The organism is Nonomuraea harbinensis, assembly GCF_019396385.1.
Taxonomy (GTDB): domain Bacteria; phylum Actinomycetota; class Actinomycetes; order Streptosporangiales; family Streptosporangiaceae; genus Nonomuraea; species Nonomuraea ferruginea.
On sequence record NZ_JAHKRN010000012.1, the window covers coordinates 115343 to 171318 of the forward strand.

A 55976-nucleotide genomic window follows, 5' to 3' on the forward strand; every position below is an offset into this window, starting at 1 on the left:
GGTGATCGACTGCGGGTCGGCGGAGTTCGCGGCGGGATGCTTCGGCACGGGCCACCAAAGCGGAGTGACGGATCGCCTGGGACGCCTTCGGCGCTCGGTCATCGGCGTACCCGATACCGCAGGTGGAGCACCCGGTTGCCCTGGATCACCACGTCCGGGTCCTCCAGCAGGTGCTGTGCGTCGACCGACCCGAAGTAGCGCTTGCCGGACCCGAACACGACGGGTACGACGTCCATGCGCACCTCGTCGATCAGGCCCGCGGCGAGCACCTGACCACCGACATCGCCGGCGGCGACCTCGACCACGCGGTCACCCGCGAGCTCCCGCGCCTTGGCCACGGCTGCCTCGACGCCGTCGACGAAGTGGAACGGCGCCTCGGGGTCCCAGCCCTCGGGCTCCGGCCGGTGCGTCACGACGACCACGTGGTCGACCCCGCTCGGAGGCTTCCCGTCCCAGCCGTCCGTCAGGTCGAAGACGTGGCGGCCGGCGATCGTGACTCCGATCTGGTCCCAGTACGGCCGGGTGTAGTCGTAGGACGTCCGCGACACCTTCAGCTCGCCGCTCGCGTCCAGCGGGACGTCACCGCTGGTCAGCCAGTCGAACAGCGGTCCGGGCCGGTCATTCTCGTCCGCGACGAAGCCGTCCACCGACACCGAGCCGTACATGACCACCTTGCCCACGGGGCCCTCCTCTGCTTCGGGGTGCCCCAAATTAGCGTGTCGTGAGCTGCCGCTCTTGTAAGAAATCAATCGGCCGGCAGCGGCCAGCCGTCAAGCGCGTGGCCGGGATGTTCGCGCAGGAACCGCCGCCGGACCTCGACGTACCGGGTCGGCGTGAGCCCGGTGAACGCCCGGAACTCGTGGCCGAAGTGGGCCTGGTCGAAGTAGCCCGCGCCACCGGCGAGCTCGCCCCAGTCGATCGGTCCGGTGGGGTTGATCGCGAACACGGTGGCGGTGAAGCGGTAGGCGCGGGCCAGCCGCTTCGGCGTGACGCCGATGAGATCCTTGAACCGCTGTGCCAGATGAGTGCTGCTGACACCGGCCGCCACGCTCAGGCCGCCGATCGCCACCGCCCCGCTGGTCGCCGCGATGACGCTGCTTGTATGGCGGACCAGCCCCAGGCCGGTGGTCTCGCCCAGCCGTCGCATCAGCTCCTCCTCCAGCAGCGTCAGCATCTCGTGCGGTTCGCCCGCCGTGGCCAGCCGGTCTCGCAGCTCGGCAACGGCGGGCCGGCCCCACACCTGCTCCACCGTCACCGGCCGATCACACAACTCGGCCGCGGGCATCGGCAGGAACGGCGCCAGCCCCCACGGCTTGACGTGCACGCCGACGGACCGGGTCCGGAGTGGGTAGCCGAACTCCCACGCGCGGGTGGGCATGGTGACCACGCAGCCGTCGGCGTACTCGGCCGTCTCGGTGTCGGTGCCGGCGCGGATGCGGAACGGCGCCCCGAGGTTGACGATGAGCAACGCCGACGGCGCCGGCGGCAGCGTCAGCCGGGGGTACGGCGGCGCGCCCTCCAGGTAGTAGAGGTCGTCGATCAGCCCGTCCAGCGGCGGTCGCGGGACTCTGGACACGTACTCCACGCGTCACAGCATCGCCGATGCGCGGACGGGCCACCAGATCGGCTCACTGGCGCCGGCCTACTCCGATCGGGCCGTACGCGGAGATCGGATCGTTGTGATCGTCTGCTCGAAGGGGACCTCTTTCAACGCCGGGTCGCGGTGGGATGCCTGTTGTCGGAGCTCTCCCGTACGGCATCATGACGCGATGGGCGTGCGCTACGACGAGGTGATCGGTCTCCTCCGGGAGGCGTACGACGGCGGTGCCGAGCGGCGGGATGCCGCCACGAAGTCCGCGTGGAAGCTCGCGGAGCGTGAGGCGTTCCTGGACCGGCTGAAGGGGCACGGTTGCCGGCGACTGCTGGAGGTCGGTGCTGGGACGGGTCAGGACAGCGCGTACTTCCAGGAGAACGGGCTGGACGTCGTGGCCGTCGATCTGTCGCCTGCCATGGTGGCCCTCTGCCGGGAGAAGGGCGTCGAAGCCCATGCCATGGACTTTCTCAGTCTCGACTTCGAGCCCGGTTCGTTCGACGCGGTGTACGCGCTGAACTGCCTCCTGCATGTGCCCGACGGTGATCTGCCGGCGGTGCTGGGCGCGATCCACACGGTGATGCGCCCCGGTGGGCTGTTCTTTCTCGGTGTGTACGGTGGGGGCGGGCTGACGGGGGAGAGCACTTTCGAGCAGGATGATCATTATCCTCCTCGGTTCTTCTCCTTCCGGGATGACGAGCGGCTTCAGGAGTACGCGCGCGAGTTCTTCGAGATCGTCGACTTCCACGTCGTGGGGACTCATGGATGGCGATTCCAGTCGCTGACACTCCGTCGTGCGGCGTCAAGCCCTGACCTGGATCAGCGCGCCGGGGGCGGTGGCCCGTAGGATCCGGCCATGAGGATCATCGGCGTCCCCGTACAGGTGTGGGGCGCGATCGCGTTGGTCCTGGCCGTGGTGTGGGTGTTCGTGTGGCCGCAGCGCGAGGTCGACGGGGTGGCCTATCTGATCCTGCGGTGGGGTCATGCGCTGGTGTGGCTGCTGCTGGGGATCGCGGCGTTCCTGGCGCCTGTGGCGTCGACGGCCGCGAAGGGGACGGGCATGGCCGCCGGGCTGGTCTACCTGGCGTTCCTGGTCACCGTCAGCATCAACGGCTGAAACCGGCATGGTCGGATCCGGCGGCCGGGGTAGGCTCTGGGCAGCTAGGCAAATTTGGTTAGCTGGAGACGGAGAGACCCATGGCCAACGAGATCACCGTGCCGCTGCTGCCCTGCCCGTCCATCGACGAGATCGCCGACTTCTACACCATGCTGGGCTTCACCCGGACCTACTACCAGGTGCGGCCGAACCCGTTCGTGGCACTCCAGCGCGAAGACCTGCGGCTGGGCTTCTTCGGCATCCCGGGCTTCAACCCGGAGGACTCCTACGGAAGCTGCTCCGTCATCGTGTCCGACACCGGGGAGCTCTTCGAGGCGTTCGCCGCGGGCATGCGCCGGACTCACGGGAAGCTCCTGGTCTCCGGGATCCCTCGGATGACCCGTCCACGCAAGCGCAAGAACGACGGGAACCACTCCGGATTCGCGGTCATCGACCCCGGCGGGAACTGGATCAGGTTCTCGGCCGCCCAGCCGGAGCCTGAGGAGGAAACCGGCGGAAAGCTCACCGCGACGCTGCACAAGGCCGTGGTGATGGGCGACTCGCACGGCAAGCACGTACGGGCGGCGCAGATCCTGGACGCGGCCCTGGAGCGGGACAAGGACACCGCTACGGCGGCCGAGCTGCTCGAAGCGCTGGCCTATCGCGCCGAGCTCGCGCTCCGCGCCGAGGATCCCGCGGCTGCCGGCGACGCCCTCGGGCGGGCCCGTGCGCTGGCCCTTTCCGAAGCCGATCGCGACAGGCTCGCCGGGACCCTGGAAGCGCTCGCGGACGTGGAGGCCGTTCTCCGGCCCGGAACATAGGACGTGCGTGTGGTCAGGAGGGGCTCGTTCTTCCGGTCGGGGGTCCGGGGACGGTCATGGCGCGGGATATCTCGGCCAGTGCCCACTCTCTCGGTTGGGGGGTGGGCAAGGTGTGGGCCAGGTCGGTCGCGCGGGTGAACTCGCCTTTTCGGGCCATGGTGATGATGACGGTGGCTGCGGTCTGCGGGTCGGTGGTGAGGGTGAGGGCGCGGTCGTACTGGCCGAGTGTGGACAGGGCTTGGGCCAGGTCAGCCGTCGCCTGTGGGGGAAGGGCAGCGCTTTCGGTGAGCAGTTCGTCGATCGTGCGTTCGGCCCGGTGGGTGTCGCCGGTCGCGGCCCAGGCCCGCGCCAGGCGCGCCCGGAGCCGGACGCGGAGGGCGGGATCGGTGGCCTGGGCGGTTGTCGCGTCGGCGTGGAGGAGCACCTGCGAGACGCGCCCTGGCGGGGCGCCTGTGGCTGCCAGCGCTTCTGCCACCGAGGACAGCGCGCCGCACTGCTCCAGCGTGTCTCTGACGTCCAACGCCGCTAGGAAGGCGCGGTCGAGCTGCCCGGACGCGATCAGGACTGCGGCCAGTGCCGCGGGAGTGTGCGCGGCGGCTTCGGCCTGGGCGAGTAACTCGGCCGCCTGGTCGAGCCGGCCGGTCGCGAGCAGGGCGTCGACCAGTTCGCGGAGCAGGCGGTCGTGGTCGCGGGAGGAGGTCACGGATCGGGCGGCGGTCTCGGCGTCCCGCAGGAGCACGACGGCGTGGTTGAGCTGGCCTGCCCGCGTTCGGGCCTTGGCCACCGACAGGAGCGCCTCCGCCCGGGGCGCTGCCTCCTCTATGGCCAGCGCGATGGCTTCGGCCTGGTCGAGCCGTCCGGCCTGCGCGTGCCCGGCGGCCACGCGGCGCAGCGCCCAGGACCGTTGGCCCGGGTCGGGGATCGACGGGGTTCTCTCATACGCGTGGTCGTACGCGCCGATGTCGCACAGTGCCCGTACGAGGTCGGGCCACGGCGACGGCCACCGGGCGGCGGCGATCGCGTCGGCGCGGTCGAGCAGGCCCGCCCTTCCCAGGGTGGCCGCCAGCAGCCGCCAGGCCTCGAACCGCTCCTGCTCCTCGTAGAGGGTGTGGACCAGGAGCTCGGCGCGGCGCAGCAGCTCGTCCGCCTGTTCCCGGCGGCCCGCGCGGGCCAGGGCGTCGGCCAGCTCCGCCAGACCGCGGATGTGGCGGATGTCGTCGGCGCCGTCTACGGCCAGGGCAGCGGCGGCGGCCTCGTCCAGGATCTCGCCGGCGCGTTCGGGCCGGCCGACCTCGATCGCCGAGCGGGCTATCCGCGCGAGGGCCTGCTCACGCCGGAAACGGTCGGTGATCGCGCGGGCGAGCGCCACCGCACGGTCGATCCGACCGGCCTGAGCCATCGTGACCGCGACGTCGACCTGCAGGCCGCCATCCAGGGCACGGACGTCGCCGAGCACCGCCGGGAGGCTGGCGTCCGGGGTTTGGGCGTTGCGGAGCGTCGCCGCGTCGCCCGCGTGCATGTCGCTGTCCGGGTCCTGGGCGTTGTGGAGCGTCGCCGCGACGTCGGCGCCCAGGGGCTGGACATGGTCGAGTAGTGCGGTTGCCTGGGCTTTTCTTCCTGACCGGAGAAGGTGACGGGCCAGGGTGATGCGGCCGGCCCAGTCGGGGGTGGTGAGGGCGCGGGTGAGGTCTCCGCGTTCGGCGCAGGCGAGGGCGAGGGCGCGCAGTTCGGTCTGACGGGTGCCGAGGTTGGGGATGGCTCTGGCCGCCGTCTCGGCTCGGCGCAGCAGCTCCGCCGTACGGTCTGGATCGTCGACCGCCAGGGCGGCGGCGCGCAGTGCCTGGGTGCGGCACGATGGGTCGGCGATGTGCTCGGCGACCTCTACGGCCTGGTCGCCGCGCCGGGATGCGGCGAGTGCCTCGGCGACCACCAGCAGTGCGATATCGCGTCGCGGCCGGTCGGTGACGAGGAAGAGCGCGGTGGCGTAGGCCTGATCGAGCCGGTCGGCCCGGACGAGGGCCCGTGCGAAGGCGTCCCACCCCCAACTGGGGTCGGGATCCCGCCCGGCCACTGTCACCGCGCGGTCGATGTCGCCGGCCATGACCAGTGCCTCGGCCAGAGCTCTCAAACCTGTGGGGGAGAGCTCGGCTTCGGTGATGGGGGCGAGCGCTTCGGTGGTCCGGCCTGCCCGGGACAGGGCGCCGGCCACCGATCCGAGCGCGCCGATGCGGTCTTCCACGCGCTTGATGGCGTTCGCCGCGCGCAGTGCCTGTTGGAGCGGGCAGACCGTGGCCATGCCCGCGGCTACCGCGATCAGGATCCGCTCCTGCGGGCCGGTCGCGTCCTGGGCCATCCGAAGGGCGCGGTCCATCGCGTCGGCGGCTCCGTCGAGGTCGCCCTTCAGGGCCCTCACCTCGGCGGAGGCTCCCAGCGTGCGGATCGATGTCTCCAGCACAGGGTCCAGCCTAATGAGGAAAGCGGTGGCTTCCCCGGGATCGCGGGGTGCGGGACGATGGGAGTTCCAGCCTGAACATGGCGGTGGATGGCGATGACTGCGTCCGAGATGGTGCTCGCCGGGTTGTCGGCGGTGGTCGTGGTGGCGGTCGTGGGGTGGCGCGGGCTGGTGAGGGCCCGGCTGCGGGCCGAGGTGCGCAGTCGTCGGGCGGCGCTCCGGTCGCGGTCCGGGACGGCACGTTACTTCTTCGACCGTGAGCGCGGGCGCTGGAGGCCGGAGTTCGACGCGGCGATGGCGGGCAAGCTGGAGGAGCTCGACCGGCGTGAGACGGAGGTCGGTGCGCTTCCGGCCGGTGATCCGGGGCTGGGCGACGTCGCGAGCCGGTTGGGCGGTGACTACGAGAGCTTCGGCAACCTGGCCAGGGCGCTGTCGGAGTGCGAGGCCGCCGCGTCGGGGCCGCATCCGGATATCGACGAGCTGCTGCCGGAACGCGATTCTTCGGAGGCGGTCGCCGCCCTCCGCAGCCGATGGGACGGGTTGGAGGAGCGCCGCGTCCGGCTCGTCCAGCGGATACGGGACTCGTCTCCGGACGCCTGGGCGAAACTGGCGGGCAGCGCCACCTCGCTGGCCGCCGACTACAAGCGGCTGACCGCTGACGTCACCCGGGCCTGGGAGCGGATGTTCCCGGACCGCGCCGCCGCCAGGGCCGCCGAGGAGCAGGCGGTGTTCGAGCACATCCTGGACGACATCGCCCGCCGGGGCCGGGCCACTACCCGACAGCCGGATCGCTCCCGCGGCCATGTCTCCGACCCTGGCCCGTACGGCGATCAGGCGTGATATTGCGGAACCGGATGTTCCGCGATGGTTTCTAGCTTGGTCCGCATGACACATGACGTTCGCCCGTTCCGTATAGAGATCCCCCAGGCTGACCTGGACGACCTGCGCGACCGCCTGGCCCGCACCCGCTGGCCCGGCCGGCTGCCGGGAGCCGAGTGGAGCCGGGGGGTTCCCGTCTCGTACCTCAAGGAGCTGGTGGAGTACTGGGCGGGTGCGTACGACTGGCGGGCGCAGGAAGCGAAGCTGAACAGGTTCCCGCAGTTCACGACCGAGATCGACGGGCAGACCGTGCATTTCTTCCACGTACGGTGCGCCGATCCCGGCGCGCTCCCGCTGGTCATCACGCACAGCTGGCCGAACTCGATCGTGGAGTTCACCGAGCTCCTCGGCCCGCTGTCGGAGACCTTCCACGTGATCGCGCCCTCGCTGCCGGGGTTCGGGTTCTCCCCGTTCCCCGAGCCCGCCGACGAGCGGCCGTGGAGCGTCGAGCGGGTGGCCCGGACGTGGGCGGAGCTGATGGGCAGGCTGGGTTACGAGCGTTACGGGGTGCACGGCAACGACGCGGGGGCGCTGGTCTCGCCGCGGCTCGCGGCGCTGGTCCCGGAGCGGGTGGTCGGGGTGCACATCACCGGCGGCGTCGGCATGCCGACCGGGGATCCGGCCGAGCTGGAGGGGCTGTCGCAGGAGGATCGGGCGATGGTCGAGCACGTGGCCGGGATGCTGAGCGGTGAGGGCGGCAGCGGGTACGCGCCGTACCTGGCCGCGCGGCCGCAGACGCTCAGCTACGGGTGGGCGGATTCGCCGGTGGCCCAGCTGGCCTACCTCGTGGAGCGGTTCAAGGAGTTCGACGGCTGGCCCGACGGGGAGGCGCCGCGGGAGCCGATCGACCGCGACCTGGTTCTCGGCAACGCGAGCCTCTACTGGCTGACGGGCACCGGCGGGTCGTCGTCGTGGACCTACTACGAGGGGGCGGCCGGCATGCCGATCGACCAGAAGGCGGTGCCTACGGGCGTCTCGCACGGCGGCCCCGACGCCTTCCGCCGGCTCGCCGAGCGCGGGAACGCCATCGTGCACTGGGAGGACCACGAGCACCCCAGCCACATGCTCGCGATGGCGGCGCCCGGCCCGCTGGCGGCCGACATCCGCACGTTCTTCGCGGGTCTCCCGGGATGAAAAGCGTCCAGGCCGGCCGTGCGGGCCGGCCTGGACGGTCGGATCAGGACAGGTCGAACCGGTCGAGGTTCATGACCTTGTCCCACGCCGCGACGAAGTCGTTCACGAACTTCTCCTTCGCGTCGTCGCACGCGTACACCTCGGCGAGCGCGCGCAGCTCGGAGTTCGAGCCGAAGACCAGGTCGGCGCGGCTACCGGTCCACTTGACCTCGCCCGTCGCGGAGTCGCTGCCCTCGAACGCGTTGGCGTCGCCGGCGACCGGCTTCCACGTCGTGCCCAGGTCGAGCAGGTTGACGAAGAAGTCGTTGGTCAGCCGGCCCGGGGTGTCGGTGAGGACGCCGAGCTGCGACTGCCCCTGGTTGGCGCCCAGGACGCGCAGGCCGCCGACGAGGACCGTCATCTCGGGGGCGCTCAGGGTGAGCAGGTTGGCCCGGTCGAGCAGGAGGTACTCGGCCGGCAGGCGGTTGCCCTTGCCCAGGTAGTTGCGGAAACCGTCGGCGGACGGCTCCAGCACGGCGAACGACTCGACGTCGGTCTGCTCCTGCGACGCGTCGGTGCGGCCCGGCGTGAAGGGCACCTGGACGTCGTAGCCGGCGTCCTTGGCGGCCTGCTCGACGGCGGCGGCGCCGGCGAGCACGATCAGGTCGGCGAGTGAGATCTGCTTGCCGCCGGTCTGGGAGCCGTTGAACTCCTTCTGGATCCCCTCCAGGGTGCCCAGCACGTTCGCGAGCCGGTCGGGGTCGTTGACCTCCCACCCGATCTGCGGCTGCAGGCGGATGCGCGCGCCGTTGGCGCCGCCGCGCTTGTCGCTGCCGCGGAAGGTCGAGGCCGAGGCCCACGCGGTGGACACGAGCTCGGACACCGACAGGCCCGAGGCGAGGACCTTCGCCTTGAGCGCGGCGACGTCCTCGTCACCGACCAGCTCGTGCGTCACCGCCGGCACCGGGTCCTGCCACAGCAGCGTCTCGGCCGGGACCTCCGGGCCGAGGTAGCGGGAGACGGGGCCCATGTCGCGGTGGGTCAGCTTGAACCAGGCGCGGGCGAAGGCGTCGGCGAACTCCTCGGGGTTCTCGTAGAAGCGCCGCGAGATCGGGCCGTAGATCGGGTCCTCGCGGAGCGCGATGTCGGTGGTCAGCATCGACGGCGCGTGGCGCTTCGACGGGTCGTGGGCGTCGGGGATCGAGTCCTTGCCGGCGCCGTGCTTCGGCCGCCACTGGTGGGCGCCGGCCGGGCTCTTGGTCAGCTCCCACTCGTAGCCGAACAGGTTCCAGAAGAAGTTGGTCGACCACCGCGTGGGCGTCGAGGTCCAAGTGACCTCCAGGCCGCTGGTGATCGTGTCGCCGCCCTTGCCGCTGCCGTAGGTGCTCTTCCAGCCCAGGCCCATCTGCTCGATGGGGGCGGCCTCGGGGTCGGGGCCGACGTGGTCGGCGGGGCCGGCGCCGTGGGTCTTGCCGAAGGTGTGACCGCCCGCGATCAGGGCGACCGTCTCCTCGTCGTTCATCGCCATCCGGCGGAACGTCTCCCGGATGTCGCGGGCCGCGGCCAGCGGGTCGGGGTTGCCGTTCGGGCCCTCGGGGTTGACGTAGATGAGGCCCATCTGGACGGCGCCGAGCGGGTTCTCCAGCTCGCGGTCGCCGGTGTAGCGCTCGTCGCCCAGCCAGGTGGACTCGGGGCCCCAGTAGACGTCGTCCTCGGGCTCCCAGACGTCCGCACGGCCGCCGGCGTAGCCGAACGTCTTGAAGCCCATCGACTCCAGGGCGACGTTGCCGGCAAGGACCAGGAGGTCGGCCCACGAGAGGTTCTTGCCGTACTTCTTCTTGACCGGCCACAGCAGGCGGCGGGCCTTGTCGAGGTTGGCGTTGTCGGGCCAGCTGTTGAGCGGCGCGAAGCGCTGCTGGCCGGCTCCGGCGCCGCCGCGGCCGTCACTGATGCGGTAGGTGCCGGCGGCGTGCCAGGCCATCCGGACCATGAACGGGCCGTAGTGGCCGAAGTCGGCGGGCCACCAGTCCTGCGAGGTCGTCAGCAGCTCGGCGATGTCGCGCTTGACGGCCGGGAGGTCGAGGCTCTTGAACGCCTCGGCATAGTCGAAGTCCTCGCCGAGGGGGTTGGCCACTGCGGGGTTCTTGGCAAGGATCTTCAGGTTGAGGCGGTCCGGCCACCACTGGTGGTTTCCGCCACCCTGCGTCGGGTGCGGCGCGCGGTGTGCGACCGGGCAGGCGCCTTCGCCCTCCGTCTTGGGGTCGGTGACGATCGCATCATGGTTCTCGGTCATGGGAGTCCTTCGGATCAGGCGGTGGAACAGTCGGGGCACCGGCCCCAGAAGATGACCTCGGCTTCGTCGATCGAGAAGCCGTGGTCGTCGGACGCGCTCAGGCATGGCGCGTGGCCGACCGTGCAGTCGACGTCGGCGACGGCGCCGCACGAACGGCACACGATGTGGTGGTGGTTGTCCCCCACGCGCCCCTCGAACCGGGCCGCGCTGCCGGCCGGTTCGATGCGCCGTACGAGCCCGGCGGCGGTGAGTGCGTGGAGGGCCTCGTAGACAGCCTGGAGAGAGATGTGGCCTACACGATCGCGCACCCCCGAGGCGATGGTCTCGACATCGAGATGGTCACCGTCCCGGACGGTCTCGAGCAGTGCGACCCGGGCGGCCGTGACCCTCAGGCCGGCCCCGCGCAGCTCCTCGGCGGTGGTCTTGGGTGCGGTCATGGTGGTCAACCTACTGACTAAACCTGAACGATACAAGTTAATGAAGGACCCAAGTTTGGTGAACTTCCGGTCATGAGCGCTTCCGGAGGCGTCCGGTCCTCAGGTCCAGGGCGTGGACGCGATCACTGGTGTCGCGGACGAGGAATCGCCCCTTCTCGGTCCAGCCGAGACCGGCGGCGAGGTACTCGTCGCCGAATTCCGGCTCGACGCTGGACACGCGCGTGCCGGTGCTCGAGTCGTAGGTCTCGACGCGCATCAGGCCCCGGACGATCACGAGGCGGCGGCCGTCCGGAGAGAGGTGGTACGTGTCCCCGACGAAGTTCTTGCCGAGCTTCCGGGCAGGGAGGCGCATCCGCGTCCTGCCCCGGTGGTCGAGGACGAGCACTCCGGCCGGTGTCGTGGCGACGAGGCCGCCCAGGCTGAGGTCGTGCACCCGCCGAACTCCGGGGATCGACACCGTGGTCCAGGTCTGGGTGTCGATGATGCGTGCGCCTTCCTTGACCAGGGCGACATATCTGTTCTGGCGGGCGAATGTGGCCGTGGGCACCGCGGCGTCGGCGAGAGGGCCGGTGAGAGGGCGGATGTTCTCGGCGTCCTGGTAGACCATGCGGCGATCGCGCCTGCCCAGGTAGACGACGGCCTTTCTGTTCTGGCTGCGGGCGAAAGGCGGCTTCGTGGGCGCCTTGCCTTTCCTGCTGATGTACGGGGCGGCCTGGGGAAATGGCTCACCGTTGACTTGCCATGACTGGCAGGGGTCGTCCAGCAGGTCGTTCAGCGCGCAGGTGGGAGCGGTCAGTTTCCGTGCTGTCGTGAATGCGGCCGTCCCGTCGGGAACCGATTTCGGCAATGTGTATTCGGGCAGAATCCGTTCCGGTGCCTGGCCGGGGGTGAGCAGCGCGCCCGACAGGACGATCGCGGTTCCCGCGAGGTAGAGAGAGCGGGTCGACCAGTGGCCGATGGCCAGTTCGGCGGGGGACGCCCCGGCCGGTGGGCGAGGGGCGGGTTCATGGGTGAGGTACCGCACGGCCAGCGCGACGGCGAGGACGGCGGTCGTGCGGGCCAGGACTTCCGCCGTGAACTCCCGGTCCACCACGAAATAGGCGCATACCGCGAGGGAGCCCGCCAGGCTGAGCTGCCAGGTCGTCCGATAGATCTCCGTCTGGAGCGCGGGTTGTCGCGCGTGGCACAGAACGCTGACCGCACACCAGCCCAGCACCAGATAGAACGGGTCATCGGTGAGGAGGACCAGTGGGACGGCGGGAACGAGAGTGATCAGCCGCCACCGCCGCCGCTCGGCGAAATGGTCGATGATCCGGCGGGCGTCGGCTGATGTGACGGTCAGGCCGGTCAGTTCGGCGAACCTGCTGAGCCGCTCCCGGGTGACCGGCGCGAGCGCCACCAGGATGGCGATCGTCGTGACTATCCAGGTGATCATCGGCGGTGTCGTCACGACTTGCCACCATATAAGGTTCTTTCTCGTGGGTTCGGATGAAATATGGGAGCGATTCGGTATCGCCTCGTGGCGTGCCCATCTGGCGCGATTACGACTCGTGGTCGCCGCAGGACTTTCGCTCACCGTTTTCGCCGCGGCCTTCTGGTGGTCGGGGGCGATGACGCCGCGCATCACCTGGGAACCTGAGCCGTTTTTTGCCAGGGCTCACGTGGATGAGCGCGGCATCCTGAGCATCAGGCTCGAAATCGCAGTGGAAAACGAGGGAATAACCCCCTTCGTCCTCACAGGTTTGTCGATGAACATTCCCGGCCTGCGCCTTCTTCCCGCGGAAGAGACGGAAGAGATCGAAGTGGACGCCGGAGGCCGGGAGTGGCTGACCAGGCAGATCGCCATCACCGACTGCGCGGCGGTGCCGCACGAGCCTCGGCCGGTCAGCTTCACCTATAGCACCTGGATGGGCTCTGGTTCGGCGGAGGCGATGTGGGGCCCCTGGTGGATATCGAACACCGCCGGAGGAGTGCCTGTCGCCTGGCAGCGAGCACTCGCTATAGACGCCTGCAGCAAGGCGGTGAGCGGGGAATGGTTCTGACGCTCCCGTACGAGGAAGGTCCCGCGGGTCTCCGCCCGCTCAAGCGGATCGTCGCCGGTCTCGTCATCGTGTACTGCGCCCTTCGCGTCAACGACTTCGACCTGCTGCTGAACCCTCTCGGCTGGGCGATGTGCGCGACCCCGCTGCTCCTGCTGCGGCGATCGGCCGGGGACCCCTTCGACCTGGCCAGGACCTCGGTCCTGGCCATGGTCTGCCTGTCGGCGGTCGCCGTGTTCGCCGGCTGGGTGGGGCCGAGCCTCGGGACCACGCCCTCTCCCGTGGTCGAACTGATCGGCGTCGCCGAGGGAGTGGGCGGGCTGGTCGCCGTCTGGCTGATCACCGATGCCGTCATCAGGAGGATCCGGTCGTCCGGGATCGCCTCCGGGGTGGCGGTCCTCGACGTGCTGCGCTGGGTCGTGGTCGGGCTGGGCGCGCTCGGCACGCCGGCCGGTCTCGGTTACACCGCGCTGGGGCCCGTCGTGGCGGTCGGCTGGTTCGCGTGTCTCGCCGCGTTGCTCGTGATGCTCTACCGGTCGGCCAAGCTTCCGTACGCGGCATCCGTACGGAAGCTCGGGGAATGATCCGAAGGTCTCACGGCCAGTACGGGGCGAGGATGTCGAACTTGTTCGGCAGGCCCAGCTGGTAGCGGATGTCGTCCAGGTCGTAGAGGGACTTGAACTCCTTCGGCAGGTAGAGGTCGTACAGCCTGGCCTTGGTCGCCGAGGAGCCTGCGGCGTCGAGGATGGCGTTGGCGGTCTTGCGGCCGGCCTCGTTGCCGCCCTCCATGGTCGCCAGGTTGATGTTGTTGCGGACGTAGTCGGCGGCCAGGTAGAAGTTCGGGATCCGGGTGGTGGCCTCGGGACGGTTCGCCCAGGAGCTCGGGGAGTTGATGAGCAGCGGCTCGTCGTTGGCCACCGCGGGGGTGCCCTCGCCGCTGATCGCGGGGTCGACGAACCAGCTGTGTACGAGCGAGTCCGGCAGCAACTGGTTGCCGTTGGGGGTGACGGCGCGGATCTGGGCCAGCACCTCCTGGACGATCTCCGGGCGGGTGCACTGCTTGGCGGTCTTCCCGAACAGGATGCCCGGACTGTTCCAGTCGGACAGGTCGATCGACAGGCAGTCCTTGGCCACGCCGTCTCCGTAGGCGGCGGGGAAGTCGGTCGTCCAGAACTGCGCCTGGCTGATCGAGGTGAGCGCCCACGGGGTGCCGGCGTAGACCAGGTGGCCCTCGACGATCGGCGTGGGCTGCTTGAGGTAGATCATGACGCCGTTCATCCAGTCCGTCTCCAGGTGGCTCAGGCGGGCCAGCTGGGGGTCGGCGGACTTCATGGAGGACGACAGGAGCGGCATGACCCGCTCGATCGGCATCGCGGCCACGTAGTGGTCGGCGGTGACGGTGCCGGCGGCGCCGGTGGGGTCGGTCACCCGCGCGCCGGTGATCCGCCCGCCGGAGTGGTCGAAGCCGGTGGCGGACCAGCCGACCTTGAACTGGACGCCGAGCCCGGTCAGGTAGTCGATCCAGGGGTTGATCCACACGTCGTTGGACGGGCCGTTGAGCACCTGGTCGGGCGGGCCGTACGGGCCGAGCCCGAGGCCGCTGTAGAGGAGCGCCTCGAACATCATCGCGATCGTGCGGGTGTTGGCCCTGTCGGGCTGGGCGGCCACCAGGGAGGCGGTGAACATCCTGGTCAGCAGCTCGCGGTACTCGACCGACATGATTTCGGACTTGGTGAAGTCGGAGAAGCTCATGTTCTCCCACTGGCCGAGCTTCCGGCGGGGGCCGCTGGTGATAAACGTGATCATCTTCGACAGGAAGAAGTTGATCTGCGTGAGCGGGATGGTGGTGCCCGCGATGATCGCGCTCCGTAAGAAGTCCTGGATGACCTCCGGGGTGAGCCCGTTGCTCAGTTCGCTGGGGATGGGGACGCGCAGGAACTTCTTCCGGTAGGCGATGGCCGTGAGGCTGGCGGCCACCAGGTTGTCGCGCACGGTGCCCGAGCCGAACGGGATGCGGCTCATCGTGTCCGGCAGGTTCTGGTAGAAACCGGGGAAGAACCGGAAGCCGTGCTCGCCGGGCAGGTCCTTGCGCCCCCCGGTGGCGGTGCCCGGCACCGGGATGCTCCTGGACTTGCCGCCGAGGACCTTGCGCTCGTACACCGTGACCTGGAAGCCGCGCTCGGCCAGCTCATGGGCGGTGCTCAGGCCGCCCATGCCGGCGCCGAAGATCGCCACGTTGCGGCCGGTGACACTGCTCTTGAGCAGGGCGGGGGCGGCCGCTCTGGCGCCTTCGGCGCCCCATAACGGCCCGGCCGCCGCTCCTGCTGTCGCGGCCAGCGCGCCGGTGACGAACCTCCGCCGGTTGATCCCGCCCTGACCGTTGTCCCGGGTCTCCTGCTCTGCCATGGTGCGGCCTCCGCTCACCGTCTAGCTAACCGACACAGCTGTTGGTTCAGCTAGGCGAGACGATGAACGCGTGGATCACTCTTGTCAAGACGCGGATGTGCGCCCGGGTGTGTGGGAGAGACCGTTCCACAGCACGAGCATGGCGGCGTCGACGAGTTGCTCGCGCGGCATCTGCGGGTTTCTCGCCCACCACTGGGCGAGGCCGTCGGTGCCGGAGATGAGCAGCTCGACCACGGCGTGGGCCGCGTCGGTGTCGGGATCGAGGCCGAGGTTGCGCAGGTCGCGGCCGAGCATGACGGCGACCGAGCGGGTGCGGGCCTCGCGGATGCCCCAGCGCACGGCCTTGATCTCCGGGTCGTCCTCGTCGGTGTGGTCGAACAGCAGGCGGCGCGCGGCCGGCCAGTCCTCGGAGAAGCTGAAGTAGGCGTCGAGCGTGGCGCGCAGCCGGCGGCCGGGAGAGCCGGTGCCGGTGATGCGGGCGCCGATGTGTTCGACCAGGCGCGCGTTCTGTTCCTGCAGGACCGTGATGAGCAGCACCCGCTTGGACGGGAAGTGGTCGTAGAGGACCGAGCGGGTCACCCCGGCCGCGGCCGCGATCTCTTCCATGGCGGTGGCGTGGTAGCCGCGGGCGGCGAAGACCTCCAGAGCCGCCTCGGTGATGCGGGCCCGACGGGCCGAGCCCCGCATGCGTTTCTTCGGCTCCTGGATCGCCATGCCCGGCAGCCTACCCCCGACCCGTTGACGCCGCGCCGCTGCGGGCATAAAACCGACACTAGAGTCGGTTAGCGCGTCAGGAGGCCCGATGCCAGAGCATGCGGACGTCGTCATCGCCGGAGCACGCTGCGCGGGTTCGTCCACCGCGGCAGCCCTGGCGCGGCGCGGATGCAAGGTGATCGTCGTGGACCCGGCGCGGTTCCCCTCCACCACGGTCTCCACCCATCTGCTCTTCGCGTCGGGGGTCGCCGAGTTATCCAGGGTCGGCGCCCTGGAACGCGTGGAGAAGATCGGCGCGCCCAAGCTCTCCCGCGCCTTCGTCGGCGGCCCGGGCCATGCCGCCTCCGGCCGCTACACCGCGATCGACGGCATCGACTACGGGCTGTGCGTGCGGCGGACCGCGCTGGACGCGGCCCTGGTCGAGACGGCCCGCGAGGCCGGCGCCGAGGTCAGGGAAGGTCACCGCGTCGTCGACCTCCTGTGGGAGGGCGGCCGGGCCGTGGGCGTCAAGGTCAGCGAGCGCGGCGGCCGGGAGTACGAGGTGCGCGCCAACCTGGTCGTCGGCGCCGACGGGCGCCGCTCCACCGTCGCCCGGCTGGCGGGCGCCGAGCGGCCGCGCGCGTTCCACGCCAACGGCCGGGCCTGCTACTACGCGTACTACGAGGACCCGCGGGAGGAGTGGCGCACGACCGCGGCGATGTGGCTGACCGGGCGGGAGCTGGGCAACGCCTTCCCGTGCGACGGCGGGCTGACGATGGTGCTGCTGATGCCGCCGGCCGAGCGGGCCGCCGACTTCAGGGGCGACCTGGAGGCGGAGTTCGCCCGTACCGTGGGCTTGGTGCCGGGGCTGGCCAAGCGCCTTGAGGGGTGTACGAAGGCGACGAAGATCGTCAGCTCGGCGGCGCATCCGTCGTACTTCCGGACCTCGGCGGGGCCCGGCTGGGCGCTGGTCGGCGACGCGGGGCACTTCAAGGATCCGGTGACGGCGCAGGGCATCCGCGACGCCCTCAGGTTCGGGAGGCTGCTGGGCGAGCGGGTCGCGGGCGTGGTGGACGACGCGGCGGCCGTCGACGAGGCGACCCGGGCCTGGGAACGGTCGCGTGACGCGCAGTGCCTGATCATGTATCACTGGACGAACCTGCTCGGGCGCGGCGACGGGCTCGCGTACGTGCAGATAGAGCTGCTGCGAGGGCTGACCGAGGGGCCCGGCGGGGTCCGGCGGATCCTGGAGGTCTACTCCAGGATCCGCGACCCGCGCGAGACGCTGGCCATGGGCGGCATGATCAAGGCGGTCGCCCGCGCCCTGCGCGACAACCCGCGCTCCCGCCTGGCCGTGCTGAAGGCGACGGCCGAGACGCTGCGGGAGATCGCCGGGCATCACGACGAGGCCAGGCGGCTGCTCCGCCCCGCCTCATGACCGCCCGGCGGGGTCCGACGCGCTGACCGGTCGTCCGGTGGTGGTGGGTTGAGTCCCGGCTTGTGAAGGGTGTCCGGTGGTGGTCGGCTCGGCCCCGCTCTGTGAGGGGTGGGCGATCAGCACGTAGCGTTCGTCGCTGATCGGGCGGCCCCACAGGGCCGGGTCGGTGAGCTGCTCGTGGTGGACCACCCGGGCGATCGGGGCGAGCGCCTGGGCGAGCCGGTCGGCGGGGACGCCGCCGAGCCAGGGCAGCGGGGGCGACGGCGACGCGTACGGGGTCTGCCCGGGGGCGTCCCAGCGGCCTTCGACCAGCACCAGCCGGCCGCCCGGCCGGAGCAGCCCCAGCCAGCGGCGCAGCGCGTCCTCGGGCGCGGGCAGGGTCCACATCAGATGGCGTACGAGGATCGCGTCGTAACGCGCGCCGGCCTCCACGGAGGGTCGGCGGCGTCGCCGACGTGCAGGGGCACGCCGAAACCCGCCTGCTCCAGCTTCAGGCGGGCCTGGTCGATCATGCGCGGGGAGAGGTCGACGCCCGTGGGGCGGTGGCCCTGCCGGGCCAGGAGGAGGGTCAGCGAGCCCGTGCCGCAGCCCAGGTCGAGGATGTCGGAGGCCGCGCTGGGCAGCCACTGGGTGAGCCTCAGCCACCAGGCCGCGCGGACGTGCGGGCTGCGGAGACCGTGGTCGGGCTCCTGGTCGAAGGCGTCGGCTGATGAGTCCCAGTAAGTCGAGATGGGAGCGAGATCGGGTGTCGGCACCCGCGCAGTCTCGCAGCGGGCGCCGACAGTTTCCGCGCGGCGTTCAGGCGGCCGGGATGGACCGGCTCCACCAGGCGTTCCAGCGCGCCTCCAGGTCCGCGAACTCCTCGTCGGTCCGCCCGTACGTGGTCAGGATCATCATGGCGACGCCCTCGGGGTGGACCGGGACCGGCGGGGTGTGGGCGACCACGAGGAGACCGTCGCCCCAGCCGTCCACGGTGAGGCCGAGCTGGTGGTCGGAGCGGAACCAGACCGTGCCCGCGAGCGGCTCGCCGGTGGGGGCCGCGTGCTCGTACGGGGTGCCGGGGGCGAGGCCCGCGAGCGCGTCGAGGCCGGCGGCGGCCAGCGGCGGAGTGGTGCCGTGGCCCGAGAGGAAGACGGTGCGCCGGTCGGCGCCGGGGTGGCGCTCCAGGGCGAACTTGAGCTGGTGGATGAAGGTGACCCAGCCCTCGTTGACGTCGTCGTAGTAGGCGTCCCACTCGGTGTCGCCGCTGAGCGGGGCGCGGGTCATGCGCAGGTGGGTGCGGCCCTCGCCGGCGTCGGTCAGCTCGAACCTGTCGCCGCCCTGGACCTCCATCCAGTGTTCCTGCGGCGATTCGGTGACGTGCTCGGCGTAGATGAAGTCGATCTCCTTGTCGAGGCCGTCGAAGTGCCAGCCGTGCCAGCGCCGGATCTGCTCCGGGTCGCGCAACGCGCGCCACACCTCCGCGACCGGCGCGGAGATGGTGACCTCGACGGTGAACCGCTCTTCCGTCATCTGCCTGGCTCCTTGTGTGGGGTGGGATGGCCGCCGGCGGTGAGGCGGTAGGGCCTGCCGCCGGCGGTGTCGTAGCGGGCCGCGACGCGGGAGACGGCCTCCGCCAGCTCGTCGGTGAAGCGGTGCACGTCGCCGGGCTCGGCGAAGCGCACCTCGGCCTCCAGCGTGAAGGTCAGCAGGCGGACGCCCTGCCGGTCGGCCTCCGCGGCCATCCGGGTGACGTCGCGTACGGTGCCCGCGGCGACCTCGACCAGGTGCTCGGCGGCGTGCCGGTCGGCGATGCGGGCGAAACCGGCGTCGATCTCGGACGGCTCGGCGGGGGAGCCGAGCACGCCGGGGTCGACGAGGAAGGCCTTGGCGGTGGCGCGCATGACGCGCTCGACGCAGCCGCGGCGGCGGCGCTCCTCGACGAGCTCGACCAGCTCCTCCTGCTCCAGCACCTTCAGGTGGTAGCCGACCCGCTGGCGCGGCATGTCGAGCTCGGCCGCGAGCTGCACCGCCGACGCGGGCTCGCGCAGGCGGGCGAGGAGCTGCCTGCGGATGGGGGTCAGGGCGACGCGCAGGCGCTCGGGCTCGTCCATGAGCGACATCTCGGTGGCTGCCATACGGCGATGAAACCATTGGACAGTTTTTTCTGTCAATTGGTGAGTGTGCATTTTTTCGCGATTGCGCCTGATACGTGGAGTTATGCACGGTACTGAGCAGGCCGCTGCCGCACCGTAGGGGACGAACACGAGCGGCGCTCGACCGATCGCCGCCGGAGATCTCATACGGGGTGAAATCCATGAACAGCATCAAGCGTGGCGTGGCTCGCGTGTCCCTGCTCGGCGGCCTGGCGGCCGGCGTGCTGGCCGCGACGCCCGCCGCGGGCAACGCCGTCGCCGGTGAGCCGACAGTCACCAGGAGCGGCGTCACCGTGACCATCACGGCACCGAACATCGCCAGGGCCGACAACGTGACCCTCCAGGAGGTGAGCGGCCGGCTGCACGTGTTCGGCGCGGTCGTCGCCGGGACCGGCTGCACCACGGTCTCCGCCAACGAGGTGAACTGCGGCTCCGGCGTCACCACGGTCAACGCCGCCCTGGGTGCGGGCAACGACCGCTTCTCGTCGCTGGTCGGCGTGCGGGGGACCGTGGACGGCGGCACGGGCGGCGACGTCTTCCTCGCCGGGCGCGGCTTCCGCGGCACCGGTCTGACCTACGTGGGCGGCGGCGGCGCCGACACCGTCGACTACGGCTCCAGCGGCACTCCCGTGAAGGTGAGCAAGAACGGCGCCGCGGACGACGGCCGGCCCGGCGTCGACCTCGACAACGTCGCCTCCGACGTGGAGACCGTCCGCGGCACCGTCGGCGCCGACACGCTGATCGGGCACTCGGGCGCCGACACGCTGATCGGCGACCAGGGCGCGGACACCCTCGACGGCAAGGGCGGCGACGACGTGATCGACGCCCGCGACGTCCAGGGCACCAAGGACACCCTGGTCGACTGCGGCACCGGCACCGACCGGGCGTTCGCCGACCAGGCGGACGCCCCGGTGTCCTGCGAGACCGTCTCCAAGTAGAGAACCCGGAGCCCGGCACGAGAACTCCCGTGCCGGGCTTCGTCACATGATCCATTAAGTCGCTATATTTCGCCCATGCCTCCCCAGGACGAGACGCACGACGAGGTGCTCCCGAGCATGGACGACCCACCGGCAGGGGAACGGTGGCTCGCGCCCGCGCTCAGGGAGCAGCGGCTGTACGAGCTGTGCCGCGACGGCGGCGACGAGGCGCACCTGGCCTACCTGAGGATCGTCGCGGCGGAGGGGCTCTACCGGCCGGTGGCTCTCGGGCAGGCCGTGGGCAGCGACGGCGCCGCGCCGCTGCACGTGACCACGCTGCCGGACGGACGCCGGCTCGTGCAGGTGTACACGGTGGGCGTGCTGCCCCGGCCGCATCCCGACGTGGTGTACGAGTTCATCACGCTGCGGGGCCTGATCTCGCTCTGGCCGCGGGACGTACGCGTCCTCCTGGTCAACGGGGCGACGCCGTGCGCGCGGGCGTTCCTGGCCGGGGAGGACGAGCGGGAGACCTGGCTCGGGCTGCACGACGAGCTGTTCGAGCCCGACGGCACCTGCGACCGCATCGAGACCCGCCGCACCGGCATGCCGCACGACGAGGGCCTGCTGCGCGGCCTCGCCTGCGGGGCCCACCTGTGTTACGGCAACGGCGACGCCTGGAACACGCTGGACTGGCACGGCGCCGGCTACAGCAGCGAGGTCGAGCGGCTGGCCGGAAGCTGGGGGATCGACGGCCACGACAGCTGGCTGGACACCACGGAGCTGCTGCTCGCCGCCGAGCTCAGCCCGTGGGTGTGGGACTACGTGCTCGGCGCCCGGCTCTGGCTGGCCCAGGAGACGGGCGAGCGGCGCGTCGACCCGGTGGTGTGGCGCGACTGCGTCGAGCAGAGCATCCGCTCGCAGCTCCAGGACGAGGTCTCCGGCGAGGAGCTGGACGACCTGGCGGCGAGCCTGCGCGGGCTCGCGGGCAAGATCATGCGGTACGAGTCGCGCTTCCGGGCCGACGGCCTCCTCCCGCCCGACGGGTACGTGCGCACCGTCGCCGCCTGGGACCTGGGCCGCGCCACGATGGTGGCCCGGTGGGGCCGCGGCGCCCGGTACGCCGGCGAGCAGGAGCTGCACGCGGCGGTCGAGCGGGCGGGCAAGGCGGTGCAGGCCGCGTACGGTTCGTGGCCGGAGTTCTCGGCCGGCTACATACTCGGCCGCTGCCTGCACTTCGACGAGGAGACGTTCGGCGACTGGTACACCACGGTCCTGGACGCCCACCGCGCCCTCCTGGCCGCCCCCGACAGCCCGTGGAACACGGTTCCCCTGCACTGACGGTTAGCCGCGGCCCGCGCCCCCGGCGCCGCTCGCGCACAGGTTGGACCGGGTGTGGAAGAGGCCGGAGCCGCCGTACGGGCCGGAGTACGCGGCGCGGGCCGGGTGGCGTGCGGCCGGTGACGGCCCGTTCGGCGGGTACGTGCTGAGCTCGGGCCTGCGCTGGTGAGGGCGGCGGGGCGCGTCCCTTGACGCATCGGGTTGGTATGCCCAAACCTGGGGAGGTTTCTTCTCCTAGCCAGGGGAGCGCCGGTGGGCGAGAGCACGATCCGGGACCGCGGGGTGGCGCGCTGGCTCGCCGCCCTGGCGCTCCTGCTGGTGGCCGCCTGCGGGTCCGGCGACGCCGGTGAGCCGCCGGTGAACGCCGACGACGTGATGTTCGTCCAGATGATGGTGCAACACCACCGGCAGGGGATCGAGATGGCCGGGGTGGGCGCCGAGCGGGCGACCACGGAGGAGCTGAAGACGCTGGCGGCGGCCATCGTGAGCACGCAGCAGAGCGAGGTCGAGATGATGCTGCGCTGGCTGCACGCGTGGGGGCAGCCGATCACGCCGCCCGACGGGGCGCACGACCACCACGGCGGGCTGCCCGAGACCGACCGGAAGAAGATCGCCGCGCTCAGGTCGGCGAAGCCGTTCGAGCCGGAGCTGCTGAGGCTGCTCCTGGCCCATCAGGACGGGGCGGTCCAGATGGCCGCTCAGGAGGTCCGCGACGGGGTGAACCACGAGGCGACCCGCTGGGCGGCTCAGGTGCAGGAGTCGCGCAAGGCGCAGATCGAGCAGATGCGGCAGCTGCTCACCGAGGTCGCCGGCTAGGAAACAGCTTCCGCCATGGACACGTATGCGGATAAGTGATTAGATCACTTGATATGTCAGAGGTAGCACGGCCCACCCTCTCCGACGCGCTCACCGAGCGCATGCTGGAGCTCATCCGCGAGGGCGGGCACCGGCCCGGTGACCGGCTGCCTTCCACCCGAGAGCTGTCCCAGCGGTTCGCCGTCACCACGCCGACGCTGCGCGAGGCGCTGCGCAGGCTGGAGGCGACGGGCGCGATCGAGCTGCGGCACGGGTCCGGCATCTACGTCGGCGCCGCCATCGAGCGGCTCGTGCTGCCCAACCCCAACATGCGCGCGATGCACGCGCCCAAGCTGCTCGACCTGCTGGGCGCGCGCATCGTCATCGAGCCGCCGCTGGCCGCGATGGCCGCCGGGCACGGCACCGAGGCGGAGCTCACGGCGCTCAAGCGGGTCCTCGCGGACGCGGAGGCCCACCTGCGCGGCCAGGACGCCGAGTTGCACGACGCCAACATGACCTTCCACCGGGCCACCGCCCGGATGGCGGGCAACACCGTCCTGCACGAGGTCGTCGACTCGCTGCTCACCGTCCACGCGGCCGAGCAGCAGGCGATCCTGCAGATCTTCGACGACCGCCGGCGCGACTACGAGGAGCACCTGGCGATCCTCCAGGCGATCGAGGCGCGCGACGCCGCGGCGGCCGAGGAGCGCATGCGGGCCCACCTGGTGGACGTGAAGACGGTCATCGAGCAGAGGTTGCACCACCCCCCCGAATGATCAAGGAGGCCGGGAACATGGTCCGGTCACGAGTGGCCACGATCGGCGTGGCAGCCGTCCTTCTCGCCGCCTGCGGCGGGAACGGCGCCGAGGCGCCGAAGCAGAAGACCGAGCTGACCCTCTACAACGACAAGGGCGCCTGGAGCGAGTACTTCGAGCAGATGGGGGCCCTGTCCAAGCAGTCCGTCGGCCTGAGCATGAAACCCACGGGCTACACCGACTCCGCGCAGTATCAGGCGTTCATCAAGGCCTCCTTCCGCACCAACGTCAAGCCCGACCTCTTCACCTGGCAGACCGGGGGGATGCTGGCGGAGATCGTCAAGCAGAAGCAGGTCGCCGACACCACCGCGATCTGGCAGGAGGCCGTCGCGAACGGCGACCTGCCGCAGGACCTGGCTCCCTACTTCACCGTCGACGGCAAGCAGTACTGCGTGCCGCTGAACGTCGCGTACTGGGGCATGTTCTACAACAAGAAGATCTTCGACGAGCACGGGCTGCGGCCGCCCGAGACCTGGGACGACCTCGTCAAGATCGCTGACACCCTGAAGCAGAAGGACGTCAAGGCCTTCTACCACACCAGCGTGCTGTTCTCGTTCGTCTGGTTCGAGCAGCTCATGGCCGGGATGGACCCCGACCTGTACGACCGGCTGTCCACCGGCCAGGCCAAGTACACCGACCCGGGTGTGGTCGCCGTGATGCGGAAGTGGAAGGAGCTCATCGACGCCGGCTACTTCATCAACCCGGGCGACAAGACCGACCCCGGTGACGTGCTGAAGAACGGCAAGGCGGCGATGGTGTCGTTCGGCACCTGGTTCAACACGAGCATGACCCAGCGCGAGATGAAGGCGGGCGAGGACTACGGCTTCTTCGTCATCCCCAACGTCGACGCCTCGCTCCCCAAGACGTCGATGATCTTCGAGAGCGGCCCGCTCTGCTCCCTCGCCGAGGCGCCCGACCCGGCGGCCAGCGCCAAGTACCTCAAGTGGTGGACCACCGCCGAGGCGCAGGAGAAGTGGGCCACCGCCCGCGGCGACGTGAGCGCCAACCCCAAGGTGGAGATCGCCGACGAGGCGCTCGGCCAGGTCACCAAGGACGCCGGCAGCGGCGAGTACCGCCTGGTCAACCGCTACTTCGAGGCCACCCCGCCGCCCATCCTGACCGCCGCCCTGGACGGTTTCTCCAAGTTCGTCACCGACACGAGCACGCTCCAGGAAGTGCTGGAAACCATCCAGAAGGAGGCCGACGAGTACTGGAGCACGCACCAGTGATGCTCGGGCGGTTCAGGTACGGGTACGTCGCGCCGGCCGCGTTGCTCGTCGCCGGGTTGCTCTACGCGCCGTTCGTGTGGACGGCGTACCTGAGCCTGACCCGGTACGACGGGCTCGCGCCGGCCGAGTGGGTCGGCCCGGCCAACTTCGTCAAGCTGCTCGACGACCCCGTCCTGCTCACCTCGGTGCGCAACACGCTGATCTGGGTGATCGGCACGATGGTGCTGCCGGTCGGGCTGGGCCTGCTCGTCGCCGTGCTCTCGTACGACATCAAGGGCGGCGGGTGGTACCGGCTGCCGTTCATGCTGCCGTACGCACTCAGCGGCGCCGGGCTGGCCCTGGTGTGGAGCCCGATCCTGTCGCACGACGGGGTGGCCAACAACCTGCTCGGCGTCGACACCGCCTTCTTGCAGGAGGCGCCGCACAACACGATCGCGATGCTGCTGGTGTGGACGTGGCAGCAGCTCGGCGTGAACACGCTGCTGTTCGTCGTCGGGCTGCAGTCGATCCCGAAGGAGCCGATCGAGGCGGCCAGGCTGGACGGGGCGTCCGGGTGGCAGCTGTTCCGGCACATCATCTGGCCGCTGATGCGCCCGCTGACGGCGGTCGTGGTCGGGCTGGCGCTGGTGGCGAGCCTGAAGACGTTCGACATCGTCTGGGTGCTGACGCAGGGCGGGCCGGGCCGCAACTCCGAGACGCTCGCGGTGACCATGTACAAGGAGACGTTCGTGGCCAGCGACTACGGCTACGGCTCGGCGGTGGCGGTCGTGCTCACCGTGGTGACCGGGCTGGCGTCCTACCTCTACCTCAGGAGGCAGGTGCGATGATCCGGCGTGCCGTGCTGATCGTGCTCGGGCTGATCTGGCTCGGGCCGACCTACCTGCTGCTGGTGAACGCCTCCCGGCCGGCGGACTCCTACGACCCGTCGCGGGCGTGGGCGCCGCCGGGGGACTTCTCGCTGGTGACCAACTTCCTGCGCGCGCTGGACAGCGCCGATCTGGGCGCCAGCCTGGGCAGCACCGCGCTCTACAGCGTCGTCTCGCCCGCGCTGGGCGTGCTCGTCGGCGCGCTGGCCGGCTACACGATCGTGGTGCTGCGGCTGCGGCACGGGTTCTGGTGGTTCCTGCTGATCTTCGGCGGCACCGTCTTCCCCGCGCAGATGCTGCTCGTGCCGCTCTTCGTCGGCTACAGCGACGCCGGACTGTACGACAGCCGCCTCGGGATGATCCTGATCTACACGGCGATCAACGTGCCGCTGGCCGCGTTCGTGCTGCGCAACTTCTACACCGGGGTGGCGTTCTCGATCTTCGAGGCGGCCCGCATGGACGGCGCGTCCACGTTCCGCATCTTCTGGCGGATCTACCTGCCGCTGTCGACCAGCGCGCTGGCGGCCGTGTTCATCCTGGAGTTCACCTTCATCTGGAACGACCTGATCTTCGGCCTGACGCTCACCCAGACGGCCGAGGTGCGTCCGGTCATGACCGCCCTGGCCGGGCTGATGACCGACGTGTACGCCGGGACGCCGGTCCCGGTCGGCCTGGCGGCGGGCCTGGTGGTCTCGCTGCCCACGGTCGTGCTGTTCCTCGCCACCCAGCGGCTGTTCGCCCGTGGCCTTTCTCTAGGGAGTGTGTGATGACGAGCCGGTTGCTGCAGCGGAGCCTCGGTTCCCCGGACTACGACGGGATCCGCCAGGCGCTGCGCACCGACACCTCGACGCCGGTGATCAACCTGCGCGGGCTGGAGGTGCGGGTGGCGGTGCTGCCGCTGTTCACCCACGACGGCCGTCAGGCGGTCCGGGTGTCCAGCACGGTGCCGCTGACGCACGTGCTGGTCGGCGTCGACAGCGCCTCAGGCACGGACGTGACGCTGCTGGTGCCGGAGGTGGACGGGCCGCGCACGCTGACGCTGGAGTGCCGCGACGACGCCGGGGTGGTCGGCGCCGCCCAGGTGACGGTCACGCCGCAGCGCAAGTGGACCGTGTTCGTGGTGCACCACTCGCACCTCGACATCGGCTACACCGACCCGCAGGGCACCGTGCTCCGCCACCATCTCGACTACCTGGACGCGGCCGTGCGGCTGGCCGACGAGACCGCCTCCTGGCCGGACGACGCGAAGTTCCGGTGGACGGTCGAGTCGTCGATGCCCGCGCTGAAGTGGCTGGACGCGCGCCCGCCCGAGCAGGTCGACCGGTTCGCCGAACTGGCCCGCGAGGGCGTCATCGAGGTCACCGCGCTGCCGTTCCAGCTGCACACCGAGGCGTGCTCCACCGAGGAGCTGTACCGCCAGCTCCGCTTCACCACCAGGCTGGAGCGCGCGTACGGGTTCGCCACCCGGTCGGCCATGCACACCGACGTGCCGGGCGCGGTCGTCGGCCTGATCGACGCGCTGTCGTCGGCCGGGGTGCGCTACCTGGCCGCGGCGCACAACTGGGCCGGCCGGTCCGTGCCGTACCTGCACGGCGGGGAGAAGCTGACCCGGCCGTTCCGCTGGCGGGCGCCGAGCGGGAACGAACTGCTCGTGTGGTTCACCGACACCCCGCACGGCATGGCGTACATGGAGGGCAACACGGTCGGGCTGACCGACTCCTACGAGCTGGCCGACGACCTGCTGCCGCGCTACCTGGCCGCGCTGGCCTCGCGCGGCTACCCGTACGGGCCCGGCACGTTCGGGTGGCAGGGGCCGGACGCGCCGCGCGAACCGTACGAGCTGGACGTGCTGCACCTGCGGGTGCAGGGCGCGCACGCCGACAACGCGGGGCCGTCGATCGTGCCGGCGTCGATCGCCCGCCGGTGGCGCGAGCAGTGGGCGTGGCCGCGGCTGCGGTCGGCGGTCAACAGCGACTTCTTCGATCACGTGGCCGAGCACCACCACGACCGGCTGGCCGTGCACGAGGGCGACTGGACCGACTGGTGGGCCGACGGGCTCGGGTCGGGGGCGCGTCCGCTCGGGTACGTGCGGCGGGCTCAGGCCGCGCTGCGCACCGCCGAGACGCTGCACACGCTGGCCGGGGCGGACGCCACCGAGCAGGTGGACGCGGCCTACGACAAGGTGGCGCTGTTCAACGAGCACACCTGGGGCGCGGCCAACCCGTGGGAGGACGCCGAGGAGGCGGGCGACTCGGGCGAGCTGCAGTGGACGCGCAAGTCGTCCGGCGCCTACGACGCCCAGGACGACGCGGCGGACCTGCTCCAGGCCGCCACCCGCCACTTCGCCGCCGCGCTGACCGGCGCCGCTTCCGGAGAGGGCGCGCTCGCGGCCTTCGCGGTGTTCAACCCGGGCACCGCGCGGCGGACCGACGTGGTGCGGACGTTCCTGCCCAGGGACGTGGTGGCGGTGGACGTGCCGATCGCGCTGGTGGACGCGCGCACCGGGGAGCGGCTGCCGCACCACGAGGAGTATGTGGACCCCGACGACTGGCCGACCCGGCCGATCGGGCGGCACATCCACGCCGTGGTGCCCGACCTGCCCGGGTACGGGTACGTACGGCTGGATGTCGTCAGAGGCGAGACCCAGGCGCCGGAACCGGTCGAACCGGACCTCGGCGGAGTGATCGAGAACGAGTTCTACCGGGTGACCTACGACGTCCGCGAGGGCTACATCTCCTCGGTCTTCGACAAGAAGGCCGGCCGGGAGCTGGTCAACCAGGACGCCGCCGCCGGGTTCGGCCAGTACGTCTACGACCGCTACGCCACCGCGCCGCACTTCAACCACCTGTCCGGGCACGTCGGCGCGCACGACCGCACCCTCCTCGGCGACCGCGCCATCGCCGGCAACGCCACGATCGTCAGGGCCCAGCGGACCGCCGTCGGCGAGAAGCTGGTCGTCGAGCTGCGGGGCAAGGGCGTCGACTGGCTGCGCACCACGGTCGAACTGCACCACGGCGTGCCCCGGCTGGACCTCACCTACCAGCTGGCCAAGCAGGGCACCCCGGCCAAGGAGGCGGTCTTCCTGGCCTTCCCGTTCGCCACCGGCGAGGCGACCGCGTGGGAGCTCACGGGCGGCGTGGGCGGCCCCGACGTGCCGAGCGTGCCGGGCTCGGCCGCGTACATGCTGCCCATGCGGCACTGGATCGCGTTCGACGACCCCGAGCTGACCGTCGCCTGGGCCACGCTGGAAGCGCCGCTGGTGCAGCTCGGCACCATCCACATGCCGTACGCGCCGTTCCCGCCGACGCTGGACGAGGAGCCGGGCACGGTCTACTCGTGGGCGCTCAACAACATCTGGGACACCAACTTCCCCGCGCAGCAGCAGGGCGAGACCACCTTCCGGTACGCGGTCCGTTCGGCGGCGGGCGTGCCGGGCAGGCGGCTGGGAGCGCTGACCGCGGCGGGGCTGACCGAGCCGTTCACCGGCGCGCTGCTGCCCTCTCCGTCGGCCGAGCCGGCGCGCGTGTACGTGTCGGTGGACCATCCGGACGTGCTGGTCACCTCGCTCGGTCAGGCGGGCGGCGAGCGGGTCGTGCGGCTGCGGTCGCTGGCCGCCGAGCCGGTCGAGGTGACCGTCGAGCTGCCCGGACTGCGTGCCGCCCGGGTGAGCGCGGGGCTGGACCGCGCGGCGGAGCCGCTCCAGGTGACGGGCGAATCGGTCAAGGTGCGGATCCCCGCCTGCGGGGTCGCCGCGGTTTGGGGGACTTGTGAAGATCGTTGACATCCGGGCCACCACGGTCGCCGTGCCGCTGGAGGCCCCGCTGCGGCACAGCAACGGCGCACACTGGGGCCGCTTCGTGCGCACGATCGTCGAGGTCGAGGCCGACAACGGGCTGGTCGGGCTGGGCGAGATGGGCGGCGGCGGTGAGAGCGCGGAAGCGGCGTTCCGCGGCCTGCTGCCGTACCTGCGCGACCACGACCCGTTCCAGCTGGAGACGCTCCGCTTCAAGATCGCCAACCCGACGGCGTCGCTCTACAACAACCGGACCCAGCTGCTGGCCGCCATCGAGTTCGCCTGTCTCGACCTCATCGGGCAGCAGCTCGGGGTCGCGGTCTGCGACCTGCTGGGCGGGCGGATCCGCGACGAGGTGCCGTTCGCCTCGTACCTGTTCTTCCGCTACGCCGCCGACGGCTTCGCCGAGGTGCGCACGCCCGAGCAGCTCGTCGAGCACACGCGGGCGCTGAAGGCGGCGCACGGGTTCACCGTCCACAAGCTGAAGGGCGGCGTGTTCCCGCCGGACTACGAGCTGGAGTGCTACCGCGCGCTGGCCGCCGCCTTCCCCGGCGACAGGCTCCGGTACGACCCGAACGCGGTGCTGTCGATGGCCGAGGCCCTGCGGTTCGGGCAGGCCATCGAGTCCCTGGACAACGACTACCTGGAGGACCCGGTCTTCGGACTGGAGGGGCTCCGGCTGGTGCGGGAGCGGGTCCGGGTGCCGATCGCGACCAACACTGTCGTGGTCAACTTCGAGCAGCTCGCCGCGAACGTGCTGCGCCGCGGGGCGGACGTGGTGCTGCTCGACACCACCTTCTGGGGCGGCGTCCGGGCGTGCGTGAAGGCGGCCGGGGTGTGCGAGACGTTCCAGGTGGACGTGGCCGTGCACTCGTCCGGCGAGCTGGGCATCCAGCTCGCGACCATGCTGCACCTCGGCGCGGTGCTGCCGAACCTCACGTACGCCGCCGACGCCCACTACCACCAGCTCCGCGACGACGTGATCGAGGGCGGCAAGCTGGCCTACTCCGGAGGCGCCATCCCGGTGCCGTCGGGGCCGGGGCTCGGCGTGCGGCTCGACCGCGACCGGGTGGCCCGCTACGCCGAGCTCTACAAACGCGACGGCGGCTACCCCTACGACCGTGACCCGGGGCGGCCCGGCTGGTTCGCTCGGGTGCCGAACCAGCACTTCGCCGACCCGGCCGTCCCGGCGGAGCTGTAGCGCTCCGGCTTCGCCGTTTCCGCGGAGCCGGACCTCTCATACACCGGCCCGGCCGTTCCGCCGGTGTTTCCCGGCGTCTACCTCGTTCTGGCCGGGTTGGGGCGGTGGCGTTTGGGCTTCGCCGGCCTGGCGGAGCCCTGGCGCCTCACCGGCTTGGCCGTGTGACGTTGCAGGAGGGTGGTGGCTCGCTGGACGCGCTCGTTCAGGTCGGCGCGCAGGAGGGCGAAGCGGCCCGCGTGCTTGTGGACGAGCGCCCGCTGGAGCGCGGCGTCGGCCGCGAACCAGCGGGCCACCAGCCCCGACGACCACTTGCACACGACGTCGGCCACGGCCGTGCGCTTCTCGTCGGCGCTGATCGCGCGCTTGTCGAGGTCCCACCGGGGATCGCCGATCGCCGCCTCCGGTGACGGGTACGGGTGGCCCGCGTCCCGCATGCAGGCCACCCATCCCGTGATCGCCTCGCGGACCTCGGGCCGCGTCGAGGAGCGTTCGAGGGTACGCGTGTCCCGCTGGGCCAGCCAATCCCACGGAGCCCGCTCCGAAGGCGCCAGCCGCTCCGCCGCCCGCCCCTCGCACCAGGGCAGCACGTACAGATGACGGCGGGCCTTCTCGCCCCGCCGAGCCTCCCCCGAACGGCCGTCCCTCCGCGCCGCACCGGAGCGGCCGGTCGTCTCGGCCGTGCGTGTCTTTCCCGAGCCGACCTGGCGGACCGTACCTGAGCGGTCGGTGATTTCGGTGGTACGGGTCTTCCTGGAAATGCGTGTCGTTTCGGAGCGGTCGGTCCGGCGGGTTTTCCCCGCGCCGTCGGTCTTCCCAGGCTCGGCCGGTTCGTCAGTGGTGGGAAGGTGGTAGCCGAAGCGGTGGGCCTGGTCGTGGTCCACGACGCCGTAGCGGCGGGAGTTGCGCGGGTCGGGCGGGGCCGGCAGGAGCCGGCGGGAGATGCCGCGGCGCTTGAGGCAGCGGGAGACCAGCGAACGGTGGGCGGTGTCGAGCAGCGCCCGCTGGCCCGGCGTGGGCTTGTAGGCGTCGAACGGCAGCAACAGGTCCTCGGCCGAGGCGACGGCGGGCTCCTCCGGGAGCGGCGCGTGCGTGCACCCGGCCGCCAGCGACAGCGCCAGACCCAGGGCGAGGAGCCGGTTCACCGGCACCAGATGTCGAGCGAGCTGACGCGGTTGTTGCCGATGGCGTTGTTGGCCAGGAAACCGTCGCCCGTGGCGTGGTCCAGCGTGCTGTGGGCGCCGGTGAAGTAGGGGTTCTGCCAGAGCGTCACCGGGCAGCCGAGCCGGTTTCTCGCCGAGCTGGTCGCGTTGTCCATGGTGTGCCAGGAGTCGGTGTAGTCCCATTTCAACCACGTGTCGTCGGCCAAGTTGGTGTCGTCGTGGACGAAGTCGCGCCAGAGGTCGACCTGGCTGCGGTTGAACGCGAAGCCCGCGTACAGGCAGACCCGGCCCTGGAAGCAGGCCCCGCCCGGGCTCGCCTCCGCCACGCCGGGGACGATCAGGGCGAGCAGGACGGCGGCCACGACGGTGGACAGCCTCAAGAGGACCTCCTTGGTCAGTGCGTTCCCGGGGATGTCGCTAACCTAGCGTGCGCGTACGCATACTCCAGGTCATGGCGCGTGTCTTCCGGTAAAGCCGGTGGCGTAATCCGCAATGGTCGTGTCATTGACGCCTCGAAGGCCCGGCCCAAGCATGGAAGCCATGAAGAGGCGGATCGTCCTGGTGGTCTACGAGGGCTTCCAGCTGCTCGACCTGGCGGGCCCCGCCGACGTGTTCGCGGCGGCGGACCTGGTGGCGCGGGGCGGCTACCAGGTCGAGGTGACGGCGCCGATGGCCGGTCCGGTGGCGGCGCAGCACGGCGTCGAGGTCGCCGTGCGGACGCCCCTGCGCGAGGTCGGCGGGCCGATCGACACGCTCGTCGTCGCCGGGGGCATGACCACGATGACGCACGCCCGCGACCCGGAGACGGTGGAGGAGATCGTCAGGCTGTCACGTTCGGCCCGTCGCACCGCGTCCGTGTGCAGCGGCGCGTTCCTGCTGGCCGCGGCGGGGCTGCTCGACGGCCGGCGGGCCACCACCCACTGGCTGGTCGCCGACAAGCTCGGCGCGTGGTACCCCGGGGTCACGGTCGAGGCGGACGCGATCTACGTCCGCGACGGCCACCTCTGGACCTCGGCCGGGGTCAGCGCCGGCGTCGACCTGGCGCTCGCGCTGGTGGCCGACGACCACGGTCACGAGCTGGCCCGGCGGGTGGCCTGCGGGCTGGTCGTCTACCTGCACAGGCCCGGCGGGCAGAGCCAGTTCAGCATGCCGATGAGCATCCCCGCCCCGCGCGACGAGTCGCTGCGCGAACTGCAGGCGTTCATCGACGCGAACCCGGCCGCCGACCTGAGCGTGCCCGCGCTGGCCAGGCGCGCCGGGATGAGCGAGCGCCACTTCTCCCGCGTCTTCACCGAGCAGACCGGGACGTCTCCGGGCAGGTACGTCGAGCGCAGCCGCGCCGACACCGCCCGGCGGCTGCTGGAGATCACCGACCATCCGCTGGACCGGGTGGCCCGGGAGTCGGGGCTGGGCCGGCCCGAGACGCTCTACCGCGTCTTCCGCCGTCACCTGCGCGTCTCGCCCGGCGACTACCGCCGCCGGTTCCACACCAAGGAGAGTTGATGCACGTCGCCATCCCCCTCTACGACCGGTTCACCGCGCTGGACGCCGTCGGACCGTACACCGTGCTGGCGTTCGCGCCCGGCTGGACCGTCACCTTCGTCGCGGCCGAGCCGGGACCGGTGACCGACGACCGGGGTCAGCTGAGCATCGCCGCCACCGCCGGCTACGAGGAGGTGCCGAGGCCCGACGTGATCGTGGTGCCGGGCGGCATCGGCACCTTCGAAGCCCTCGCCGACGAGGCCCTGGTCGGCTGGATCCGCGAGGCCGACGCGCACACCCGCTGGACCACCTCGGTGTGCAGCGGCTCGCTCCTGCTGGGCGCGGCGGGGCTGCTGCGCGGGCGCCGGGCGACCAGCCACTGGGCGGTCACCGGTTTCCTGGCCGACACGGGCGCGCGGGCGGTCACCGAGCGGGTGGTGGTCGACGGCAAGATCGTCACCGCCGCCGGGGTGTCGGCCGGGATCGACATGGCGCTCACCCTTCTCGGCCAGGCCGCCGACACCGAGACCGCCGAGGCCGTGCAGCTCGTCATCGAGTACGACCCGGACCCGCCGTTCGACGCAGGGGCGATCGGGAAGGCCTCCGACGCGCTGCGCGAGCGCGCGGCGGCCCTACTCCGGTAGCGCCGCCGGGTTCCTGGCCAGCAGGCCGCCGTCCACGCGGTGCTCCGCCCCGGTGATGAACGACGAGCGCGGGCCCGCCAGGAACGCGACCAGCTCCGCCACCTCCTCCGGCCGGGCCACCCGGCCGAGCGGGTGCGCGGCGCCCCACCGCGCCACCTGCTCGTCCTGCGACAGCTCGCCGCGCCACAGGTCGGCCGCCCAGCGCAGCATCGGGGTGTCGACCGAGCCGGGGCAGACCGCGTTCACCCGGACGCCCTGACCGGCGTGGTCCAGCGCCATCGCCCTGACGAGCCCGTTCAGCGCCGACTTGCTGGCCGTGTAGGCGGCCACCTGGGTCTGGGAGGCGAACGCCTGCACCGACGAGACCACCACGATCGAGCCGCCGCCGCGCTCGGCGAGCCGGGGCACGGCCGCCTTGCAGGTCAGGTAGACGCCCTTGAGGTTGACGTCCAGGACCTCGTCCCAGACCTCCTCGGGGGTGTCGACCACGGTGCCGTAGCGCTGCACGCCCGCGCAGGTCACCACCACGTCCAGGCCGCCGTGGCGGCTCACGGCCAGCTCCACCAGGTCGCGCATGCCGGCGGCGCTGCGCACGTCGGCGACCACGCCGGTGACCCGCTCGCCCTCGACCGCCGCCCCCTCGTCGGCGCCGCAGAACACCACCGACGCGCCGCCCGCGGCCAGCCGGTCCACGACCGCCCGGCCGATGCCCATGGACCCGCCGGTGACCAGCGCCACCTTGCCGCCGAACTCTTCGCCGTCGAACTCACTCACGCCAGCACCTCCGCACGCATCGACAGGGCCCTGGTCTCGCCCGGCCCCAGGGCGAGGGCGGTCCCGTTGGCGACCGCCGCCGCCAGCCCGTCGGTCGGCATGCTGGAGAAGGGCTCCAGCCCGACCGTGTACGCCCGGCCCCACCAGGGATATCCGGTGGTGGCGCCGAGCTCCTGCCACAGCCACAGGTAGGGCAGCACCTCGGCGTCCCACTCCAGCCGCAGCCCGATGTCCGCCATGATCTCGTACCAGCCGGTCTCGAACCCGGTCAGGTAGACGATGTCGCTGGGCGCGCCCCGTTCGGGGATCACGCTCAGGTCGACCTCGCCGCCGCCGTCGGCGGGCACGACCGGCCAGTCCCACGGCCCGCCCGCCTTCACCCTGCGCCCTTCCGGGTTGATGGCGCTCTCGTGCGGGATCACCCGCACGCCGTCGGGCAGCCGGATCCTGGCTCCCGGCCGCAGGAACGGCGTCCCGTACACGAGGTGCTGCCCCCACATGGCGTGCAGGGTGAGGCCGGACTCGTTGGCGGCCCGTCCGTCGATCTCCAGCGCGGCGATGCCCGACCGCAGGCGGAGCGTCCGTTCCAGCCGGTACGGCAGCCGCCTGGTCCGTACCGAGAGCCGGATCGCGACCTCGCGCTCGGAGTCGGCCATGACCTCGTACTCCCACGGCAGCCCGGACACCTCGCCGTGCTGCGCCAGCCGGGCGCCCCGGTACTCGCTGGGCGCGCCGCCGTTGGGGAAGACCTCCTGCCAGCCGCCCTCGTAGTGGTCGACGAACTGGGCCACGTCGTCGGCCGCGCCGTGCACGTGCTCGCGCGGGTCGCGCAGGCCCTGCGGGGAGAGCCAGACGAAGTCGGTGTCGGTGGGCTTGTGCAGGAACTCGACCACGTCGCCGCCCTTGCCGGGCAGCACGGTCACGCGGAGCAGCTCGTTCTCCAGCGTGACCGCGCGGAGCCCGCCCACGCTGCCGTGGCGCAGGCGGGCTCCCCAGTTGCGGTTGATCGTCATCCGAATCTCACGTCGATGAACCTGGGCCGGTAGATCGACACGTCCCGGTAGTGGTCGGTGTTGACGAAGCTGTTGACGTTGTACGAGACGACCAGCCCGTCGCCGTCGACGGCGGGGTGGGCGTGGGCGTTGTAGGTGAAGATGTTCCCGCCCGTCTCGGGGGTGGTGTAGAGGAGCTGCTTGCCGGTGAACGGGCCGGTGGGGGAGCACGACGAGTACGCCACGATCCGCGCGCTGAGCACCTCGGTGGTGTCGTGCGTGATGAGCACGTAGCCGTCGCCGATCTTGGTCACGCTGTACTCGTTGGCCACGCCGTCCATGACGCGGGCCGAGTCCGCCTCGTCGGGCGACCATGTGCCGTCGGCGGTCAGGAACTCCCAGGCGCCGAGCAGGCTGTCGCCCTTGACCCTGGCGACGTGCATGTACTTGGGCGAGCCGTGGTCCTCCACCCCGTAGACGTACGTGTGACGGCCGTCCTTGAGTATGCCGGAGGCCCAGGCGACGCCGTTGCCCGACGGCAGGTCGTGCACGCTGAGCGGCCGGTCGAGCCTGCCCTGGGGGAACCTGGCCACCACGTTGCGGTGCCAGCGCCAGTCCCACGCACCCGGGCCGAAGCGCTCGTACTCCTGGTAGGTCACCTCGACGATGCCGCCGGCCAGCGTCACGTCGCCGGCCCAGTACCAGTGGTTCTGGTCGCGGGGCGGCATCACGGCCTTCGGGGCCTGGCTCGTGCCGCCGGTGATGGTGCGCAGCCGGCCGTCGCGCTCGACGGCGAAGGAGTTGTTCAGGAAGACGGTCGTGCCGCCCTCCTCGACCACCGGGGGCCGGGAGCCGTCGGGGTTGACCTGGCCCAGGAAGGTGTCGGAGAACACCCACAGCTCGCGCCCGTTGGGCAGGCGGACCGAGTAGGTGCCGTCGGCGCCGGTCCAGTCGTCGAGCCGGCTGTTGTCGTCGCCGTAGGTGGTGAAGAGCGTGGTCAGCCGCTGGTTGACCGAGGAGCCCTGGAAGGCGGGGGCGCAGTCGGATGCGGCCGCGGCGACGGGCTGGGGGAGGGCGGTGAGGGTGGACAGGGCGAGTACCAAGGAAAGGAGTGCTGCTCTGAGTCGCGCCATGACACGTCCTAGGGGTGGGGGTTCCCTACAGTTCTAGTCATCAGATCACTTACTGTCTAGACCTCACGCCGCCAGGAGGACCCGGTGAAAACGGGGTGCTGGGCCGTCATACCGGCAGGTACCCTCCACAAGGACCTAGGAGGGGAATTGTCGTGGGACACGTCGAGGTCGCTCACCTGACGTACGTGCTGCCCGACGGGCGGCCGTTGCTCGACGACGTGTCGTTCCGGATCGGCGAGGGCGTCAAGGCCGCGCTGGTGGGGCCCAACGGGGCCGGGAAGACCACGCTCATGCGGTTGATCGCGGGCGATCTGCGGCCGGTCGAGGGAGGCGTGGTGTCCTCCGGCGGGCTGGGCGTGATGCGGCAGTTCATCGGGAGCGTGCGCGATGGCAGCAACGTGCACGACCTGCTGCTGAGCGTGGCGCCGCCCGCCGTGCGGCAGGCCGCCGAGCGGCTCGAACAGGCCGAGCTCGTCATGATGGAGCGCGACGACGAGAAGACGCAGCTCCGCTACGCCCAGGCCATCAGCGACTACACCGACGCGGGCGGGTACGAGATCGAGGTCCTGTGGGACACGTGCACGGTCGCCGCACTGGGCGTTCCGTACGATCGCGTGAAATATCGGGATGTGGCCACGTTGTCCGGCGGCGAGCAGAAACGGCTGGTGCTGGAGGCGCTGCTGCGCGGCCCCGACCAGACCCTGCTGCTCGACGAGCCCGACAACTACCTCGACGTGCCCGGCAAGGAGTGGCTGGAGCAGCAACTCCGCGAGACGTCCAAGACCGTGCTGCTGGTCAGCCACGACCGGCAGCTCCTGGCCAACGCCGCCGACCGGATCGTCACCGTCGAGTCGGGCAACATCTGGATCCACGGCGGCGGCTTCGGCACGTACGCGGAGGCGCGCAGGGCCAGGAACGCCCGCCTCGACGAGCTGCGGCGGCGCTGGGACGAGGAGCACGCCAAGCTCAAGGCCCTGGTCAACATGCTGAAGAACAAGGCCCGCTACAACGACGGCATGGCCGCCGCCTACCACGCGGCGCAGACGCGGCTGCGCAAGTTCGAGGAGGCGGGGCCGCCCGAGACGCCGCCGGCCGACCAGAACATCAGCATGCGCCTGCGCGGCGGCCGCACCGGCAAGCGCGCGGTCATCTGCGAAGGGCTGGAGCTGACCGGCCTGATGAAGCCGTTCGACCTGGAGGTCTGGTACGGCGAGCGGGTGGCGGTGCTCGGCTCCAACGGCTCGGGCAAGTCCCACTTCCTGCGGCTGCTGGCCGGTGAGCAGGTCCGCCACAGCGGCGCGGCCCGGCTCGGCGCCCGCGTGGTGCCCGGTCACTTCGCCCAGACGCACGCCCGGCCCGACCTGATCGGCCGCACCCCGGTCGAGATCGTGATGTCGGAGCACGCCAGGCTCAAGAACGAGGCGATGAAGGCGCTGGCCCGCTACGAGCTGGCCGGTCTGATCGCCGACCAGCGGTTCGACACGCTGTCAGGCGGCCAGCAGGCCAGGCTGCAGATCCTGCTGCTGGAGCTGTCCGGGTCCACGCTGCTGCTGCTCGACGAGCCGACCGACAACCTCGACCTGGCCAGCGCCGAGGCGTTGCAGGAAGGGCTGGACGCGTTCGACGGCACGGTGGTCGCGGTCACCCACGACCGGTGGTTCGCGGCGGATTTCGATCGCTATTTGGTATTCGGCGCGGATGGCGCGGTTTATGAGGCGCCGGAGCCGGTCTGGGATGAAAAGCGGGTCGTTCGCGCCCGATAGGAAAACAAAGAGCGCGATAGGAAGTCAAAGAGTTGGTACGCCCGGCGCGTGTCAGAGGCCGGACGTGCCCATGAGCGGGTTATCACGGCAAAGTGATCCAGCGTAGCCGAACCGTCAGCCTCCTCGCACTCGGGGCGATCTGCCTCGCCGGATGCTCGTCCGAGGAGCCGACACAGCAGCAGCTCAAACCGCTCACCCTCATGGAACAGGCGTCGAACGTCGTCAAGTCGGGCGACGGGTACGCCGTGACCTGGGCCGCCGTCCTGGCCAACGGCAACCCGTGGCACTTCGGCGAGCACGTCGTGGCCAGTGTCGTCGGCAAGGACGCCGGAGGCCGCGAGGTCTTCAGGATGGACCAGCCCCTGGACGCCGTGCCGCCGGGCGGCTCCCTGACCTTCACCGGCCAGGGCACCGCCACCGCGAAGCCGGCCAAGGTCAGCGTCGACTACCGGCCCGCCCAGTGGCGGCAGGCGGCCCGGGTGCCCTCGGCCTTCCGGCCGTTCCCGGCGTCGCGGGTGCAGACGATGCGCCAGAAGGACGGCTCGTACCTCATCACGGGCTACGTCGCGAACCCGTACCAGTTGCCCGCCAGCAGCCTGGTGGTGAGCGCGCTGCTGCGCGACGGCGCCGGCAAGCTGCTCGGCGGCGGCAGCACGTTCGTGGACGACGTGCAGGCGGGCCGGCCGCCGCGGTTCATCCTGACCGTGGCCGGGCTGCCGCCGGGGACGAAGGTGGGCAGGACCGAGGTGGTCGCCCGTACCTGGGGGTCGACCGCGCGCCCGTACGAGGAACTGGCGATGGGCGGCGTGATGCCGCTGCACACCGTCAAGCCGAAGACCGCGCCGTTCCAGACGGACCGCGGGAGCGAGGTGACGTCGGGCTCGGAGTAAGCAAACGGGGTTATTCCCGGCGAATCTCGTTACATTTTTCTGGCTTGCCCATGACAAGAGATGTGTATCGCGCGGAATCGGTAGAACTACAAGTTACGACTCCATTACATTCGGTGATATGAATGACCGCGTCCTGGTCGAAGCCCTGCGCGCCGGCGACCCCGGCGCACTCGCCGCGCTCTACGACGCGCATGCCGAGAGCGTCTACCGCTACTGCCGATGCCTTCTCCGCGACGCCGACAGCGCCCAGGTCGCCCTGCGCGACGCGCTGATCGCGGCGGAGGCGCACGCCGGCTTGCTGGCCGACCCCGGCATGCTCCGTCCCTGGCTGTACGCGCTGGCCAGGAGCGAGTGCCGACGCCGCCGGATCGCCGGGCCGCAGGCCGCCGGCGAAGCGCTCGCCGGCGCGCCGGAGCCGGCCGATCCCGCCGACGCCGACCTGCGGATCATGGCCTGGAACGCGGTCCAGAGCCTGCCCGCCGCCGACCGCGAGGTGCTGGAGCTGGACACCCGCCACGGGCTGTCCGCCGCCGGGCTCGCCGCCGTGCTGGGCATCCCCGCGCGCCGGCTCGACGCCGTCCGCGAGCAGGCCCGCGACCGGCTGCGCGACGCGGTCACCGCCGAGATCCTCGCCATGAAGGGCCCGTACGACTGCCCGCGCCGGGCCCGCATCCTCACCGGGTTCACCGGTGAGCTGACACCCGACATGCGCGAGCACCTGGTGCGCCACCTCGCCCGGTGCGAGACCTGCTCGCCGCACCGCAGCCGGCAGGTGTCGGCGGCGAAGGTGTTCGAGCTGCTGCCGCAGGTCACGCTCCCGGAGTCGCTCAGGGTGCGGGTGCTGAGCTGCTTCGTCGACCCGGAGCTGTTCCTCTACCGCCGCTACGTCGCCAGGCGCTCGCAGGCGCTGGACGGCGCCGGGTTTCCCCTGCCCGGCGACCGGAAGCCGCGCGTATGGCCTCGGGCGGTGGCGTGCACGGTGGCGGCGGTCACGACCCTGGTGGCGATAGCGGGCATCTTCGAGTACTTCGGGAAGGAGGTCGGCGGACTGCCCGGCGTCGCCACCGCGGCGTTCCCGCCGGAAGGCAAGCCGCCCGTCCTCCCGTGGCGGCGGGCCGAGGCGAACACCACCGCCGGACCGGAGCTCGGCCGCACCGCCGGCCTGCCGCTGGACGTCGCCCGCGTCACCCCGCGGGCCCGGCTGATCTCGCCGGCCACGGAGACCACCCGCCTGCTCCCCACCATCGGCGGCCTGCCGACCACGTGGCCCGACGTCGAGCCCACGTGGAGCACCCACGCCCCCGTGCCGTCGCCGCCGCCGGGCGAACCCACGCAGGGGCCCGGCGACCCCGGCTCCCACCCGCCCACGCCCGGCCCGACGGCGCAGCCGACCCAGCCCACGGTGCGGCCGACGGTGCGGCCGACGGTGCGGCCGACCGTGCGCCCCACCGTGCGGCCGACCAGGCCGACCGTGCACCCCACCCGGCACACGCCGGCTCCGTCGCCCACCGAGGACCCGGTGCCCACGCCGGTGCCGCAGCCGACCCCGACCGTGTCCCCCGCCCCGCCGCCCACCACCCCGGCGTCCTGACCATGAGCAAGGGGTGTACGTGGGTCAACGGTAGGGAACTGTGTGCATAGAGTGACAGCGGGGGGATTCTATGCACGTCCGAGCCGGGATCCTGCTCGCCTGTCTGGCCGTCACCCTCAGCCCGCCGGCACGCGCCGAGCCGGCTCCCCCGTCCCGTGACATCGCCAGGGCGCGGCAGGACGTACGGGCACGAACGCAGGAGCTGGCCAGGGCCGGCGTCGCACTGGCCGAGGCGCAGGCGCGCCTGGAGGAGCTGGCCGCCGAGGCCGGACGCCGGGTGGAGGCCTACAACGGCGAGCTGGTCCGGCTGCGGCGGGCCGAGGAGGCGCACGACCAGGCGCTGACCAGGCTCGCGTCGGCGGACGCCGAGGTGGAGCGCGCCCGGCAGCCCGTGGCGGCGCTGGCCGCGCAGGCGTACGGCGGGATGTGGCGGTCCCACGCGTTCCCCGTCATGGACGGCGGAGACCACGACGGCTACCTGCACCGCGTCGGCACGCTGCGGCAGCTCGGCGGCGAGCGGGCCGCGGTGCTCTCCCGGATGCGCGACGCTCAGACGGTGGCCGCGATCCTGCGCACCCAGGCGGCCCGCGCGCACGCCGCCCGGCAGGCCGCGGCCGACGCCGCCGCGCAGGCCAAGGCCGATGCCCAGAAGGCCGTGGCCAGGCAGAGACGCGAGACCAGGACCCTGACGGCCGAGCGCGACACGCTGCAACGGCGGGTGGACGCCGCCCGCGACCGGGCCGACCTGCTGGCCAGGAAGCGGGCCGGCCGGTTCCGGATCCCGCTGAGCCGCGGGTCCGGGCTCGGTGACCGGGCCGCCAACTGGGCGCTCACCCAGCTCGGCAAGCCCTACCTGTGGGCCGCCGCCGGCCCGGGGAGCTACGACTGCTCGGGTCTGACCATGCGGGCGTGGGAACGGGCCGGCGTGCGGCTCGACCACTGGACCGGAACCCAGTGGACGTCGGGCCCGCACGTCCCGCTGCACCTCCTGCGCCGCGGCGACCTGCTGTTCTTCGGCCACGACAGGAACGACCCGCGCACCATCCACCACGTGGGCATGTACGTCGGGCGCGGGCTGATGGTGCACGCGCCGCAGACCGGCGACGTCGTACGCGTCGCCCCGATCTGGAGGCGGGACCTGGTGGGCGCCACCAGACCCCTCCAGAGAGTGGGATGAATCAGTGGCCGCCGTCCTTGGCGCGCTGGAAGGAGCGCTCGATCTCGGCCTCGGCCTCCATGCGGCCCACCCAGTTGGCGCCCTCGACCGACTTGCCGGGCTCCAGGTCCTTGTAGACCTCGAAGAAGTGCTGGATCTCCAGCCGGTCGAACTCCGCCACGTGGTGGATGTCCTGGATGTGCGCCATGCGCGGGTCGGTCGACGGGACGCAGAGGACCTTGTCGTCGCCGCCCTTCTCGTCGGTCATGCGGAACATGCCCACCGCCCGGCAGGTGATGTAGCAGCCCGGGAACGTCGGCTCCTGCAGCAGCACCAGCGCGTCGAGGGGGTCGCCGTCCTCACCGAGGGTGTTCTCGATGAAGCCGTAGTCGGCGGGGTACTGCGTGGAGGTGAACAACAGCCGGTCAAGCCTGATCTTGCCGGTTTCGTGGTCCACTTCATACTTGTTCCGTTGCCCCTTGGGAATCTCAACGACAACGTCGAACTCCACCGCGGTTCCTCCGCTCGCGCCCCCCCCGGGATCCCCGGCTGGGCGTTAATGTCTCGTAGGCGAACACCAGGATGAGAGGTCAGGGCGACGTGGCACGGCACGAGCGGTGGGTGATGCTGGCCACACTCGTCCTGCTGCAGGTCGTGACCATCGTCACCGGCGTCTACGCGGTTGACAACGACCTCACCCTGAGCGCGCTGACGAGGCAGCCGCCACCGGCAGAGCCGACCGCGCCTCCCGAAGTCCCCGTGGTCACCGCGGGGCCGGTGCTGGCCGGCCTGGCGGCGAGGCCAGGAGACGGACCTCTCCCGACCAAGGGTACTTTGACCCGCAGGCTCACGGATGCGCTGGGTGACCGAGCGCTGGGTGACCGGGTCGGCGCGGTCGTCGTCGACGCCTCCACGGGCGAGCGGGTCTTCGCCGCCAACCCCGACGCCGGCATCGTCCCCGCCTCCACCACCAAGGTCGTCACCAGCGTCGCGGCGCTCGCCTCGCTCGGCCCCGACACCCGCCTGGCCACCCGCGTCGTGCAGGGCGGCGCCCCCGGCGCGATCGTCCTGGTCGGCGGCGGCGACCCGCTGCTCGCCGGTCCCCGGGCCAAGCCGGGCAGCTTCACCGACCAGGCGTCGATGACCACGCTCGCCGCCCGTACCGCCGCCGCGCTCAAGCAGCGGGGAGTCGCCAAGGTCACGCTCTCGTACGACGCCTCGCTCTTCACCGGCCCGGACGTCGGGCCGGGTTGGAAGCCCGGCTACATCCCCGACGGGCACGTCGCGCGGGTGCACGCGCTGGCGATCGACGAAGGGCGGCAGAACCCCGGCCAGAACAGCCCGCGCGTCGCCGACCCCTCCCGCCACGCCGCCGACGCCTTCGCGGGGCTGCTGAAGAAGAAGGGGATCACCGTCGCCAAGACGGTCGAACCCGCCCGTGCCCCGGCCGGCGCCGCCGAGCTGGCCAAGGTCGAGTCGGCCCCCGTCTACGCCCTCGTCGAGCACGCGCTCACCTACAGTGACAACGACCTGTCGGAGGCGCTGGCGCGGCACGTGGCGATCAAGGAGGGCCAGCCGGGGTCGTTCGCGGGCGTCGCCAAGGCCGTCCCCCAGGTGCTCCAGCGGGTCGGCGCCGGTGGCGGCATCCAGGTGTACGACGGGAGCGGCCTGTCGACCCGCAACCGCATCAGCGCCGGCGCCATGGCCGGCCTCATCGCCCTCGCCGTCTCGCCCGACCGGCCCGGCCTGCACGCGGTCGCCTCCGGCATGCCCATCGCCGGGTTCACCGGCACGCTCGGCAACGGCCGCCGCTTCACCGGGGCCGACAGCAAGGGGCAGGTCGGGCTGGTGCGCGCCAAGACGGGCACCCTCAACAACGTCAGCACGCTGGCGGGGCTCACCACCAGCAAGGACGGCAGGGTCCTCGCCTTCGCCTTCATGGCCGACAAGGTCCCGGTCTACGCCGAACCGGTCCTCGACCGGCTGGCGGCGATAGTGGCGCGCGCCTGACCGCGATCCGCCAGGATCGCGGTTGTGTTTATTCGCGATCCGGCAGGATCGCGGCGCTGTGTTTATTTGCGATCCTGGCGGATCGCGGCTCGTCGCTCAGATCCGGTGCCTTCCCTCGTCGCTCGGTCGCTTCGCTCCCTCCCTCCTCAGTCCAGGCACCGGCGCTCCTCGCAAAACCTTGGATGTTCTTCCTGCAGATACCGGGACCGCTCCGATGTCAGGACAGCTGCGATGCCGGGACAGCTGCGATACCGGGACTGCTCCTTGGTCGGGATACCCGGAGGGTTCAGGGCTTTTCGTGGGCTCCCTGCTTCTTCAGTTCAGGCAACTGGGGCTTCTGCGTGGGTTCTCTTCCCCCTTTGTGCAGGTACCGGAGGGTCCTCGTGGGTTCCCTCCCTCCTCAGGCCAGGCAGCGGGGGTCTTCTCTTGATTGGGGGAGCTGGGTTCGGGGCTTCTTCGCGGGGTTGGGCGGAAGCACGTACGGTGGTGGGTATGCAGGTGATCGACTGGGATCTGGCCGTCTCGACCGGCACGCGTCTGGTGCGCCCCGGTCCTCAAGTAACCCGCGAGGAGGCCAGGCAGGCCGTCGCCGAGCTCCGTACGCTGTCGCGCGAGGCCGAAGGGCACGTGCGCGAGTTCACCAAGATCGATGCTGAGACCGCGCCGCAGGCGGCGACCGTCGTCGACCGGCCCGGTTGGATCAGGGCCAACGTCGAGGGCTTCCGCGTGGTGCTGGAGCCGCTCACCCAGCGGATGACCAGCGGCGCCAACCGGCCGCCCGCGATCGTCAGCGCCGTGGGCTCCCGGATCACCGGCGTCGAGGTCGGCGCCGTGCTCGCCTTCCTGGCGACGCGGGTGCTCGGCCAGTACGAGCTGTTCCTCCCGCCCGACCCGACCGGCCGCGAGGCCACCGGCCGGCTCACGCTCGTCGCGCCCAACATCGTGCACGCCGAGCGCGAGATGAACGTCAACCCGCACGACTTCCGGCTCTGGGTGTGCCTGCACGAGGAGACCCACCGGGTGCAGTTCACCGGGGTGTCCTGGCTGCGCGAGTACGTGCGCTCGCAGATGACCGAGTTCCTGCTGGCCTCCGACCTCGACCTGCCGACGCTCGTCGAGCGCCTGCGCAACGCGGCCGACACCATCCAGGACGTGGTCAGGGGCGGCGAGGGCAACCTCATCGACGTCATCCAGTCGCCGCAGCAGAAGGAGATCCTCGACCGGCTCACCGCCGTCATGACCCTCGTGGAGGGCCACGGCGACTACGTGATGGACGCGGTGGGGCCCTCGGTGGTGCCGTCGGTGGCCGACATCCGGGCCAAGTTCGCCCAGCGCCGCGAGGGCGGCTCCAAGCTCGACAAGACGATCCGCCGCCTGCTGGGCATCGACCTGAAGATGAAGCAGTACGCCGAGGGTTCCGCCTTCGTCCGCCGGGTGGTGGAGAAGGCCGGCATGGACGGCTTCAACCGCGTCTGGACCTCGCCCAACACGCTGCCGACCCCGGCGGAGATCTCCGACCCGGACGCCTGGGTGCGCCGCGTGATCGGCACCCCGGCCCTCCCCGGCTGACCCCACCGCACGGGGCGAGCACTGCTGGACACCGGACTGCGCTCGTCCCCGTGGCTGGACAATGGTGGTGTGGGACCGCACCCTGCTGTAGCCGATGTCCGCCGGGCTGTTCGTGAGGCGCTGGCCGGGCTGGACGGCGGGATGACGGTGCTGGCCGCGTGCAGCGGGGGCGCCGACTCGCTCGCGCTGGCCGCCGCCCTCGGGTTCGTCGCGCCGCGCGCCGGGCTGCGCGCGGGGCTGGTCACGGTGGACCACCAGTTGCAGGAAGGCTCGGACGTACGGGCGAGGCGGGTCGCGGAGCTGGCCGGAGAGCTGGGGCTGGAGTCCGGCGAGGTGCTGACCGTCACGGTGGGCACGGCCGGAGGGCCGGAGGCCGCCGCGCGGGAGGCCAGATATCGGGCGCTCGGCGAGGCCGCGGAGCGGGCCGGCGCCGCCGCCGTGCTGCTCGGCCACACGCGCGACGACCAGGCCGAGACCGTGCTGCTCGGGCTGGCCAGGGGGAGCGGCCCACGGTCGCTGGCCGGGATGGCGCCGCGGAGCGGGCTCTACCGCCGCCCCCTGCTCGACCTCCCGCGCCGCGTCACCGTCGCCGCCTGCGCGGCGCTCGGTCTGACCCCGTGGGACGACCCGCACAACGACGACCCCCGCTACACCCGGGTCCGGGTGCGCTCGCGGGTCCTTCCCGTACTGGAGAAGGAGCTCGGGCCCGGGGTGGCCGAGGCGCTCGCGCGGACGGCCGGGCTCGCCAGGGACGACGCCGACGCGCTCGACGAGTGGGCTGACACGGTGTATCACGATTGCGCTCTAAGCGATATTTCGGGAAGGCTCACGCTCTCCGTCGAGGCGCTGGAGCGGGTTCCCGCGGCCGTGCGGCGGCGGGTGCTGCGTCGCGCCGCCATCGCCGCCGGGGCGCCGTCCGGGGCGCTCTCGGCGACCCACGTGCACGCCGTGGAACGCCTCGTCACCTCCTGGCGCGGGCAGAAGGCCGTGGACCTACCCGGGCGAGTGTCGGCCGTCCGGCGGTATGGCACCCTGATACTCGCCATCAGCCCCATCCCGTAAGGAACCACAGGTGGACGCAGCCGACATGGGCGAGGACCTCGAGAAGGTCCTCATCGCCGAGGACGAGCTCCAGGGCAAGATCAGGGAGCTGGCCGGTCGGATCGACGAAGACTACGCGGGCAAGGAGCTGCTCCTCGTGGGCGTGCTCAAGGGCGCCGTCATGGTGATGGCCGACCTGGCCAGAGCCCTGCACGTGCCGGTGCAGATGGACTGGATGGCGGTGTCGTCCTACGGCGCCGGCACCCGGTCGTCCGGTGTCGTGCGGGTGCTCAAGGACCTCGACACCGACATCATGAACCGCCACGTGCTGATCGTGGAGGACATCATCGACTCCGGCCTGACCCTCCACTGGCTGCTGGAGAACCTCAAGTCGCGCTACCCGGCCTCGCTGGAGATCTGCGCCGCGCTGCGCAAGCCCGACGCCGTCAAGGTCCCCATCGACGTCAAGTACGTCGGCTTCGACATCCCCAACGAGTTCGTCATCGGCTACGGGCTCGACTACGCCGAGCGTTACCGCAACCTCCCCTTCATCGGCACCCTCGCCCCTCACGTCTACACCTAGAGATCGCTCGGATGGCCGTGAACCGCCGGGAACACAGCGGGCCGTGACGTACGTTGGTAGGGCAAGGCCGGTTGTAGCGGGCGGTCCCTCCGCGCGCTTGTCCGGTGTACCTTCTGACGACGGGAGGGTGACCGAGCGTCCCCTCCGGGTAGTCAGAAGTCGCGGCGTCGGGATGCCGCGGCCCCGGGTCCTGCCCGGGGTTCCAGGCCATGGTCAGGGAAGGGACGGGCCCGCCAGGGGTTCCGCATCGGATGGATCTCAAGCGATTTACACGTGGGCCACTGCTGTGGATCCTGGGCATCGTCGTGCTGCTCCTGCTCGTCACCCAATTGTGGAGCGGCGGGGGCAACTTCAAGCAGGCCGACACGTCCACGGTCCTCGAGCAGATTCGCACCGGCAACGTCAGCAACGCGAAGATCATTGACAAGGACCAGCGGATCGAGCTGACGCTCAAGAACGGCATCACGGTCAGGCCCGGCGACCAGCCCACCAAGATGATCCAGTCCGACTGGGTCACCGGCTACGGCGCCAAGCTGACCGACGACCTGCAGGCGCAGGTGCAGGCCGGCAAGACCGACAGCTTCACCACCGAGGTGCCGCAGGAGAACATCCTGCTCAGCATCCTGGTGAGCTTCCTGCCGATCGTCATCATCGTGCTGCTCTTCCTGTTCATCATGAACCAGATGCAGGGCGGCGGCAGCCGGGTGATGAACTTCGGCAAGTCCAAGGCCAAGCTGATCACCAAAGACACTCCCAAGACCACCTTCGCCGACGTCGCGGGCGCCGACGAGGCCATCGAGGAACTCCACGAGATCAAGGACTTCCTCCAGGCCCCGGCCAAGTTCCAGGCGATCGGCGCGAAGATCCCCAAGGGCGTCCTGCTCTACGGCCCGCCCGGCACCGGCAAGACCCTGCTCGCCCGCGCGGTCGCGGGTGAGGCGGGCGTGCCGTTCTACTCGATCTCCGGTTCCGACTTCGTCGAGATGTTCGTCGGCGTCGGCGCCTCCCGGGTGCGCGACCTGTTCGAGCAGGCCAAGGCCAACGCCCCGGCGATCATCTTCATCGACGAGATCGACGCCGTCGGCCGCCATCGCGGCGCCGGCCTGGGCGGCGGTCACGACGAGCGCGAGCAGACGCTCAACCAGCTGCTCGTCGAGATGGACGGCTTCGACGTCAAGGGCGGCGTGATCCTCATCGCCGCGACCAACCGGCCCGACATCCTCGACCCGGCCCTGCTGCGTCCCGGCCGCTTCGACCGTCAGGTCACCGTCGACCGTCCCGACCTGGAGGGCCGCAAGGGCATCCTCAAGGTCCACGGCCGCGGCAAGCCGTTCGCGCCCGACGTCGACCTCGACGTCATCGCGCGCCGGACCCCCGGGTTCACCGGCGCCGACCTGGCCAACGTGATCAACGAGGCCGCGCTGCTCACCGCGCGCGCCGACGAGAAGCTGATCACGATGGACATGCTGGAGGAGTCGATCGACCGGGTCATGGCCGGGCCCGAGCGCAAGACCCGCGTCATGTCCGACAAGGAAAAGAAGATGATCGCCTACCACGAGGGCGGTCACGCGCTGGTGGCGCACGCGCTGCCGAACTCCGACCCGGTCCACAAGATCACGATCTTGTCCCGGGGCCGGGCGCTCGGCTACACGATGACGCTGCCGATGGAAGACAAGTTCCTGGCCACCCGGTCGGAGATGATGGACCAGCTCGCGATGCTGCTGGGCGGCCGCGCGGCGGAGGAGCTCGTCTTCCACGAGCCCACCACCGGCGCCTCCAACGACATCGAGAAGGCCACCGCCGTCGCCCGCCGCATGGTGACCGAGTACGGCATGAGCGAGGCCCTGGGCGCCCGCAAGTTCGGCAGCGGCCAGGCCGAGGTGTTCCTCGGCCGTGAGATGGGCCACGAGCGCGACTACTCCGAGAAGATCGCCTCCACGATCGACGAAGAGGTCCGCCGGATGATCGAGACGGCTCACGACCAGGCGTGGGACATCCTGGTCGAGTACCGCGACGTGCTCGACAACCTGGTGCTCGAACTCATGGAGAAGGAGACCCTCTCCCGCGACATGGTGCTGGAGATCTTCTCTCCGGTGGTCGTCAAAGAGCACCGTCCGTCCTACGCGGGCTACGGCAAGCGGCTCCCGTCCGACCGGCCGCCCATCCTGACCCCCAAGGAGCAGTACGGCAACGGCTCGCTCGGACAGGGCCACCAGGGCGCACTGCCTTCCGGAGACACTGCGTGAAAGCGCACGAAGTAGATTTCGGACGGATCGAGAAGGCCGTCCGCGAGATCCTCTACGCCATCGGCGAGGATCCCGACCGCGACGGCCTTCTCGAGACGCCCGCCCGGGTGGCCCGCGCGTACGCGGAGCAGTTCTCGGGCCTCGGGCTGACCCCCGAGGACGTGCTCAACAAGGTCTTCGACGTCGACCACGACGAGATGATCCTGGTCAAGGACATCGAGGTCTACTCGACCTGCGAGCACCACCTCGTCCCGTTCTACGGCCTGGCGCACGTCGGCTACATCCCCAACGAGCACGGCCAGGTGACCGGCCTGTCAAAGCTGGCCAGGCTGGTCGACGTCTACGCGCGCCGGCCGCAGGTGCAGGAGCGGATGACCTCGCAGATCGCCGACGGCATCATGCGGGTGCTGGAGCCGCGCGGCGTGATCGTGGTGGTCGAGGCCGAACACCTGTGCATGACGATGCGTGGTGTACGCAAGCCCGGCGCGAAGACGGTCACCTCGGCCGTCCGCGGCGATTTCCGTACCAGTGACAAGACGCGCGCCGAGGCGATGGCGCTGATCCTGGGGCGCTGACGGCTGGCGGCGCCGCGTGAGATCCGCGCGCGTTCCAAGCGCGAAGGGATCGTTATCCACAACGGGGCACCCGCGATATCGCCGGGTATGAGCGAGCGCCTAGGCTTGGGCACATGACGAGAGTGCCGGGGCTTGACGACGCCGACCGGTGCCTGGTCATGGGCGTGGTCAACGTGACCCCTGACTCGTTCTCCGACGGCGGCCTGTGGTTCGACGAGGCGGCGGCCATCCGCCACGGGTTCGAGCTGGTCGCCGAGGGCGCCGACATCGTCGACGTGGGTGGCGAGTCCACCCGGCCGGGCGCCTCCAGGGTGTCGCTCGACGAGGAGCTCGCCCGCGTGGTGCCCGTGATCGGCGCGCTGGCCGCAGAGGGTGTCCAGGTCAGCGTCGACACGATGCGGGCCGAGGTGGCCAAGGCCGCGGTCGAGGCCGGGGCGGTCCTGGTCAACGACGTGAGCGGCGGCCTGGCCGACCCGCAGATGCCGCGCGTGGTGGCCGCCGCCGGTGTGCCCTACGTGGTGATGCACTGGCGCGGCCAGAGTGAAGACATGCAGAGCCGCGCGGTCTACGAGGACGTCGTGACCGAGGTCTGCGAGGAACTGGCCAAACGGGTGGAGCTGGTGCTCGCCGAGGGGGTGTCCCGCGAGCAGATCGTGCTCGACCCCGGGCTCGGCTTCGCCAAGAACGCCACCCACAACTGGGCGCTGCTGGCGGCGATCCCGCGCCTGACCGAGCTGGGCTACCCGCTGCTGATCGGGGCGTCCCGCAAGAGGTTCCTGGGGCGGTTGCTCGCCGACGCCGACGGCACGCCGCGCCCGTTCGACCGCAACGACGACGCCACGCTGGCGGTGACGGCGCTCGCCGCCCGTGACGGCGCCTGGTGCGTCCGGGTGCACACCGTAGGTCCGAATGCCGATGCCGTGCGCGTGGCAGCAGCATGGAAGAGAGCCGGAGCTGACACATGAGCGTCGACACCGCCGCGATCGAGACCATCAACCAGGAGTTCTATACCGCGATAGAAGACGCCGACCTCGATCGGATGACCGAGATCTGGGCCGAGGACGGCGTCGACGGCAAGGTCAGCTGCGTCCACCCGGGCTGGACCCTCCTGGCGGGCCGGTCGGAGGTGCTGCGGTCGTGGGCGTTGATCATGGCCAACACGACCTACATCCAGTTCGTGCTCACCGACGTCAACACCACCGTGCTCCGCGACGACGTGGCGGTGCTGACCTGCGTGGAGAACATCCTCACGGCGGGCGAGGAGGGCGAGTCCAGCTTCGCGGCCGGCAAGGTGGTGGCCAGCAACGTCTACATCCGCACCCCTCAGGGCTGGCGGCTGTGGATGCACCACGGGTCGCCGGTGTTGCAGAGCGACGACGACGAGGAGGAGGAAGGCGAGCTTGAGCACTGACCGGATCGCGCTGAAGGGCCTGCGGGCCCGCGGGAGACACGGCGTGCTGGCGGCCGAGCGGGAGCTCGGCCAGGAGTTCGTCGTGGACGTCACCCTCTTCCTCGACACCGCGCCCGCGGCCGCGGGCGACGACCTGGCCCTGACCGTCGACTACGGCGAGCTGGCGCAGGCGCTGGTGAAGGTGGTCGAGGGCGAGCCGGTCGCGCTGATCGAGACGCTCGCCCAGCGGCTGGCGGAGGTCTGCCTGGATAGGGAGCTCGTCGAGTCCGTGGAGGTGAGCGTGCACAAACCCGCCGCGCCGATCCCCCTGCCGTTCGGCGACGTGGTGGTGACGATCCAACGGAGGCGCCGATGAAGACCGTGCTAGCGCTCGGGAGCAACCTGGGCAGACGTTTCCAGACGCTGCAGGGCGCCGTGGACGCGCTGTTCGACGCGCCGGGTCTGGAGTTCGTGGCGGCCTCGCCGGTCTACGAGACCGATCCGGTGGGCGGCCCAGGGGGCCAGCGGCCCTACCTGAACGCGGTGGTGGTGGCGGAGACGACTCTCGAACCGCACACCCTGCTGGAGCGGGCGCAGAGCACCGAAGACGCCTTCGGCCGCGTCCGCCAGGAGCGGTGGGGGCCGCGCACGCTCGACATCGACCTGATCGTGGTGGGCGACATCGTCAGCGACGACCCGGAGCTGACGCTGCCGCACCCCATGGCGCACGAGCGGGCGTTCGTGCTGCTGCCGTGGGCGCAGGCCGACCCCGGCGCGGAGCTGCCGGGCAAGGGCCGGGTCGCCGACCTGCTGGCGGGCCTCGACCAGCGGGGCGCGCGACTCCGTGAGGACCTGAAGCTGCAGAGGCCCGATTGAGACCGACCCGTCCCGGCCTGCTGGCCGTCGTCTTCGTCGTCGTCGCGCTGCTGACATGGCTGACCGTCCAGCAGTTCTACTCCCAAATGCCGCTGGTGCCGTGGACCGCGATCCCGACGGTGCTGCTGCTGGCCATCGGCGAGGCCTACGCCGGGTGGATGACCCGGGCCAGGATCGCCCGCCGGCCCGGCACCAAACCGGTGGAGCCGCTCGCGGTGGCCCGGCTGGTCGCGCTGGCCAAGGCGTCCGCATACGGCGGGGCGGGGTTCGCGGGCCTGTTCGGCGGCTTCGTGCTGCACACGGCGACGGAGCTGGAGAAGGTGACGCCGCGGAGCGAGTTCTTCGTGTCCGGCGGCTCGCTGCTGGCCTGCGTGGTCCTCGTCTGCGCCGCCCTCTTCCTCGAACACGCCTGCCGCATCCCCGACGACCACGAGGGTGACCGGCCCGAGTAGGAGCCGGTCACTTGTCGATGTCGCCCACCACGAAGAACATCGAGCCGAGGATGGCCACCATGTCCGAGACCAGGTGGCCGGGCAGCATCTCGCGCAGCACCTGGATGTTGCCGTAGGAGGCGGAGCGGAGCTTGAGCCGCCACGGGGTCTTGTCGCCCTTGGAGACCAGGTAGTAGCCGTTGATGCCGAGAGGGTTCTCCGTCCAGGCGTAGGTGTGGCCCTCCGGCACCTTGAGCACCTTGGGCAGCCGCTGGTTGATCGGCCCCCGCGGCAGCGAGCGGAGCCGGTCGACGCACGCGTCGGCGAGGTCGAGCGAGACCTTGACCTGCTCCAGCAGCACCTCGAAGCGTGCGTGGCAGTCGCCGGCGGTGCGGGTGACGACCCTCACGGGCAGCTCGGGGTAGGCGAGGTAGGGCTGGTCGCGGCGCAGGTCGACGTCGACGCCGGAGGCCCTGGCGATGGGGCCGCTGACCCCGTACTGCATGATCTGCTCGCGGGTGAGCACGCCGACGCCTCTGGTGCGGGCGAGGAAGATCTCGTTGTCGAGTATGAGGTTCTCGATGTCGGGGATCTTCGCACGGACCTCGGCGACGGTCTGTGACACCCGGTCGAGCCACCCGTACGGGAGATCCTCCTTCAGGCCGCCGACGCGGTTGAACATGTAGTGCATCCGCCCGCCGGAGATCTCCTCCATGATGGCCTGGATGCGCTCGCGCTCGTCGAAGGCGTAGAAGATGGGCGTCATGGCGCCCATCTCCAGGGGGTAGGAGCCGAGGAACATCAGGTGGTTGAGCACCCTGTTGAGCTCGGCCAGCAGCGTGCGGGCCCACACGGCGCGGACGGGCGGCTCCATGCCGAGCATGCGTTCGGCGGCGAGCACCACGCCGAGCTCGTTGGCGAACGCCGACAGCCAGTCGTGGCGGTTGGCCAGCATGATGATCTGCCGGTAGTCGCGTACCTCGAACAGCTTCTCCGCGCCCCGGTGCATGTAGCCGACGATCGGCTCGGCGGTGGCGATGCGCTCGCCGTCGAGCGTCAGGCGGAGGCGGAGCACACCGTGCGTCGAGGGGTGCTGGGGGCCGATGTTGAGGATCATGTCCTCGGTGGCCAGTTCCTTCGCCCCTGCGCCGATTCCCACCACGCGTTCCGTCATACGGCCCATGCTCTCACCGGATACCAGGTCAAGGAACGGGTGTGCCGGGTCCGTCGTCCGAGGTCAAGGTACGGCAAGCACGCGCATCACCAGGCCATGGCGGGGGAGGATTGTCTGGAACGGGGGAACAAGACGATGAAGAGGGTCATCTTTGATGTGGCTGCCCTGATCGCCAGGGTGGTGATCGGCGTCATCTTCGTGGCGCACGGGCTGCAGAAATGGACAGCGGGTCTGGGGGCCATCAGCGCCGGCTTCACCGAGATGGGCGTGCCGCTGCCCCAGGCGTCGGCCGCCTTCGCGACGATCGTCGAGGTGGTCTGCGGGGTGCTGCTGATCCTGGGGCTGGCGGTCCGGGTCTCGGCGGCGCTGTTGCTGATCGACATGATCGGTGCGCTGGTCTTCGTGCACGCGGCCGGCGGGGTGTTCGTCACGGAGGGCGGCTGGGAGCTGGTGGCGGCCCTGGGCGCGGTCTGCCTGCTGCTGATCGCGCTGGGCGGCGGGCGCATCGGCCTCGACGGGATCATCCACGCGGTGCACAGGCGTCGCTCCCGGCGGGCCGCCGCGACCGAGCCCGCCTACGAGCCGGTGCCGGGCGGGCTCGACAACGCGCCCACCCGGCCCACGGTGATGGAGGAACCGCAGCGCGACGTGCCCCCGCAGGGGAGCGGCGCGAGCGGCTTGGACGACCGCGACATGCGTGACGTCGACCGCCTGCTCGGCGACGAGCCGACCCGGCCCAACCCACGCAAGCCGTAGGAGTTACGGTCGCTGAGCGGGCCGCTCAGCGACCGGCCAGGTCGCGCAGCGCGGCGAGAAGACGGTCGACATGCTCTTCGGTCGTACCGATGCCGATCGAGGCGCGCACGGCCGAGGCGGTGCCGTCCGTGCAGCCGCCGTCCTGCGTGCCGAGCAGGTGCCGGACGAACGGGTGGGCGCAGAACTTGCCGTCCCGCACCCCGATCCCGTGCTCGGCCGACAGCGTCTCGGCGACCTCGCGCGCCGGGTGGCCGTCGACGGTGAAGGACACGATGCCGACGCGCGGGTGGCCGGGCCCCCACAGCGAGAGTTCCCGTACCCCGTCGATGGCGGCGAGGCCGGCACGCAGCCGGGCGAGCAGCCGCTCCTCCTCGCGGACGAGCGGGGTCCAGCCGGTGGCGGTGAGCGCGTCGCAGGCGGCGGCCAGCGCGATGGCGCCCAGCACGTTCGGGGTGCCCGCCTCGTGCCGCGGCTCGGGGTCGTCGTGCCAGTCGGCCCCGTCCTCGCCGACGGCGCGCACCGCGCCGCCGCCCTTCAGGTACGGGTCGCCGGCGGCCAGCCAGTCACCGCGGCCGACCAGCGCCCCCGCCCCGAACGGCGCGTACAGCTTGTGCCCGGAGAAGGCCACGTAGTCCAGGTCGAGCGCGGTCAGGTTGAGCGGCCGATGGGGGACGAGCTGGGCGGCGTCCACCAGGATGCGCGCGCCGTGCCGGTGCGCGATGTGGGCCAGCGCGGTGACGGGCCAGAGCTCGCCGGTGACGTTCGAGGCGGCGGTCACGACGAGGAGCTTGGGGCCGTCGATCCCGGCCAGGGTGTCGTCGGCGGCGCGCACGGCCTCGCCGGGGAAGGCCGGCGGCGCCAGCCGGACCACCCGCTGCCACGGCAGCAGCGAGGCGTGGTGCTCGGTGTCGAAGACGACCACGGTGGTGCCTTCGGGCAGGCAGCGGGCGAGCAGGTTGGTGGCGTCGGTGGTGTTGCGGGTGAAGACCACCGCGTCGTCCGTGCGGGCGCCGACGAAGGCCCGTACGGTGTGGCGGGCCTGCTCGTAGCGCGCGGTCGTGAGCTGGGAGGCGTACCCGGCGCCGCGGTGCACGCTGGAGTAGGCCGGGAGCGCGGCGGCGACGGCGGCGCTGACCTGCTCCAGACAGGGGGCGCTGGCGGCGTAGTCGAGGTTGGCGTACCCGGCGAGCCTGCCGCCCTTGACCGGGACCCGCAGGTCGGCGCCGAGCACGGCGGGGATCGCGCGCGCCGGACAGGGCTCCGGGTGCTTCTCGGGAGCGGTGCGGGGGGCGTCGAAGATCGTCAAAGTGGACACGGCATGCCTCCTCGGGCGTCATCGGACCCCAGGAGCAGCCACGGAGCCCGCGCTTGCCCGCCACCCTTCGTGGCGGAC

Annotated in this window: 55 protein-coding genes and 1 riboswitch (1 of these 56 cut by a window edge); of the genes, 35 read left to right on the top strand and 20 right to left on the bottom strand. The window is 71.2% G+C overall.

Annotated elements, in window-relative coordinates; translation table 11 throughout:
• Positions 1–98: 98 nt before the first annotated feature.
• Entirely contained in the window at positions 99–680 is a 582-nt protein-coding gene (locus KME79_RS15500; RefSeq protein ID WP_308248924.1) for a dihydrofolate reductase family protein, read from the bottom strand.
• A 65-nt stretch (positions 681–745) separates the two neighbouring features.
• Positions 746–1585 (bottom strand): helix-turn-helix domain-containing protein, encoded by an 840-nt coding sequence (locus tag KME79_RS46965; protein ID WP_219545031.1) that lies wholly within the window; start codon positions 1583–1585, stop codon positions 746–748.
• 184 nt (positions 1586–1769) lie between these two features.
• Here KME79_RS46965 and KME79_RS15510 point away from each other — a divergent pair, with 184 nt between their 5' ends.
• The 3 genes from KME79_RS15510 (at position 1770) to KME79_RS15520 (ending at position 3508) form a co-directional block, all read left to right on the top strand.
• A complete protein-coding gene (locus KME79_RS15510) occupies positions 1770–2438 on the top strand; it encodes a class I SAM-dependent methyltransferase (RefSeq protein ID WP_219545033.1) in 669 nt (222 codons plus the stop codon).
• Positions 2439–2447: 9 nt separating this feature from the next.
• Positions 2448–2708 (top strand): hypothetical protein, encoded by a 261-nt coding sequence (locus KME79_RS15515; RefSeq protein WP_219545034.1) that lies wholly within the window; start codon positions 2448–2450, stop codon positions 2706–2708.
• 80 nt (positions 2709–2788) lie between these two features.
• Positions 2789–3508 (top strand): DUF8817 family protein, encoded by a 720-nt coding sequence (locus KME79_RS15520; protein WP_219545035.1) that lies wholly within the window; start codon positions 2789–2791, stop codon positions 3506–3508.
• A 13-nt stretch (positions 3509–3521) separates the two neighbouring features.
• Here the strand turns inward: KME79_RS15520 and KME79_RS15525 are convergent, their stop codons facing one another.
• Complete coding sequence (locus KME79_RS15525; RefSeq protein ID WP_219545036.1) at positions 3522–5963, bottom strand: hypothetical protein; 2442 nt, start codon at positions 5961–5963, stop codon at positions 3522–3524.
• 93 nt (positions 5964–6056) lie between these two features.
• Between KME79_RS15525 and KME79_RS15530 the strand changes: the two genes are divergently transcribed.
• A complete protein-coding gene (locus KME79_RS15530) occupies positions 6057–6800 on the top strand; it encodes a hypothetical protein (RefSeq protein ID WP_219545037.1) in 744 nt (247 codons plus the stop codon).
• Positions 6801–6845: 45 nt separating this feature from the next.
• Positions 6846–7973 (top strand): epoxide hydrolase family protein, encoded by a 1128-nt coding sequence (locus KME79_RS15535; protein WP_219545038.1) that lies wholly within the window; start codon positions 6846–6848, stop codon positions 7971–7973.
• Positions 7974–8016: 43 nt separating this feature from the next.
• Here KME79_RS15535 and katG read toward each other — a convergent pair whose 3' ends face one another.
• From katG to KME79_RS15550, 3 genes are all read right to left on the bottom strand, one after another.
• On the bottom strand, positions 8017–10245 hold the full coding sequence (katG, locus tag KME79_RS15540) for a catalase/peroxidase HPI (RefSeq protein ID WP_219545039.1): 2229 nt from the start codon (positions 10243–10245) through the stop codon (positions 8017–8019).
• Between the two features lie 14 nt (positions 10246–10259).
• Positions 10260–10682 (bottom strand): Fur family transcriptional regulator, encoded by a 423-nt coding sequence (locus KME79_RS15545; RefSeq protein WP_148035661.1) that lies wholly within the window; start codon positions 10680–10682, stop codon positions 10260–10262.
• A gap of 70 nt (positions 10683–10752) precedes the next feature.
• Complete coding sequence (locus KME79_RS15550) at positions 10753–12306, bottom strand: hypothetical protein (RefSeq protein ID WP_219545040.1); 1554 nt, start codon at positions 12304–12306, stop codon at positions 10753–10755.
• Here KME79_RS15550 and KME79_RS15555 point away from each other — a divergent pair.
• Together KME79_RS15555 and KME79_RS15560 are read left to right on the top strand one after the other, a co-directional pair.
• Positions 12293–12724 (top strand): hypothetical protein, encoded by a 432-nt coding sequence (locus KME79_RS15555; protein WP_219545041.1) that lies wholly within the window; start codon positions 12293–12295, stop codon positions 12722–12724. The genes KME79_RS15550 and KME79_RS15555 overlap by 14 nt on opposite strands.
• Positions 12715–13305: a hypothetical protein gene (locus KME79_RS15560; RefSeq protein ID WP_219545042.1), complete on the top strand. Its 591-nt coding sequence runs from the start codon at positions 12715–12717 to the stop codon at positions 13303–13305. The genes KME79_RS15555 and KME79_RS15560 overlap by 10 nt, the downstream gene beginning before the upstream one ends.
• Before the next feature lie 10 nt (positions 13306–13315).
• Here KME79_RS15560 and KME79_RS15565 read toward each other — a convergent pair whose 3' ends face one another.
• A complete protein-coding gene (locus KME79_RS15565) occupies positions 13316–15127 on the bottom strand; it encodes a hydroxysqualene dehydroxylase (protein ID WP_219545043.1) in 1812 nt (603 codons plus the stop codon).
• A gap of 84 nt (positions 15128–15211) precedes the next feature.
• Complete coding sequence (locus KME79_RS15570; RefSeq protein ID WP_246639889.1) at positions 15212–15841, bottom strand: TetR/AcrR family transcriptional regulator; 630 nt, start codon at positions 15839–15841, stop codon at positions 15212–15214.
• 88 nt (positions 15842–15929) lie between these two features.
• Here KME79_RS15570 and KME79_RS15575 point away from each other — a divergent pair, with 88 nt between their 5' ends.
• Entirely contained in the window at positions 15930–17258 is a 1329-nt protein-coding gene (locus KME79_RS15575) for an NAD(P)/FAD-dependent oxidoreductase (protein ID WP_219545046.1), read from the top strand.
• Here the strand turns inward: KME79_RS15575 and KME79_RS44835 are convergent.
• Genes KME79_RS44835 through KME79_RS15590 form a run of 4 tightly spaced genes read right to left on the bottom strand, consistent with a single transcriptional unit; the run spans position 17253 to position 19375 of the window.
• A complete protein-coding gene (locus tag KME79_RS44835) occupies positions 17253–17690 on the bottom strand; it encodes a class I SAM-dependent methyltransferase (RefSeq protein ID WP_246639890.1) in 438 nt (145 codons plus the stop codon). The genes KME79_RS15575 and KME79_RS44835 overlap by 6 nt on opposite strands.
• The gene (locus KME79_RS46970; protein ID WP_308248926.1) at positions 17645–18013 is read right to left on the bottom strand and encodes a class I SAM-dependent DNA methyltransferase; all 369 of its coding nucleotides are present in this window, start codon (positions 18011–18013) and stop codon (positions 17645–17647) included. Before KME79_RS46970 ends, KME79_RS44835 begins: the two co-directional genes overlap by 46 nt.
• 43 nt (positions 18014–18056) lie before the next feature.
• Complete coding sequence (locus tag KME79_RS15585) at positions 18057–18770, bottom strand: SRPBCC family protein (RefSeq protein WP_219545047.1); 714 nt, start codon at positions 18768–18770, stop codon at positions 18057–18059.
• Positions 18767–19375, bottom strand: coding sequence for a helix-turn-helix domain-containing protein (locus KME79_RS15590; protein WP_219545048.1), 609 nt, complete (start codon positions 19373–19375; stop codon positions 18767–18769). The genes KME79_RS15585 and KME79_RS15590 overlap by 4 nt, the downstream gene beginning before the upstream one ends.
• 179 nt (positions 19376–19554) lie before the next feature.
• Between KME79_RS15590 and KME79_RS15595 the strand changes: the two genes are divergently transcribed.
• The 9 genes from KME79_RS15595 (at position 19555) to KME79_RS15635 (ending at position 30347) form a co-directional block, all read left to right on the top strand.
• Positions 19555–20331, top strand: coding sequence for a calcium-binding protein (locus tag KME79_RS15595; RefSeq protein ID WP_219545049.1), 777 nt, complete (start codon positions 19555–19557; stop codon positions 20329–20331).
• A gap of 75 nt (positions 20332–20406) precedes the next feature.
• Positions 20407–21648, top strand: a complete 1242-nt coding sequence (locus KME79_RS15600; RefSeq protein WP_219545050.1) for a DUF1266 domain-containing protein — start codon at positions 20407–20409, stop codon at positions 21646–21648.
• Positions 21649–21900: 252 nt separating this feature from the next.
• The gene (locus KME79_RS15605) at positions 21901–22464 is read left to right on the top strand and encodes a DUF305 domain-containing protein (RefSeq protein WP_219545051.1); all 564 of its coding nucleotides are present in this window, start codon (positions 21901–21903) and stop codon (positions 22462–22464) included.
• 53 nt (positions 22465–22517) lie between these two features.
• Complete coding sequence (locus KME79_RS15610; RefSeq protein ID WP_219545052.1) at positions 22518–23219, top strand: FadR/GntR family transcriptional regulator; 702 nt, start codon at positions 22518–22520, stop codon at positions 23217–23219.
• A 17-nt stretch (positions 23220–23236) separates the two neighbouring features.
• The gene (locus KME79_RS15615) at positions 23237–24487 is read left to right on the top strand and encodes an ABC transporter substrate-binding protein (protein ID WP_219545053.1); all 1251 of its coding nucleotides are present in this window, start codon (positions 23237–23239) and stop codon (positions 24485–24487) included.
• Positions 24487–25314 (top strand): carbohydrate ABC transporter permease, encoded by an 828-nt coding sequence (locus KME79_RS15620; RefSeq protein WP_148035647.1) that lies wholly within the window; start codon positions 24487–24489, stop codon positions 25312–25314. The genes KME79_RS15615 and KME79_RS15620 overlap by 1 nt, the downstream gene beginning before the upstream one ends.
• Complete coding sequence (locus KME79_RS15625; RefSeq protein WP_219545054.1) at positions 25311–26120, top strand: carbohydrate ABC transporter permease; 810 nt, start codon at positions 25311–25313, stop codon at positions 26118–26120. The genes KME79_RS15620 and KME79_RS15625 overlap by 4 nt, the downstream gene beginning before the upstream one ends.
• Positions 26120–29134 carry a glycoside hydrolase family 38 N-terminal domain-containing protein gene (locus KME79_RS15630; protein WP_219545055.1) on the top strand — a complete coding sequence of 1005 codons (3015 nt, stop codon included), beginning with the start codon at positions 26120–26122 and terminating at the stop codon, positions 29132–29134. The genes KME79_RS15625 and KME79_RS15630 overlap by 1 nt, the downstream gene beginning before the upstream one ends.
• A complete protein-coding gene (locus KME79_RS15635; protein ID WP_219545057.1) occupies positions 29121–30347 on the top strand; it encodes an enolase C-terminal domain-like protein in 1227 nt (408 codons plus the stop codon). The genes KME79_RS15630 and KME79_RS15635 overlap by 14 nt, the downstream gene beginning before the upstream one ends.
• Positions 30348–30424: 77 nt before the next feature.
• On the opposite strand, the gene KME79_RS46315 is transcribed toward KME79_RS15635, so the two are convergent.
• Both KME79_RS46315 and KME79_RS15645 read right to left on the bottom strand, forming a co-directional pair.
• Positions 30425–31489, bottom strand: coding sequence for a hypothetical protein (locus tag KME79_RS46315; RefSeq protein ID WP_219545059.1), 1065 nt, complete (start codon positions 31487–31489; stop codon positions 30425–30427).
• Positions 31486–31887 (bottom strand): peptidase inhibitor family I36 protein, encoded by a 402-nt coding sequence (locus KME79_RS15645; protein ID WP_219545060.1) that lies wholly within the window; start codon positions 31885–31887, stop codon positions 31486–31488. The genes KME79_RS46315 and KME79_RS15645 overlap by 4 nt, the downstream gene beginning before the upstream one ends.
• Before the next feature lie 160 nt (positions 31888–32047).
• Here KME79_RS15645 and KME79_RS15650 point away from each other — a divergent pair, with 160 nt between their 5' ends.
• Both KME79_RS15650 and KME79_RS15655 read left to right on the top strand, forming a co-directional pair.
• Positions 32048–33010: a GlxA family transcriptional regulator gene (locus tag KME79_RS15650; RefSeq protein ID WP_219545061.1), complete on the top strand. Its 963-nt coding sequence runs from the start codon at positions 32048–32050 to the stop codon at positions 33008–33010.
• Complete coding sequence (locus KME79_RS15655; RefSeq protein WP_148035640.1) at positions 33010–33633, top strand: DJ-1/PfpI family protein; 624 nt, start codon at positions 33010–33012, stop codon at positions 33631–33633. The genes KME79_RS15650 and KME79_RS15655 overlap by 1 nt, the downstream gene beginning before the upstream one ends.
• On the opposite strand, the gene KME79_RS15660 is transcribed toward KME79_RS15655, so the two are convergent.
• From KME79_RS15660 to KME79_RS15670, 3 genes are read right to left on the bottom strand one after another with little or no spacing between them, the layout of a single operon-like run.
• The gene (locus tag KME79_RS15660) at positions 33622–34407 is read right to left on the bottom strand and encodes an SDR family NAD(P)-dependent oxidoreductase (protein ID WP_308248927.1); all 786 of its coding nucleotides are present in this window, start codon (positions 34405–34407) and stop codon (positions 33622–33624) included. The two genes, KME79_RS15655 and KME79_RS15660, sit on opposite strands and share 12 nt — an antisense overlap.
• Complete coding sequence (locus tag KME79_RS15665) at positions 34404–35420, bottom strand: DUF4432 family protein (protein WP_246639891.1); 1017 nt, start codon at positions 35418–35420, stop codon at positions 34404–34406. The genes KME79_RS15660 and KME79_RS15665 overlap by 4 nt, the downstream gene beginning before the upstream one ends.
• On the bottom strand, positions 35417–36532 hold the full coding sequence (locus KME79_RS15670) for a DUF5005 domain-containing protein (RefSeq protein ID WP_219545064.1): 1116 nt from the start codon (positions 36530–36532) through the stop codon (positions 35417–35419). Before KME79_RS15670 ends, KME79_RS15665 begins: the two co-directional genes overlap by 4 nt.
• Positions 36533–36684: 152 nt before the next feature.
• On the opposite strand from KME79_RS15670, the gene KME79_RS15675 reads away from it, so the two are divergent.
• The 4 genes from KME79_RS15675 (at position 36685) to KME79_RS15690 (ending at position 41953) form a co-directional block, all read left to right on the top strand.
• The gene (locus KME79_RS15675; protein WP_148035637.1) at positions 36685–38295 is read left to right on the top strand and encodes an ABC-F family ATP-binding cassette domain-containing protein; all 1611 of its coding nucleotides are present in this window, start codon (positions 36685–36687) and stop codon (positions 38293–38295) included.
• Positions 38296–38387: 92 nt separating this feature from the next.
• Complete coding sequence (locus tag KME79_RS15680) at positions 38388–39185, top strand: hypothetical protein (RefSeq protein ID WP_148035636.1); 798 nt, start codon at positions 38388–38390, stop codon at positions 39183–39185.
• Positions 39186–39303: 118 nt separating this feature from the next.
• Entirely contained in the window at positions 39304–40776 is a 1473-nt protein-coding gene (locus tag KME79_RS15685) for a hypothetical protein (RefSeq protein WP_219545065.1), read from the top strand.
• Between the two features lie 70 nt (positions 40777–40846).
• Positions 40847–41953 (top strand): C40 family peptidase, encoded by a 1107-nt coding sequence (locus KME79_RS15690; protein ID WP_219545066.1) that lies wholly within the window; start codon positions 40847–40849, stop codon positions 41951–41953.
• A 1-nt stretch (position 41954) separates the two neighbouring features.
• On the opposite strand, the gene KME79_RS15695 is transcribed toward KME79_RS15690, so the two are convergent.
• Positions 41955–42443: an inorganic diphosphatase gene (locus KME79_RS15695; RefSeq protein WP_148035633.1), complete on the bottom strand. Its 489-nt coding sequence runs from the start codon at positions 42441–42443 to the stop codon at positions 41955–41957.
• A gap of 89 nt (positions 42444–42532) precedes the next feature.
• Between KME79_RS15695 and dacB the strand changes: the two genes are divergently transcribed.
• From dacB to KME79_RS15750, 11 genes are all read left to right on the top strand, one after another.
• Positions 42533–43942: a D-alanyl-D-alanine carboxypeptidase/D-alanyl-D-alanine endopeptidase gene (gene dacB / locus KME79_RS15700; RefSeq protein ID WP_219545067.1), complete on the top strand. Its 1410-nt coding sequence runs from the start codon at positions 42533–42535 to the stop codon at positions 43940–43942.
• Positions 43943–44434: 492 nt separating this feature from the next.
• Positions 44435–45511, top strand: a complete 1077-nt coding sequence (locus KME79_RS15705) for an Rv3626c family coenzyme F420 biosynthesis-associated protein (RefSeq protein WP_187281524.1) — start codon at positions 44435–44437, stop codon at positions 45509–45511.
• A gap of 69 nt (positions 45512–45580) precedes the next feature.
• Positions 45581–46573: a tRNA lysidine(34) synthetase TilS gene (gene tilS, locus KME79_RS15710; RefSeq protein WP_308248928.1), complete on the top strand. Its 993-nt coding sequence runs from the start codon at positions 45581–45583 to the stop codon at positions 46571–46573.
• Between the two features lie 10 nt (positions 46574–46583).
• A complete protein-coding gene (gene hpt, locus KME79_RS15715) occupies positions 46584–47135 on the top strand; it encodes a hypoxanthine phosphoribosyltransferase (protein ID WP_219545068.1) in 552 nt (183 codons plus the stop codon).
• A 251-nt stretch (positions 47136–47386) separates the two neighbouring features.
• Entirely contained in the window at positions 47387–49381 is a 1995-nt protein-coding gene (ftsH, locus tag KME79_RS15720) for an ATP-dependent zinc metalloprotease FtsH (RefSeq protein ID WP_148035630.1), read from the top strand.
• Positions 49378–49956, top strand: a complete 579-nt coding sequence (gene folE, locus KME79_RS15725; protein WP_148035629.1) for a GTP cyclohydrolase I FolE — start codon at positions 49378–49380, stop codon at positions 49954–49956. The genes ftsH and folE overlap by 4 nt, the downstream gene beginning before the upstream one ends.
• Before the next feature lie 113 nt (positions 49957–50069).
• Entirely contained in the window at positions 50070–50921 is an 852-nt protein-coding gene (gene folP / locus KME79_RS15730) for a dihydropteroate synthase (protein WP_246639892.1), read from the top strand.
• Positions 50918–51367: a nuclear transport factor 2 family protein gene (locus KME79_RS15735; protein ID WP_148035627.1), complete on the top strand. Its 450-nt coding sequence runs from the start codon at positions 50918–50920 to the stop codon at positions 51365–51367. Before folP ends, KME79_RS15735 begins: the two co-directional genes overlap by 4 nt.
• On the top strand, positions 51357–51722 hold the full coding sequence (folB, locus tag KME79_RS15740) for a dihydroneopterin aldolase (RefSeq protein ID WP_148035626.1): 366 nt from the start codon (positions 51357–51359) through the stop codon (positions 51720–51722). Before KME79_RS15735 ends, folB begins: the two co-directional genes overlap by 11 nt.
• On the top strand, positions 51719–52222 hold the full coding sequence (gene folK, locus KME79_RS15745; protein WP_219545069.1) for a 2-amino-4-hydroxy-6-hydroxymethyldihydropteridine diphosphokinase: 504 nt from the start codon (positions 51719–51721) through the stop codon (positions 52220–52222). Before folB ends, folK begins: the two co-directional genes overlap by 4 nt.
• Positions 52219–52674 (top strand): DUF3180 domain-containing protein, encoded by a 456-nt coding sequence (locus KME79_RS15750; protein WP_219545070.1) that lies wholly within the window; start codon positions 52219–52221, stop codon positions 52672–52674. Before folK ends, KME79_RS15750 begins: the two co-directional genes overlap by 4 nt.
• A 7-nt stretch (positions 52675–52681) precedes the next feature.
• On the opposite strand, the gene KME79_RS15755 is transcribed toward KME79_RS15750, so the two are convergent.
• Positions 52682–53827 (bottom strand): NADH-quinone oxidoreductase subunit D, encoded by a 1146-nt coding sequence (locus KME79_RS15755; protein ID WP_219545071.1) that lies wholly within the window; start codon positions 53825–53827, stop codon positions 52682–52684.
• Positions 53828–53983: 156 nt separating this feature from the next.
• On the opposite strand from KME79_RS15755, the gene KME79_RS15760 reads away from it, so the two are divergent.
• A complete protein-coding gene (locus KME79_RS15760) occupies positions 53984–54583 on the top strand; it encodes a DoxX family protein (RefSeq protein WP_219545072.1) in 600 nt (199 codons plus the stop codon).
• Positions 54584–54608: 25 nt separating this feature from the next.
• On the opposite strand, the gene KME79_RS15765 is transcribed toward KME79_RS15760, so the two are convergent.
• Positions 54609–55898 carry an aminotransferase class V-fold PLP-dependent enzyme gene (locus KME79_RS15765; RefSeq protein ID WP_219545073.1) on the bottom strand — a complete coding sequence of 430 codons (1290 nt, stop codon included), beginning with the start codon at positions 55896–55898 and terminating at the stop codon, positions 54609–54611.
• A gap of 44 nt (positions 55899–55942) precedes the next feature.
• Positions 55943–55976, bottom strand: a riboswitch (SAM riboswitch) (it continues 82 nt past the right edge of the window).

Bases quoted from the DNA above. Each gene is read 5' to 3' on its own strand.
- KME79_RS15510 (WP_219545033.1), top strand. From the start codon at position 1,770: ATGGGCGTGCGCTACGACGAGGTGATCGGTCTCCTCCGGGAGGCGTAC.
- KME79_RS15515 (WP_219545034.1), top strand. From the start codon at position 2,448: ATGAGGATCATCGGCGTCCCCGTACAGGTGTGGGGCGCGATCGCGTTG.
- KME79_RS15520 (WP_219545035.1), top strand. From the start codon at position 2,789: ATGGCCAACGAGATCACCGTGCCGCTGCTGCCCTGCCCGTCCATCGAC.
- KME79_RS15530 (WP_219545037.1), top strand. From the start codon at position 6,057: ATGACTGCGTCCGAGATGGTGCTCGCCGGGTTGTCGGCGGTGGTCGTG.
- KME79_RS15535 (WP_219545038.1), top strand. From the start codon at position 6,846: ATGACACATGACGTTCGCCCGTTCCGTATAGAGATCCCCCAGGCTGAC.
- katG (WP_219545039.1), bottom strand. From the start codon at position 10,245: ATGACCGAGAACCATGATGCGATCGTCACCGACCCCAAGACGGAGGGC.
- KME79_RS15545 (WP_148035661.1), bottom strand. From the start codon at position 10,682: ATGACCGCACCCAAGACCACCGCCGAGGAGCTGCGCGGGGCCGGCCTG.
- KME79_RS15555 (WP_219545041.1), top strand. From the start codon at position 12,293: ATGACGCCGCGCATCACCTGGGAACCTGAGCCGTTTTTTGCCAGGGCT.
- KME79_RS15550 (WP_219545040.1), bottom strand. From the start codon at position 12,306: ATGCGCGGCGTCATCGCCCCCGACCACCAGAAGGCCGCGGCGAAAACG.
- KME79_RS15560 (WP_219545042.1), top strand. From the start codon at position 12,715: ATGGTTCTGACGCTCCCGTACGAGGAAGGTCCCGCGGGTCTCCGCCCG.
- KME79_RS15565 (WP_219545043.1), bottom strand. From the start codon at position 15,127: ATGGCAGAGCAGGAGACCCGGGACAACGGTCAGGGCGGGATCAACCGG.
- KME79_RS15570 (WP_246639889.1), bottom strand. From the start codon at position 15,841: ATGGCGATCCAGGAGCCGAAGAAACGCATGCGGGGCTCGGCCCGTCGG.
- KME79_RS15575 (WP_219545046.1), top strand. From the start codon at position 15,930: ATGCCAGAGCATGCGGACGTCGTCATCGCCGGAGCACGCTGCGCGGGT.
- KME79_RS15585 (WP_219545047.1), bottom strand. From the start codon at position 18,770: ATGACGGAAGAGCGGTTCACCGTCGAGGTCACCATCTCCGCGCCGGTC.
- KME79_RS15590 (WP_219545048.1), bottom strand. From the start codon at position 19,375: ATGGCAGCCACCGAGATGTCGCTCATGGACGAGCCCGAGCGCCTGCGC.
- KME79_RS15595 (WP_219545049.1), top strand. From the start codon at position 19,555: ATGAACAGCATCAAGCGTGGCGTGGCTCGCGTGTCCCTGCTCGGCGGC.
- KME79_RS15600 (WP_219545050.1), top strand. From the start codon at position 20,407: ATGCCTCCCCAGGACGAGACGCACGACGAGGTGCTCCCGAGCATGGAC.
- KME79_RS15610 (WP_219545052.1), top strand. From the start codon at position 22,518: ATGTCAGAGGTAGCACGGCCCACCCTCTCCGACGCGCTCACCGAGCGC.
- KME79_RS15615 (WP_219545053.1), top strand. From the start codon at position 23,237: ATGGTCCGGTCACGAGTGGCCACGATCGGCGTGGCAGCCGTCCTTCTC.
- KME79_RS15620 (WP_148035647.1), top strand. From the start codon at position 24,487: ATGCTCGGGCGGTTCAGGTACGGGTACGTCGCGCCGGCCGCGTTGCTC.
- KME79_RS15625 (WP_219545054.1), top strand. From the start codon at position 25,311: ATGATCCGGCGTGCCGTGCTGATCGTGCTCGGGCTGATCTGGCTCGGG.
- KME79_RS15630 (WP_219545055.1), top strand. From the start codon at position 26,120: ATGACGAGCCGGTTGCTGCAGCGGAGCCTCGGTTCCCCGGACTACGAC.
- KME79_RS15650 (WP_219545061.1), top strand. From the start codon at position 32,048: ATGAAGAGGCGGATCGTCCTGGTGGTCTACGAGGGCTTCCAGCTGCTC.
- KME79_RS15655 (WP_148035640.1), top strand. From the start codon at position 33,010: ATGCACGTCGCCATCCCCCTCTACGACCGGTTCACCGCGCTGGACGCC.
- KME79_RS15665 (WP_246639891.1), bottom strand. From the start codon at position 35,420: ATGACGATCAACCGCAACTGGGGAGCCCGCCTGCGCCACGGCAGCGTG.
- KME79_RS15670 (WP_219545064.1), bottom strand. From the start codon at position 36,532: ATGGCGCGACTCAGAGCAGCACTCCTTTCCTTGGTACTCGCCCTGTCC.
- KME79_RS15685 (WP_219545065.1), top strand. From the start codon at position 39,304: ATGAATGACCGCGTCCTGGTCGAAGCCCTGCGCGCCGGCGACCCCGGC.
- KME79_RS15690 (WP_219545066.1), top strand. From the start codon at position 40,847: ATGCACGTCCGAGCCGGGATCCTGCTCGCCTGTCTGGCCGTCACCCTC.
- KME79_RS15705 (WP_187281524.1), top strand. From the start codon at position 44,435: ATGCAGGTGATCGACTGGGATCTGGCCGTCTCGACCGGCACGCGTCTG.
- ftsH (WP_148035630.1), top strand. From the start codon at position 47,387: ATGGATCTCAAGCGATTTACACGTGGGCCACTGCTGTGGATCCTGGGC.
- folP (WP_246639892.1), top strand. From the start codon at position 50,070: ATGACGAGAGTGCCGGGGCTTGACGACGCCGACCGGTGCCTGGTCATG.
- KME79_RS15735 (WP_148035627.1), top strand. From the start codon at position 50,918: ATGAGCGTCGACACCGCCGCGATCGAGACCATCAACCAGGAGTTCTAT.
- folK (WP_219545069.1), top strand. From the start codon at position 51,719: ATGAAGACCGTGCTAGCGCTCGGGAGCAACCTGGGCAGACGTTTCCAG.
- KME79_RS15755 (WP_219545071.1), bottom strand. From the start codon at position 53,827: ATGACGGAACGCGTGGTGGGAATCGGCGCAGGGGCGAAGGAACTGGCC.